The following is a 57671-nucleotide window of genomic DNA, read 5'->3' as shown; positions in this document are numbered from 1 at the left end:
TCACCCATAAAGTGGAATACTCGATCTTCAGAATTAACATCTAAATATAAATAGCATTCTGTTCTACGTTCGTGAGTATGGCAAGGCATAGTATTTCACATATTGCCTTTTTCTAATATAGTCAAACCCATTAACAAAGAATTGGTTTTGCATACTGCTGGGTGAAAATATTGATAAATGGTGCGTGTATTGCTTTCTTCAATTGAACCCATTTTGTTTGGTTTGGCCTTCTTAAGGTCAACTTTTACTACCGGGTAAACTGAAGTTCCAAAAGTGGACACCAAATAAAAATTAGCTGGTTTTTTGGCATTCTTAGAACTAAAAATAATTTTTTTATTTCCGACCGGTAAATAAAGCCCATCTTTATTTTCCAAAGTTTCTTTACCACCATCGTGTTCAATGGTTCCAGCACCACCGATATTTATAATTCCTAATTCGCGATGTTCCAGAAAAAAACTTGAGCCAATTTCTGATGACAATTTAAGGTCTAATTTCTTAGTTGTGGGAACCACACCACCAACAATTAATCTATCGTAATGCAAATATACAAGCGAGATTTCTCCATTTTGAAATAAATCAGAAACTAAAAAATTATTTCTTAATTTTTCAGTATCAAATCCCTTCGTTTCATTTTTTCCAGCAGCGTAGATTGTTCGTAATTTCATAATTTTTGGTTTTTCTTCTTTAAATTAATAAATTTATTTCTTTTTGAAAATCGAAGATAATTTTCATCGTTTAACCGATGATGAAAAAGCTTCTTTGTTTTTGACAAAAGCATCTACCTTAGCATCCTTTGATTGAGACCAAGGAATTTTTATTGAAAAATACGTCATTAACAGAATAGAACAAACACCAAAAACATAAGAAATCAAGTTCATTGTTAAGAACAAGGAACAGAAAACTAATACCATTGATGCGATTGCTATTTTTCTATTGCCATATCTTGATCATGCAATTTCCCACAAAATTCAACCAAGTGCAAATAAAACTAATGCAGCTCAATTAATTTGTCGTGGCATTGACACAACCAAAATATCCAATACCGGATTTGGGTTTCTAAACACATCCGTACTTTGCGTCGTTGGTGAGACTGGAGCAAATTGTTCTGATTGAACGAAATAAATGCCAACGATAACTGCTATTAAAAAGCATTCGCATATAATTCGTGATCATTTCTTCATGCTCGTCTTAAATTTTCCAAGACGTTGTGAATCTTTTGAAAGTGAAATAAAAGCTTCTCCTTATTGATGTTTTTAAAACATCGTTTTTTTCCAAGCATGGGCATAAATAAAAAGTTAGTTAATATCTAAATAATTCAATAAACTAACAATTTAATTCGACGCAGAAAAATAATTCTCTTTTTGCTCGGACGCGGTTATATTATCATATTGAATCTATAAAACCATAAATAATTGAACTCGGTAGTACGATTTTTGTAAACGTTTACATACAAGAAAATAAAATCTCTTGTAAACGTTTTCATATAAATCTATACAAAAAAAAACAGGTAATCAAGAATTTTCAACCCTTAATTACCTGCAAAAAACAATATATAAACTTTAAAGAACTAACTCTTAGATAGATTTGCCCAACAATTTACACAATTGTAAAAAATTATTTTTAAATTTTAATTTCATAATCAAAACATCGTTTTTTACTTCTAATTTGTATTCAGATTTATTTAAGCTGATACACCGTTTTAAATCTTCTATAGAAAAATTTGAAGAGTCAATGATCGAAAAATTGAACTTTTGAACGTAATTGTCATAGTCTGTTTTTACGTTTTCAAAATCAAGATATGTATTTTTTCAAATTCCAGATGCTAAAACTAAAGCAACATTTTTCTTTAATAAATCAATATGAAAATAATTCTCTTGAATTGCTTGTTGAGATAACCTTGTATAAAATTTTTTTATTTTAATTCTTCAATCTTTTGATTTTTTATTTAATTTTAAAAATTCATAACGAAAAGGAAAATATGCTCTAACAATTAAATAATCAATAAACGAATTAATTTTTCTAATAAGTCCGTCGCTATTAATTTTGTAAGTATTGTATTTAGACTCTTGGACAAATTTTTGGATAATTTCCAACTTTACTATATTATTTTTTCATCATTCAGTTTTATGAGTAAGAAAGTTGTTAATTTTAATTTTATTTGAATTCATAAATATTTACTTGTTCCTTAAAAAAATTATTTAATGCAAAGTTTCAAGAAAATCCAAATCTGGATTTTCATATTTCTCATCTCTTGACAAGTGGATTTTACCTTGCAAAAAAATTAAATAATCCTGTTCTAATTTTAAATAAATTTCCTTCAATTCTTTATTTTCATTATTTTCTTTAATTTTTTTGTTAAGATCGCGAAACGCTTTTTCAAAATTATATTGAGTGATTTTATCTTGAAAAGCACGTGATTGCTTTTGGATAGGAAATGGGCGATCAAAGTCGTATGTCATCTTTTTTAAAGGTAAATCAATACATGTACATCCTAAGTGATGGTATCCTTCTTCAATGGCTTTTTCCATAGTTTCAAAATTTTTAGATTTAACAAGAGATAAAACTCTACCTTCTCATTTTCGGCATAATCTACAAGGAGCAATTTTCGGAATTACGAAATATAAATTATCAACTTCTGATTCATCATTTTTTTCGTTGTTATTAAAAGTGCTAAAAAGATTTCAAAACTTTTTTCCAGTAGGGAGTTTAACTTCTTTTTTAAAATAATTAGACAAAAAATGATTTTCAGAATTACTAATCTTTTCGTTTTTCTTCCGCTTGATATATAAATAAAGAATAATTCCGGCAACAATAATTATTGCGACAATAGCAATTAAAGTAACGGCTCAATTAGGTAAACTCATAATATCTACTCGCAAGAACACAGACTACCGTAATAGTCTCTTATTTTTTGGGTGTCAATCTTTAATTCTGAATTACATAGGCTACATTTCATTACAACAAGATCTTGTTTAAACTCAGGACTAAAAATATCTAAATCTCCAAGGAGAACAAATTTTCTAAAATTCCCGCATTTTTCACAATAACAAAATAAATAATTTATTTTTTTAGTAAATTGAAATCTAGACATATTTGATCAAAAATCCATTCTTTCATTTGATTTAAAGAAAACGAAGTTATATAGTTATACTAAACTCAATCAAAATTTTATTAATTTAAAATCTAAACTAATCAACTTAAAATTTGTAAATATCTAAATAAAACAAACGGACGAACATCTTTTTTAAATCATTTTTTTGGTGAAAACGAAAAGTTAATTAGATTCAAGTAAAAGCTATAATATTTTCAATCTGCATAAATATTGCTATAGCTTCAAAAAAATATGTCTAAATTTATAGCTTAAAAACCAACAAGAACATAATAAAAAAAGTAAGGCCTTGCAGCCTTACTTCTCAATGTCTTATGGGTCTTAAATTCTAGTATTTTAAAATTACGTTAACTGGTAAGTTTTTATCTAGTAATTCAGTTCCACCTAAACCTAATAATTCAATTAAAAAACTATATCCAACTAATTGGCCCTTAGCTTTTTTAATCAAGCGAGAAATCGCTTGAACAGTTCCAGCAGTTGCTAGTAAGTCATCCACTATCAAAATTTTTTGTTTTGGTTTAATGGCATCGATATGCATTTCTAATGAAGCATTATCGTTGTATTCCAACGAATATTTTTCATGAAATGTTTGCCGGGGCAATTTTTTTGGTTTCCGAACTAAAATTAAAGGTAATTTTGTTGCATAAGCTAATGCTCCACCAAAAATAAAACCCCGCGATTCTGGAACCGCAATTGCTTGCGCTCCGACTTTTTTTGCAAAAGCTTTCATATTGGCAATTATTTTCGCAAATAATTCACCATCTTGTAAGACTGGAGTAATGTCATAAAACAATACCCCTTTAATTGGGAAGTCTTCAACCCGTTTGATTTTCTTATCAATTTTTTGTACAACTAATTTATTCATTGTTAGTACCGCCTTTCACTCAATCTCTGATTAATTCCAGGAATAATTTGTTCATCCACTTTGTCATATGATTTTTGTTGTTTTTTGACCTTTCCGGTTTGGTGGATTTCTTGCTTAATCATCACCTTTTGACGCACACGCATCATCAAACCTAATAATTGCGGTAATAATACCCAACTGCTAAGATTGCCAACTAAATTGCCAATCGCACCAAAGCCAAATAAAACGAATAAGTAAAGATTAAAACTTGTTCCTAAAAAACCACCATAATTAAATGCACTAAAGACGATTAAAGCGAACGGTAAGACAAAGTAATTAAAAACACTGAACCGGCTCATGCTAGCTATATTGTTAGAAATAATTTGGTGGATTGTTTGCTTTTTGTAAATTGCATAACTATACCAGTATTGGTAATTCCACCCAATTCCATAAACAATCATTACGTGGCTAATTGTTCATGTGCCAAGTAAAATCAGAATCCCCTCAAATTGGAAGCGAATATCTAAGATTGTTCCTAAAGCCAATGGAGCAACTAAGATCCCAAAGAAGTTAATCAATCCCACCGCAAGATAAGGGATGCTAATCAACCAGCGGTAACGCAACATAAAGTAAACTAAACCAATGGCAAATGTAATCATTGCCGCCATCAAAACGATTGTTGCCGAATTTTGTGTAATTGCGGTTAACGAAAAGATTTTATTTTCACTAAATAAAACAATTGCAGCAATTCCAGCACCAAGTGCTATTAGCCAAAAGGCTAATAAGCCAATCCCGGTCTTTGACAAGAAATCAAAGCGGGTTTTTTGTTTAAACAAATTATGAATATCTGAATCCGCAGAATTCACAACTTCATTCAATTGTAAATGATCATGACTCTTTAATTCTAATTGCCCAGTTATTTCGTTCAATCATTTAGCATCTCGTTTATAAACAAATCAACGATAATTCGTTCAATTGTTAATGGCAAAAAAGACTTTATTTAAAAGAACAGATAAACCATAAACAATGAAGAATGAAGTAAATGAACCAACAACAAAAATAACGCCAATGGACTGTTCTTGATAACGACCAACGTACATTAACAACAATCCTAGAACTAAAGTAATTAAGTGGGCATCAACCACTTTCATAAATGTACTCTTATAAGTTAAACGGGCGGCCTCGCCAAGCGAAGTACTATTCCGAACGTGCCGCCTGAAGACCTCATTAATGTAAATTAAAGTACCAACTCCAACTGCCATACTAATAAACAAACCAATAAATGTATATAAATCAATTTGTCCGCCGAAACGATCATATAAGAGAACAGTTAAAACAGATCCTAAAATAATTGATAATAAATTAAATATCCCTGGCACCTTATATAAGATACTAACGATAATTCCAACTGCTAATAAAACAACACCTAAAGCAATTAAAGAAGAACCAAAGGCATCAATTCGACCAATTCCGTTGACTGTTGTTAAAGTTGAACTAATTGCTGCATTTTGAAGGGTTGGTAGTGCACCAACAATAATAGCATCTTGCGGTAATTGGCCACTTTCTAATAGTGATTTTAATCGGGTTGCTTCACCAAAATTGAGTGAACCATAAGTTCCTGTACCTTGTAAAATTTGCGATAAAACTACTTTGGTATTTCCGCCAAAGTTTAATTGTTGGTTAGTGGGAAATAATGATTGAACAGTCGGATTTATAGTTGCGGATTCACTATTTGTAATAACTCGACCTTCATATAAAATATAAGGACTAAATAAACTTGAAAAATCAGTTGATCCACCGCGACTAGTACGAATATCACTAGGAGTAGTGACATCAGCACTAGAAGTGTTGTTATTTGCATTTGTATTAGCTGCAGCAACCGTATATGCTTTAGGAATTGCATATAAATAATACAAATCATTCAAGTGAATATCAGCTGCCGTATTATAAACACCTTCGATTAAATGTGAAGGGTCATTTGAAGCATAAGTACCATTACGGTGTAAAAAGTCGTATAAAGCTCGTTCTTGAGTTGAAAAGCTAAAATATGCAGCTGATCCTTCTGGTGTTGCAAAGATATTTCTGACAAATTGTAAAGCGGCTGGTTTATCGTTTCATAAAACAATATCTTGGTTCCCTCGAATATCTGTCGAAGATGCAGCAGGTGGAAATAAAACCCGCCCCCGATTTGAACCAAATCCGGGTGCATTAACACTCGATTGACCATTACCACTATTATAATCAGTAGTGATTCCTGTTAATTTACTATTAATGTAACTTGTAATTCCGTTAGGATCGTTATTTATTGTTGATCCCGGGATGTTTAATTCAAAAGTTAATGCACTAGAAGTTGAACCTGTTGGGGGTTGAACTGCTTGCAATGAATTAGCAATAAATTCTGGTGAATTAGAATCAAAAATAACGTGGCCATCAGTCGTTTGCAATGAGAGGTCATAATTTCGGGAAACATTAAATAGTGCTGATCTCAAAACTTGTTGATCGTAATCGCGATCTGTAACGTTAGCGCCTTGAACTATATTTTTATTAACCGTAATGGTTAAAGACGGTAAACCGTTATTGATAAGTCATGAAGAATTAACAATTGAAGCAATATCTGGATCAGTATCATCCGTAAAATTAGCAGCTTGCTGATTATTTAAATTTTGGGTGATTGTAACTTGATTAAAACCTTGCAAAAACAAACGATTAGCATAAGTGTTTGCTGCGTTAGTTAACATCGCTTGAATCTCTTGATCACTCATTAAAGTTGTGTCATTAGGGTTGCGAGCTGAAGCAAACGTATCTTGAATTGGCTGTTGGGTTGATGCGGTTTGTTCATTTTCTTTATATGGCGAGAAAAATACTGTAGTCGAAACCGCTCCATCGTATGTCGAACCACGGGACGTAACAGACGAAATTCGTAATGCTCCAAAAATGATACCAAGCAAACTTAGTATCATCAAAATAAAGATAAAACCACTTTTTAAAAGCAGGTCAAATGAGGGTTTTTTCTTAAACATTGAATTCCTATGCAAAATCACTTTTGCCGTCTATAGACTTTAAAATTATATCAAAATATCCCAATTAAACAGATCGCCTTAGTATAACACTTGATTTTGTAATTAAATTTAATAAATTTAAAGAAAAAATGCAAGATCTAAATCTACTTGCAAAGAAAAATTTAAAGTCATCAGTTTTGACAAAAAAACTATTGCCAAAATTTTCATAAGAAATACCTTTCCAAAAATAAAATCTAATTTTTGAAAAAATCGAAAAAGCAGCTTATCTTCGACCCCATCCGTTTTTATTTATGGATTAATTCAATCTTTTAAAAATCTAATAAAGGCGATAAAAAGCGCTAAATCTTAAAAAAAGAAATAATTCAAAATTGGTGATGTTCTTGTAAACAAGCCCCTTTAATAAGCAACAAGCGTATAATAATAATGATTTAATTAATAAAACTCGTGCATGAAATGGTTTTTTGCTCATCACGATTTTTATTATTTATATGAAGAATGACATTTTATGAAGGATTAAAATGAAATACTATTTACGCTTTGTTAATTACCCCAATGAAAATTTACTTAATGAAAAACTTGCCGATCATGCTGGTCATGTCCCTAAACGATTATCAACTTTCACTTATCAACTAGAACCAGAGCCAAATGTTGTGAGCATTGACTATAACGAAATTCCTGACAAAGTTTTTGAATGCCAAGATAAAGTGAAATTTGATCCCTTGGTAAAGCTATTTAACACCATCCAGTATCTGAGTGATAAAAATCGAATTTATAACTACTATGTTGATTCCCACACATATTTAATTTTATCAACTGACAAGAAAGATTTATTACACGAAGGAAATAAATGATTAAAACCAACCCCTGAAGTAATGGTCAAAATATTTAATGCAACTCCAAAAATGAAAAAAGCATTAGAAAATCTTTCTTCCGTTGATCAAAAAACGATTGGTAAATATGATGGGCAATTGTGATTTTCGTTCCGGTCTTATGCTAGAATTCGTTTTGGTCAGGAAATGAAACATTTCCAATTAGATTTTGGAGCTAAAGACGAATATAAAAAGATTCTCAAAAATAAACCACTCTATGTTAATTTAAGAATTGCCCAAACCCGTTTAAAAAGTGGTTGCGAAAAAAACAAAGTTGTTGATTTTACGCTATTATATGCTGGTGATTTAACCAAACCTGTTAATTTAAGGGTTCATCATATGTGCGAAACTTCAGAAATTTTACACTCACAACATTGCGATTGCTTATTCCAAAAAGAAGAGTTTTTGAATATGGCAATCAAAAAATACTTATTGAAAGGTGAACCATTCTTATTTATTTACGCTAAAGAAGAAGGGCGAGGCATTGGTTTAGAAAATAAGATTAACGCCTATATTCGAACTGCAGAATTTGGCGAAGACACTGTCGAAGCAATGATGAACACAGTTGGATTCAACGAAAATCGACTATTTGATGCCCCAGCTGAAATTGCCTACGATTTAGGAATTAAAGAAGTAAATTTGAAAACAAATAATCCGGCCAAAATCTATCCCTTTTTATACCGGGGAATTAAAACCCATTTAGTAAGTGCTTGAACAAATGATGAAAATTTATCCATTGCAGCCAAAAACTATACGGATATTAAAGTCAAAAAAATGCATCACTTAGAAAAGAAAACTAAAGCTAAATAAAATAATTAATTTTACATCAAAAGCAGTAATAAAGACTTTCCCACCAACAGGGCAGCTTATTACTGTTTTTTATATAGTTTTTGACCACGCATAATCAAGTAAATAGTAAATTAATCTAGATTGCGACAATGAACGGACCAAAAATTTCTATCTAAAAGAAATACGAAATTGTCTTAGGCTTTATGTTCAAAACTCACCTTAAAATCATTATTAACAACTTGCTTGACTATTAAAAAAATCCATATTCTAAAACAGTTTTGGCATTTTGGTCTGCTCGTAATCGGCATCTACTTTTTTGGTCAATTGAACTATCATACGCATTAATTGTTCTAAAGTAATCACAGGGTCCTCGTTAATTTTCTATTGTAAAAATTACTTTAAATTATTTCTTTTAAATATTCCATCATGCTTTTTTAAAATAGCTGAATGTTCATTTAAGATAGCTGAATGTTCTTTTAAGATAGCTGAATGTTCTTTTAAGATAGCTGAATGTTCTTTTAAGATAGCTGAATGTTCTTTTAAGATAGTTTCGTGTTTATCAAGTCGTTTTTTAATTTTTAAAACTTCATTTTTTGTTTCGGTTAGATCTTGCTTTATAATCATTCTTTCTTTTTTGGCTTCTTCAAAACCAACATCTACTTTTTTGGTCAATTGAACTATCATACGCATTAATTGTTCTAAAGTAATCACAGGGTCCTCGTTAATTTCTTTGACTTTTAATGATTCAATTATAATTTTCAAATGGTTATTTTCATCAAGAACGTGTGTATATTCAAAATTTTCATGCAAACAAGCATCAGCTTTAACTTGTGAAATTAATTTTGAATAGGCTTGAATTATAGTTTTTTGTTTCATTTTTATTCTCCTATTAAATATAATGTCGAAAAGGTCTAAAATTTAAGAAAAATATTTCAAAAATTTTTTTAAAAAAAACAATCTTTATTGAAAATTAATTAGTATGAAAAAAACAATTTAACGGTAGGAAAACACTTTCACCTTCATTAAAAAATTTTGAAAATCCCGACGATTTTGAAAATAATTAAAAAGACATGATCAAAAAATAAATAGCAAAAACCAACACAAGATCTATGACTAAAAAACTTTATTAAATCAGCTGTACTAACAAAAAAGGTGCTTATTCATTTCTTAAGCACAACTAGAAAACTCATTTCTAATTACGACCAATGATTATTTTTGTAAGTATCATAAATGATTGAGTTAAAAAACGTTGGATTAACAAACAGTTACAAAGTAATAAAAAAACCGCGAATCATACGATTCGAACTAAGTTTTGAATGGAAAAAATATTAAGTTTAATAACGGTATATAAACTGTTAGCTTAAATTAAATTTATTGAAAGGATTCCTGGAAGGTTGAAGCAATATAATTGGTCAATTCAGTGATTTCTTTATCATGAATGATATCTGTTAAGACTTGTGACTTTTTCAGTAATCTAAAAAGGACACCATATTTTTCAGAATCTAAAGGACTCAAGACAAACTCTTTAAATGCTTTCTTTCGTAATTTTGCTTCTAAATCGCTTGATCCTTCAGACTTGGAAATAAGCTTTTTAATTAAAGCTGCCATTTCATCTTTTCAAGAATAAACGAGTTCAGTAGGAACTTCATAGATTTTGAAAGCTTCGTCCAAACGGATTCAAAGGTATAGTAATTTTTTATATTTTCTGTTCATTTAAATAGACCTTTTTATAACAATAATTTAATCTTGAAACTATATAATTATCTATTGATTTTAATAAACTTGTAGATTATTTTGACAATTATATTAATAAAAAGATGATTTTGATCAAAATTTAAGTGGGACTGGTTGCTTTTTATATAAGATCTAAAATCAAAATGATGTTTTTAATTGAATTTCATTTTAATGATAATTTTTTTAAGTTTGCCTTGAATTCCTATGTATTTTGGGCCATGAGCTTCACCGGGAAAAAAGAACACAAATTCTCCACGAACTGGCTTTAATAATGTTCGTTTTGCATCAACTTTAAAAAACGCGACATCATTTTGATCATTATAAGGTTCAATTACATTTTTAATAACATCGCCTTGTTCGTAAAAGTATTTTTCGTTTTTATCTACTAATATATGTAAGTCTGCATATTTTTGATGGGTTTCATACATTACATGTTCATCATCATACCCATCAAATTCTTCATGAACACCAAAAACGTTATCACCATCAATATGAAATTTACCTTTTGGTAAATAGCGTCAATTATGTTGTTGTAAATAAGCAATAGCTTTATCTAGGTTAGGATGAATTCCCTTATATCGTGATAAATTTGCGATTCTGTCAAATATCATAAGATACTTCTTTCTTCATTAATTCAATTAGTTTTAATTAAGTATTCTATTTTAGCATTCTCGTTGAAAAAATCGCAAAAGAAGTAAACAATAAAACCGTTGATTTTATAGCCTTAAACCAAATCCCATTCACTAATCAAATTTTTTCAAAGTGAATTTAAAGCTTGAAAAACATAATCCATAAAATCAAAAAAAATGATTTTAAAAATGGTCGTCAACAATTAAAAAGCCACCTCGAATGAGATGGCTAATTAATTTTTTATTAAACTTTAAAAACTAAGAATTTTTTAAAGTCAATTTGTAGATTGGTTGTTTATAAGTAACAACATCATTTGCTTTAACTAATACTTCTAAATTGTATTTAGCTAAAGTTTCCGTTAATACAACTACTGGTGTAATTGTTTTCAAATTCTTAGAACGGATGAAGTCAAAGTCAACATCGGTTAAATCTTGACTCGCAAGTTCTCCTTGTTTAGCAATTGGTTTAAAACCAACTAATTTACTTGGATCACTGACACCATTATTTAGACTAACAGTTTCAATTCCAATATGGATTAAAACTTTAGCCCCGTCAACATCAACAATGTACGCATGTCCAGTAGGGAAAGCGACTTCGACTTTAACGTCTTTATCGCTTGGAACTTTAATCATTCCTTGGTTTGGTTCAAACGCGAATCCGTCACCCATGATCTTGTCTTTGAAGACAACATCAGGAACTTCACTTAATGGTTTTGCAATCCCACTAATTGGTGATAAGATGGTTATTTCTTTAGGTAGGTTTTCAGTTTTTTCAGGTGCGGGCGCAGCAGGTGCTGGTGCTTGCTGATCAAATCCTTCAACCGCTTGTTTCAATTTCGTCTTATCTAGTTGGTTTTGCATAATCGCGTTCATTTGCGTTTTGATTGCTTCAGCTTCAACCCCAAAGATTGCGTGACTTAGAGTTGGAGACATGTCCATAACTCCAGCCGCACCTAAATCTTTAATTGTTTCTTTGTCAACTTTTGATTGATCTTTAATAGAAACACGTAATTTAGTAATACAAGCATTTACAACAGTGATGTTATCTTCACCACCATAAGCATTAATAAGTTCGTATGCCTTAAGTTGTAATGGAGTGAATCCAGCGTTAACGTTAAGGTTTTGATTCTTCTTGTTTGCTTGTTGAGCCAAGTAATCTTTCTTAGTCTTCAACGCACCACCACGTCCTGGAGTTTGCAAGTTACGTTTAGTAATTGCAAAATAGAATGTGAAGTAGTAAATCGGAATCATTGGAACACCAATAACAATTGCTCAGAAGCTATTTACGTGGTAACCTAAACCATCTGGCAAGAATCCGTAAATACCTAAGTCGATAATACCTCCAGAGAAGGTTTGACCAACGTTAGCACCTAGTAAGGACATTAATCAGAAGCTAATGGCCGCATAAACAGTGTGCACACCTCAGAACAATCATGGAGCTAAGAACAAGAATGTAAATTCAATTGGTTCGGTAATTCCAGTCAAGAACGAAGTTAATGCAGCTGAACCAACGATTGATAAAGCAGTCTTGCGGTTTTGCTTAGGTGCTGCCATTACCATAGCAGCAGATGCAGCTGGTAAGCCAAAGATCATGAACGGGTATTTACCTTGTTCATATTGTCCAGGGTTAACTCCAGCAAAAGCTACAGGGAATTTACTAGCGTCGTATGCAACACCGTTATTTCCGGCTGCAACAATGCTATTGATTTCATTTGTTAATGCATTTCCTGTTCCGGTAAATGTAACTGCTGGTAAAGCCGTATTTAAAGTGTTCTGAGCAAAGGTTTGATAGGTGAGTCGATACATATCGCCATTCGATAGTAACACCTCTTTACCCATTAAGAATCGGTTTAAGGCAAACCACAGTCTTTGGTCACCTGCTCAACTTCCTGTATCACTAGAAAAGACATACCCGGGATTCAAGTTTTGAATAACTTGTTCTCAACTGGTAGCAGCAAGTTGTGGGTTTTGCATAATTGCAAAAACTTTGTCACCTTCACGAATCAAAGGAACAACAGATCCTGCGTTTTGCATTGAACCACCTGCAGCTGTATATCACAACGGTGAATAGAACGCATGGTGTAATCCAGTAGGAACTAAAGATCTTTCTATAAATCCAAAAATTAAAGCATTAGCACCACCGTTAGCAGCTAGTGTTCCTAAACCAACACCGATGATCCCCAACAAAATACCAATCCCTGGTCAAATCATTGAGAAAATAACAGAGGCTGGCATCATTGCTAATAAACTAGCAATTGGGACAAAACGTGTACCAGAAAAGAATCCTAAAATTTTAGGCATTTGAATTTGGTATGTTTTGTTGTAAATAACAGCAACTAATGCACCAATTAATGCACCACCAAAGACACTAGATTGTAAAGAGTTAATTCCAGTGTTTGCAGTAAATACTTCAGATTTCAAATCCTTCCAATAAAGCATATTACTTAGTCCAGTTGGAGTTGTAGTAAATGTACCATCGCGAAGAATTTGCGCAGCAGTTGTAGCATCTGCGCCAGATCCAGCAGCAGCTAGAGAAATTTTTGATCAATCTGCAACAGGGATATTTTTCAATCATTCAGCTACAGTTTGTGAACCAGTAGGAGAACTGCCAGTAATTCTTTGAATATCTGAAATTACTTGATTAATATTAGGTGAAGCGCCAGTTGTTACACCTGCAGCAGTAGTAGTAGCATTAGCAGCTAAAAAGTCAGTGCTGAATGTAAATGCACCAGTTGTTGGAGCAACTGGGAAGATCATTGCAGATTGCATCCCATTAAAGGATACTCATGCAATGAAAGCAGCAAGTCCAGCCACGCCCGCATCCGCAGTAAATGCAATTGCGATAGCAATGGCAAATAAGACTGCTAGGTTACCAAAAATAAAGTTTCCTGAATTTGTAATAAAACTAGCAAATCCAAATAAAGCAAAGAATGCTTGCGGGCTTCCGGACCATCCGTCAACGCTAGAAGGAATGTTGTTCAAAATCGCTGAACCTATCCCTAATAGCAAACCAGCAATCGGCAAGACAGCAATCGGCATCATGATTCCACCGGATAATTTTCCGATGAATTCACGACCTCCGCCACCACCACGTCGCTTACGGTTTTTTCAACGGGTAACAAGTTTCTGCTTGAAACTTATTTCTTGTTGAGCCATAATATCTCGTTTCTATTTAAATAAAAAAAACAGAACCAATTGTTACCTCCCAAAAGAGTTAATAATTGATCCTGCAGAACTAAAACCACCAACAGCTAATAAAGTAAATAAAACACCAAGAACCAAAAAACCGTTAGCTCGATATTTAACTCAAAATGATTTTGATTTGGATCAAATTGGATTTAAATCGTTTCTATCGGCACTTTTCTTTTTGTAAAAAATGTAACTGAAAACAAAAGACACAATAGCAATGACAATAAAAATTGCTCCTAATGTGTAAATAATGATTTCACCTAATTGTTTACCTGCGGCAATATCAGCAGCTGAAACAGCATGAGATATTACACTAGAAAAGTTATTTATTGAATTCAAAAGTTTTAAACTACCTTCCTGAAGTGGTAATAAAGATATTATCAAAAAAAAGAAATAAAACAAATATATTTAACACTTGAAAAAAAGAATCTTGTTACCAGAATATGGAAAGGTTTACTTAATTTTTGTGGAAACCTTTACATAAACAGTCTATTGCGTATCAACATTAAGGATTATTTCAAACCATAGTAATATTCATCATTATTATAAGTAGCAACTATTAAATAATAAAAATATAAGTATAAGTTACGTATTTATCAAAAATAAAACACGCCAAAGATTATTAGAAAAACTTATAATTTATGTATTAATTTAAGGTCGTGATAAAAATGTTCGAATTAAAATTTCAAAGCACAATTGGCAAGATATCCCAAAAGAAAAACGAAGACGGATACTTTGTAGGAAAACATCTTGTAGCTGTTGTTGATGGCGGATCACCAAAAAGCGACAGAAAATGAACAGCCAATAAAGTTACTAGCGGGTGATATTGTAAAGAATTAATTTTACAGGCATTTAAAACAGTTGACCCCAATTGATCAAATAATAGAATAATCGAATATATCAACAGTTATGTCAATAAAGCATATGAAAACAACGATCATTATTTTTATGAACATGCTGAAGATCAATTGCAGGCAGGAATCATTTTTTATAACGATTTACGTCAAGAAATCGTCAGCTATGGAGATTGTCCATGTTTAATTAACAATACTTATTATTCGCACGAAAAATTCATCGACACATTATCGACGGGTTTAAGAAGTTTTTATTTACATTTAAACGATTTAAAGGTAATTGTTCCAAAACCAGATGATAGTAATGCTTTTGGTCGTTCTAAAATCCAAGATATTTTACACTACCAATCGTTTTTTTCTAATTTGAATGGCCGGTTTGGGTTTCCGGTCATCAATGGTCTTAAATTAAATTTAAAGCTTAAAATAGTTCACAAAGTAAAAGCTCAAGATCAGATTGTAATGGCATCAGATGGTTATATCAAACTTTATCAATCGTTTTCTAAAACAGAAACATATTTAAAACAAACTTTAAAAAAAGATCGCCTATGTTATCAAGAATTTATGGCTACAAAAGGTTGATCAAATGAACTTAAATCATATGATGATCGAACCTATGTCAAACTAATTGTTAAGTAACGAAATCATGTTTAAAAAAACAATACAACCTAACAAGAATTTTAATAAAGAAATAATAGAACAAAAAATTAATGAACTAAATCAACGTTTGCTTTCACTATTTCAAAAACAAAAAGCAATTCAAACTGATATTAATCTTTTAACTGGACAAATGAATGAAATCAACAATCATTCAAATAACGCCAGAATTGGGATGGTTATTAGTCGAATGTTTTCTAGTGAAACGCCACAACAAAAAATTCAAAACTTAAATCAGCAAATGCAAACGACAAAAAACCTGATTAGCATTATCGAAGAAAAACTAAAGACATTAAAAACTGAATTAAATTCTTAAAAATGCCCAACAAATGATCTTTTAAAAAGAACATCGTTTTATTTTTTAGGATTCAATCTAAATGTTGCAATCTGATGATTTTTGAGAATTTGTTGGAAATCATTATTAACTGAAACACCTACTGTATTAGTTACGTTACTAATAGCGTTTTGATCTTGTTGGACAAACATCGCAACAGAAGAAGTTTGACCATTATTAAAATCTTGATAAGTTTGAAATTGGTAAGCAATTCCTATGGGATTAAAATTGGAATCGATTACCATTGCGCCACTATTGCCTGATAACAAATGCGGTCCAGTAAATAACATGGTTGACCCGATATTTAAAGTTTGATAACGCAAACCGTTCATGGGACTACTAAAAACATCATCATATGGATATTTGTTAGTATTTTCCGAACGCTTTAAATTAAAGTTACTTACGAATTTCGAATCATAATTTCTTAAAATGGTTTGCAATGTATTATCAATATCGTTTTCACCTACGGTATATTTACGTCTTGAACCAAAAGATAAACTATTTTGGATAATCCGGTATGACAAAACATTTTCATCTCTATTGTAAGGTGCTAGTGGGTAACCTAGTACATAAGATATCACTCGATTATCAGTAACAGCATCATTAGTTCCTAATCCTGGGAATCAGTTAGTTTTAAGTGTCTGATCATTAGAACTTACTACCGCATACAACGAAGGTCAACTTTGTTTTAAGTCCTTTAAATTAAATTCCATTCGCATTAAAACTAAATCGGGTCCAGCATTATAAGTAACATTATCTTTAATAAAATTTTTTTGAATATTAGCGGTTGCATTCATCCCAAGTGTAGCAGACGTGTTTTGTAAACTAAAATCAGGAACATATAAGAATGAATTCAAGAAGTTTTGTTTTGTTTTAGTAACTGCTTGACTAAATTGAGCAGGAGGCAATGATGCTAGAGATGAAGAATTATCAGCTATATTGACAACAGGATGAGCTGTATACTGATTAAACTCCTGTTGTGCAAAAGATGGTTTACGACTTGTATTAGTGGCTGTAATGTTTGCTAAATTATCATAATTATCAAAGTCGTGATGAGTTCAACTAAAATTTAAAAAGCCTTGATGGCTGTTGAAAAACTCTTGCTGTTGCAACTGCTGTGATGACAAACCGGTTTCTGTATTTGCACTATTTTGATCAGCCAGTGTTGGCAATGTAAAATCTAAAACATGTTTATTAGTGGCAACAACAAAAGCAACTTTTCCAGCTTCTAAACTTGAATCATTAATTTCATCAACTATCCAACCCGTTCCGGTAGCACTTTTTCGATTATCGTAATTTATCGATCCAGTTTGATTAAAGTGATTATCTGTATTTTGGTTTCATCCTACGAAATCGTATGTTATTAAAAAAGAACGCTCGTTAATGTATTTTAAATAATCACCATCTTTTTTAAGTGCACTATTGGTTTGGTTTAGTTGAATACGACTGGCTTGATGAATTTTGTTTAAATCATAAGAAATATAAAGATCTAACACCCCGGTGTGATCATTAATATCATCGGCGTAAAATAAAACATTAGAGATCGTTTGATTACCAGAAACCTTAAATAAAACTTGACCATTAACTGATAGTAGATTATTCCGAAACTCATCAGATAACGTTAATAATTTTCAAGCAAACATCGAAGGGCTTTGACCAAATTCATTATGAGTTATCAAATAGTCTAAAACAACACGATTAAAACTAATAGGGGTGTTATTTGAATTTGCTAATTCAACTAATTCACTAAGTGGTTTTAGCGGTTTTGGTGGAATGTTTGTCTGGTTTCTTAATAAAGCATTAGTTACTTCATCATCGGAATTATTATTTGCAATCTTTCTTGCATCATAAAAAAGACCTTGGTTTGATCTAGTTAAATCATTAGATTGATAATTATCACCAGTTTTAAAAGCGGCATTAGTTTTGCTAAAGGAAGTATTTTTTTCAATTTCGATAGCTTGTTGATTTGCTAATTGATAATGTTCTTTAGGCGTTGCATAAGGATTTATAGCAGTAGAAACAGGATTATTGAAGTCAGTAAAATTTGTCGGATGGCGAACCAAGTTAGCATCAAAAGCAGGAGTTTGGCGCTGTGGTGGATTAGCTGGAGCAACCGGTTTTACTGGTTGAGAAGGCGTTACGGGCTCTGGTTTTGTTACCGTAGGATTTAATGGTTTTACAGGAGTTTCTGGTTTTGTAGGTTGAGAAGGTTTTACAGGAGAAATGAACGGATTAGATGGTTTGCTTAAAGGCGTATTGGGTTGAATTGGGTCTAGATTTTTATTTGGTAAATCAGAAGAAGCTTCAGCAGAAGATATTTTTTGGTTGTTAGATCTTTGTACTGAAACAACCACAGATGGAACGATTATGATTATGGCAGCAAGAAAAGAAGTACTAGCGCTAAGATAAGTGATTAAAAGTTTTTTCTTGCGATTAACTTTATAGCTTTGCAAGAAAATATTTTTCTTATCACGTGAAGTGACACGAAAAATATTATCTTTTTTTGGCTCAAAGATATTAGATGATTGCGTTTTCTTGCAAGTCGATTTGGACATAATGTATTAAACTATAAAACCTAAAATAAAAAATAAATATTGCAAAAACTAATTAACTTTCTTGTTTATATCTTCTTTAGATAACAACGTTTTTATTTCAGTTTCAAGCTTTTGAAATTCTTTGTCTAAGAATGTATCCAAATCTGATTCTAATTCAATCGTTCCTTGTAATAAATCGGCTTCGCTTTTTTTAGAAATCATTGTAGACAAAAAACTACTTTTTTGAATTAGGTTTTTACTTTCGTTATTAGCAAGTTTAATGTCTAAAAGAAAATACATTGTAAACATAATTTTTTCTTCTACGCCAACTCGCATCATAGGCAATTGTTTACTTGGCTTTAGTCTAATTTCTTCTACTAATTTAATATTCTTCAAAGCGCATTTCACTCAATCATTAATTCCTTCTTTAAAAAGATCTAAACGATCCGCCGATTCAGCAAACACCGTTTCAAATAATATTTGATTTTTAGACATAATTTTACACCCTCGCATACAAAAAAATAAACAATAGATTATTTTAAATAGATAAAGCATTATAAAGACAAAATATAAATAAAATCAAATATTGAACGCCATATAATTTGGGATGTAAATAACAGCACAGACAACCAAAAACAAGTAATCAAATGTCCCAAGCATCTATTATGCTTGATTAGCTAAATAAAAAAATTAGAGGAAATACTTAAAAAAGAATATTCAAAAAATAAAATTATTCATCCGATAAAATACAAATAAAAACATTTATTCCTAGGAAAAAGTGTAAATAATAACATATATTCCTAGGAAAAAGTGTATAATTTAATCAAATTTAAAAATTTACTTTTTACAAGAAGGATGTAATTGCTAATTCAAAAAAATATGAAGCGAAAAGAAATATCTAATTTATTAAAATGAAAAGAAAGTAATGACAGAAAACCTTTAATCATTCAAGGACCAAGACAAGTTGGAAAAACTTGACTAATGCAAGAGTTTGGTAGTTTATATTATGAAAATACGGTTTATATAGATTTTGAAGCCGACTTAAATCTGGACAACTTATTTTCAAAAAATTTAAATGCCAAAGATTTGATTTCGGCCATTGAAGCGTTAAAAAAAGTCAAAGTTAAACCTGACAAAACGCTTATAATTTTTGACGAAATCCAAGCAGTCCCTAGAGCATTAACAAGTTTGAAGTATTTTTATGAACAGGCAAACAATTATCATATTATCGTTTCAGGTTCTCTTTTGGGAATATCTCTTATGAAAAATGCCTCATTTCCTGTTGGAAAAGTAGATTTTTTAAAACTTAATCCCTTAACTTTTGCTGAGTTTTTGCTAGCCACAAAAAATGACAAGCTTTTTAAATTTCTAGAAGAAAAAAAATTCGACATCGTTTCATCTTTAAAAAACAATTATTTTAATTTACTTAAACAATATTTTTTAGTTGGCGGGATGCCAGAAGCTGTTAGTTCATATATCACAAATAACGATTATGAAAAAGTAAAAAAAATTCAAAGTAACATTTTGACTTCTTATGAAAGTGATTTTTCAAAGCATTCGTTAAATTATTCTGTTCCTAAATTACGCCTTGTATGAAGCAGCATAATTTCACAATTAGCAAAAGAAAATAAGAAATTTGTTTACAAATTATTAAAAAGCGGAGCAAGAGCAAGTGAATATGAAAATGCAATAATGTGATTAAGCGATTATGGAATCATTCATAAAGTAAATCGTTCTAATGCACCTAATTTACTTCCTTTAAAAGCTTATGAAGACTACAAAAGTTTCAAATTATATATGAGTGATATTGGACTGTTATGCTGCAAAGCCAATATCAATCAATCCCTTATTTTTGAAGACAATAAATTATTTTCAATCTTTAACGGTGCTTTGACAGAACAATACGTATGCCAGCAGTTAGCTTGTAATGAAAACCTAAATTTTTGCTACTACAGTAATAAAAAAAATACTTTAGAAATTGATTTTATCATTCAACATGATAACACTGTTTTCCCGTTAGAAGTTAAATCATCTTTAAATACAAAATCGAAAAGTCTGAAAAGTTTTGACCAGATTTTCAATCCTGAAAAAATTTTTCGAACATCTTTACATGATTTTCAAAAACAAGGAAAAATTACTGATTTTCCATTGTACGCAATTAACCAAATCTTTACAAAAGAAAATTAAATTCACTTGCCAATAACTGCTAAATAAAACATAAAAAAAATGCGCCGTGAAGCGCATTTTGATATTTAAAATTAAAGTCTTAGAAAAACTATCCTAATACTTCAACTACTGTTCCAGCACCAACTGTGTGGCCACCTTCACGAATTGAGAACTTACTACCTTTTTCACAAGCAATTGGCGAAATTAGTTCAACAGTAATTTCAGTGTTATCACCAGGCATTACCATTTCAGTTCCTTCTTTAATGTGAATTGATCCAGTTACGTCAGTTGTACGGAAGTAGAATTGTGGACGGTAACCGTTTAAGAACGCAGTGTGACGACCACCTTCTTCTTTTTTCAAAGCGTAAATTTCGGCTTTAAATTTAGTGTGAGGAGTAATCGAACCTGGTTTTGCTAATACTTGACCACGTTGTACTTGTTTACGTTCAATACCACGTAATAACACACCCGCGTTATCTCCAGCCATTGCTGAATCTAATTCCTTACGGAACATTTCAATACCAGTAACGACTGCTTTTTTAGTAGGCATTAAACCAACTATTTCAATTTCATCACCAACTTTGATTGCGCCACGTTCAACCCGGCCAGTAACTACTGTTCCACGACCTGTAATTGTCATAACGTCTTCGATTGGTAATAAGAATGGTTTATCAGTATCACGAGTTGGTGTCGGAATGTTGTCATCAACAGCCTTCATCAATTCCATAATTTTTTCTTCTCATTCAGGTTTTCCATTTAAAGCTTCTAAAGCTGAACCTTTAATGATTGGAGTGTTGTCGCCATCGAATCCGTATGATTTAAGTAAGTCTTTAATTTCTTCAGAAACTAAATCTTGCATTTCAGGATCATTAGCAACATCACATTTGTTTAAGAAGACAACCATTTTTGGAACACCTACTTGTCGTGCTAACAAAATGTGTTCACGAGTTTGAGGCATCGGTCCATCAGTTGCAGATACGACTAGAATTGCACCATCCATTTGGGCAGCACCTGTAATCATGTTCTTAACATAGTCAGCGTGTCCGGGACAGTCAACGTGTGCGTAGTGCCGGTTGTCAGTAGCATATTCAACGTGCGCAGTATTAATAGTAATTCCCCGCGCTTTTTCTTCAGGAGCTGCGTCAATTTGATCATATTTCATCGCTTGAGCAGTTCCTTTTTTCGCCAAAACGGTACAAATCGCTGCTGTTAGCGTTGTTTTCCCGTGGTCGATGTGACCGATTGTCCCAATGTTGACATGGGGTTTAGATCGGTCAAATTTTTCTTTTGCCATTTTTTAAAACTCCTTGCGGTCAACGGTCACTGATATATAATAAGAAAACCGTGCACCGAACTTAATTAATTTGAGAAAAGTAATCTCAATAATAATGCATAGTGCAATTATGCACATAAATTATACACTATATAATCTATTTTTTATAAAAGTAATTACCCAAAAATGGTGCTAAAATACCGAAATCGCACTAACAAAAGTTTAAAGGTTTCGTTTGATCACTGTTTTTTATACTAAAGTATTTTACAGATTCTTGTTTTGCTTAAGAAAAGTTTTTGTTTTTAGCACGATTGCTTAAAATCACTCGGGCTAGTTTCAAATCCGTATTATTGGTAATTTTCAAATTGTCTCGGAATCCTTCAACAGCCATTACTTTAACACCAATTTTGGTTAACAAACTACTTAAATCAGTTGTTTTTGGTCAGGAGTTGTTTTTTCCTAAATCAAACATATTCAATCCGTATTTAAATCAAAAACATTGTGGGGTTTGAACAATTTTAGTTTTTGTTCGATCTAATGTTTTTGTAAATTCATCTTTATCAACCAAAGCAATTGTGTCATCTGTATTATAAATCACACTGCATGCACCTTTTGAAGTTGTTACTTCGATACACTTTTTTAATAGTTCTTTAGTAACAAAAGGTCGAGCTGCATCATGAGTAAGAACTACAGCTTTAGCATCAGGTTTATAACTTGAATGAATTGCCACGTAGGCGCTAAGAATTGAACCGTTACGATCTTCTCCTCCTGGCACCAGAATAACTTTTAAGAAATTTTTCCGATGGGGAAAAACGCGTCATAATTCGCGGCATATCTTAGCTGTTAAATCATTATATTCAGGTTTCACAACTACGATTAAATGCGTTATTAAGTCTGTATCAAAAAAAGCCTTAAGTGTGTGATATAGAACGGGATGGTCATCAATCAGCATAAATTGTTTAGGAACACTGGTCCCTGTCATCCGAAGACTGCTTCCAGCAGCTAAAACAATAGCATAAACATTTTTGTTAACGGAAATCATAAAAACAAATAAATATCGTCCTTAAAGATGTTTTTTATTGCCCTTGCGTATTTAACAAACCAGGATTGATGTTATCTGTCTTTTGAACTTTTAATTTACGGTTTTTATGGAAGCTGATTAAACTAAATAATAGTGTATTGATAACAATTGCAAAATTACTAAATCCCATTAAAACAGCTGCAATGATTGATGGGATAATTCCGATAAAAGCAAGGGGAATAGTAACTACATTGTAAATAAAAGCCCACAAAAAGTTTCATAAAATTAATTTTCTGGTTTTTTTAGAAATATCAATAACTTGATAGATATTTTCAACATCTTGATTAACTACACTAGCGTCCGCTAATGCGTTTGCAGATTCGTTTGTAAGTGACATATTAATTGCCAAATCGGCTTTTTGAAAGGCGATCAAATCATTAACTCCATCTCCAGCAAAAGCAACTTGATGGCCGTTAGCTTGTAACTTCGTAATCAAATTTTCCTTGTCAAAAGGCGAAGCTTGTCCAATTGCTTCATCAATTCTTAATTGCTTTCCAATAGCTTTCACGATTTTGCCATTATCACCACTCAATAAATAGGTTTTAATTTGAGCCTTGCGAAATTTTTGAATCGTTTTAATTGCTGATTCTCTTAATTCGTCAGTTAAAATCGCTCCAAAGAAAACATCCTGATTTTTGGCAAGACAAATATTTGTGTTTTCATCTAAAGATTCAAAATTTTCATCATTTGATAATGAAGAATCAAATGAATAATTATTCTTATGAAAATACTGATATGAGGCTAACATATAAACATCGTTATCCACACTAGCTTGAATTCCAATACCAGCCAGTTCTTTGATTTGTGTTACACCGTGAAATTCATCAAGATTAATTAACTGCAATTTTTGATATAACGTTCGTGACAATGGGTGGGAAGAATTTTTTGTTAATTGTTTAATTAACCCAAGCAAAGATTGATCACCCAAAAAGGTTTTTACTTCTAAATGGCCTTTTGTTAAAGTCCCGGTTTTATCAAAAGCAATTGCTTTGATTTTGCGGGTTTTTTCGAAAATATCAATGTTATTAAACGAAATCCCTCTTCTACCTGCTTTGCCAACTCCAACCGCCACTGCTAATGGAGTTGCTAACCCTAAAGCACACGGACACGAAATCACAATTAACGCAATGGCAAAATAAATTGCAACTTGAGCATTATGAGATTGAGATCCAACGATTTGTGGATTCGTAAATTTAGGAATTAAATTCGTATCTAATCCGATGGCTTGTTGAATTTGATAACCTAAAAAGAAATGGACTAAAAAACTAGCAATTCCCAAAACCAAAATAGTAGGTACAAATCAAGTGGCAATTTTATCAGCAACTTTTTGAATTTCGGGTTTCGCTGTTTGCAATTGTTTAATTCTTTTGGTAATTAATGAAGCAATCGTTTGGGTGGGTAATTTTTCTACTTTAGCAATAAATGAGTCACCAACATTAAATGAACCTCCAATTAATTTTGAATTCAGTTGATGGTATACTGGAATGCTTTCTCCTGTCATAATGCTTTCATCAACATAGGCGTGTTCAGAAACTAACAAGCAATCTGTTGGAATCTTAGCTTGGGGCTGAACAAAAACTAAGTCACCAATTTTTAAAGAACGGGTTCTAATCAAAGTTGTTTGTTTGGTTTGATCATCGTATTTTAAGGCATGTGGGGATTGAAGTTCTAAGACGCTAGTAACATCTTTATTAACTCTTTTTCTCAAAAATTTACTAATCGATTCACCTATCAATAAAAATGTAATTATTGAAGTTCCCACTTCAAAGAAATAAGAAAACCCATTTTCGTGTCCTAAACCTTGGACTCCTAATTCGCTACTTATAAGAATATAAAGTGATCAAGCATAAGCTAACAAACTAGACAAACCAATTAAAGTATTCATTCCCAAACGGTGTCATTTGATTATTTCTTTGTACATTAAGATATAGAAATTACGACCAATAATAAATTGGACAATTGTTGCGAATACTAGCCCCATATAAGGATTATTCAAAGCGTGACTACTTACAGAATTTGGAAAAGTAGCCATTAAACCATGACCAGCAATTAAAATTGCATCAAAAATAATGGCTAGAGATAACTCCACAAAGTATCCGTATTTTTTATAAGATGTTTTAATTTTTTTCATTGTTGTCACCAGTATTGTGTGCACAATCATTCAGGAAAAGCGAAATTAAGATTATCTTAATTAAATGATTATTAATTAAGACACTTAAATTTCTAACCAAACCTTGATTGTTCAAGATTTTATAAGTTATTGTCATAACTGCTCCATAAAAATAGTATTGAAAGTGTTTTTAGATAAAAAATCTAAAAAAACTTATAAGTTAAAAAAAGAAAAAATAATTTTAATTATTCTTCGATAACTTCGCTTTTATATCCGGCTTTTTTGATAGCATCTAAGATTGCTTCACGAGAAGCAACGTTTTCATCATATTCAACTTCAATTTCTTGTGAAACAACATCGACGCTAAAGTTCACTAATTGCATTTTTTCTAATTTCATAGTAATTGCAGCAGCACAAGAGACACAAGTCATATCTTGAACTTTTAATAATATTGATTTCGTATTCATTTTTATTCTCCGAATTTTGTTTTAAATATTTTTTAAAATAGTTGACTAAAAATGAAAATTAACACTGCCGTTTTGTGTCTAGGCTTAAGCAGATAGATACGGGGGAGCTACATTCAAAAGCCACTATCATGATGTGGACCATTGAACACATATGAAGACATAATTTACGATCATTCATATTTTTATTCCTTTCGTATTCTAATCTGACTTGATTAGTAATATGTTATTCCAATATTATTTTTTGTGTTGTAATTTCAATGAGAATTTTCGAAACCAGAAATTTTAAGCTGAAATTTTATAAAACTAAAAGGCTATTAATAAAGCTAGGATAAACATCTAATAAGCAATAAAAAAAATGAAGGTTTCCCTTCATTTTTCAAAAAATCTATTTGAGTTTTATTCGTTAGCTGTTGGTTTTTCACTGCTTGTTGTAGAAGCTGCTGAAGTTGCCGCACTTGGTGGAGTAAACGATCGTACTGTTGTGTTAGTACTGTTGTTACCATAACGATTGTTACCATCATTGTTGAACCTGCGGTTTTGGAAACCGTGATAACTATTTGAACGATTAACAACAAAGCGAGGATCACGTTCTTTACGAACCACTTGGGCAATCACAATTTCTTCATCTGGTTTATATGCGAACAATTGTTGTTTACCTTGGGCAATAGCAACTGCGTCGGCAAATAAATTCATAAATAAAGTTACTGAACGAATTGAAGCATTATTACCTGGAACTAAGTAATCAATTAAATTTGGATCTGCATTAGTGTTGGCAATTGCGACAACAGGGATATTTAATTTTTTAGCTTCAGTTACTGCGTTCTTTTCATGAATTGGATCATCAACTACAATAACGTTAGGCAAACCACGCATGGTTTTAATCCCACCGAAAAATTTTTCTAATTTATCAATCTTTTTGATAATTAACATTTGTTCTTTTTTGGTGTGTTGGCCTAAACCTTTTTCACGTTCAGTAATCAAGTTGTTTAATTGCTTAATCGAATTGCTAATTGTTTTGAAGTTAGTTAAAGTACCACCTAATCAGCGTTGGGAAATGTAGTTAATATCAATCCGTTTTGCAATTTCTTTAATGAGTTCTTGAACTTGCTTAGTTTTAGTCCCAACAAATAAAACAACACCGTTATTAGTTGCGATTTCTTTAATAAATTCATATGCCGCTTGTAACTTTTCTTGCATTAATGGAACATTCAAGACATCATATTGGGTTCCGCTTGGCTTCTTACTGTAAATGTAAGGTTTCATTTTTGGGTTTCATCTTCGTTTTGAAAATCCAATATGACCGCCCACTTCCATTATTTTTGAACCAGAAACTAATGGCTTTTCACCATTTGCTAGTTCGGTTTCGGTAAACATTGGTTTACGAGTTTGACCTGAATTTGCTGCTGGAGCTTGTTGACTTGCTTCCGGTTGTGAAATTTCAGCTTTTTCAGCAGTCCGATTTGTCGGAGCTGATTCAGGATTATTAAAATTGTTTTCAGACATTCTGTGTAGAATTCACCTTTCTTATAATTGCTATATAGCCTATATATAATAACTTAAAAGTTACATTTTTTTTCAAAAAAAATTTAATTTATGTAAAAAACCATTAAAAATGACACTAATTCAACTTAGACGGCGCCTTTGTAGGTACTTGTGTTGAATCGTTACTTAAACTATCACGCACCAATTCATCTTTTAAAGCTTCTAGTTCATACCTAAGCTTAGACCAACGAATAATCTTATGTGTAAATTTCCTTAATTCTAATTCTGGAATTTTTGAAACATCAGCATATTCAATTTCTCCAAAGCGTCCGTGATACAGCACAAGTTTTCTAATGTCATACATTGTTTGTTTAAGCGCTTTCATTTTTGGAGCAAATCCCTTTGGAAAAAGGCGAACTGCTTCACGAGTTGTTTCGTTAGCCAAATACTGACCGGCAATTTGCATTAGCTCAAGATTTTTGTTTTGAAAATTTTTGCTAGTGAAAATTTCAATTAAATTTCCATCACACAGCATATTCCCTTCAACAAAAAATAAAGCGGATCCACCTAATCCGAATTCAGCATTATATGTAATTCCAGTTTTTTTAAAAAATCGTGAATTTAAAAAATTGTTTTGAAAAACCTTGGTTAAATTACTAAGATCTTTAAGATATTTATCGTTAGTTAAATAACCATTCAAATTTTTAATTTTAGATTTTAACGAAGCACTAACATAATCAAGTTTGCCCAAAAAACTACAATATCGAAATAAACTCATCATATGAGCTTCGTCTAAAACAATTTCATGAGAAATCAATTTGGTTAAAAAAGACGTCGCATCAGTGTAAACATCTATTAGTGCTTGACGATCAACAAAATTAAATCCGCTTCAACGCTTTAACATTTCATAACCAACTCGGGCTCTTGTTTGGCTAATAGCAGATGCATCATTTTTGTTATATTTATGAGTTACCAAAAAACGAGCAACATAATTAAAACTATTGCGAATAATTATAGACTCATAGGAATTGCTAAGCAAAAACGGCGCTTGCATCGTATATTCCTTAGAAAAAGCAGTTTTTTGAGAAAGGGTTTTTCATTTCAAAAATTGATTTGCAAAATCTAATAAAATTTTTTGCAAATCAACATCATACGGCTTTTTTGAACGAATTATTTCAAGAAAATTAACCACGACGACCTCGTTTAGTATAGAAATTTATTATAAATTTTAAAAAGGCTATTTTTGAAAATTCGAGATAAATTACTTCAAAAATAATGCCCGAAAATAACTAACTTAAGTTAGTTTAGATTTTTACTGTTGGATTTATAATTTAATAAGTTTTTGGTCAGTTTTGAATAATCTGATTCAGCAATTACATTAATCGTGACACAACTAACTTATAATGTTCATGATATTGAATCAAATTTTTGATGTTTAGGAAGCAAAACTCTTGCCGATCTTATAATGTCAGTTGGCAATTTATTTTCTCTTTCGTATGGAATTACTCAATAATCTAGAATTTGAACTTCATAATGCAAATCAATTTTTTAAATATCTCCTTATAAGAATATAAAAAAAGAAAGGTCGATATCGGTGAATACTTTCAACGAAGATGATACACCTGTTTTTAGTGCATCTTTAAAAGCTGCTGGTAATGAATTAAATCTTGTTGGAGCAAAAATTGTTATCCACTACGACTTATGATGGAATTTAGCTGTACAAAGCCAAGCAACAGATGGCGTACATCAAATTGGTCAAACAAAAAGTGTACAAGTTTATCAAGCAATTGCCATCAAGACAACCGGACAACGAATTTTACAAATTCAAGAAAATAAAAAGGCATTTACAAATGTCGTTATTAGCAATGAAATAAACGTCTTGTCTGCTTTATCTATATAAAGAACTGATTGAGTTTTTCAAACCTGGCAAATAGCTTTCGTTATAATAATTCTTTAAGAAAATACTGACAAAAAAGTTTGCTTATCTTCATAATCTAGAGATAATATAAAACAATTAATATTATGATTTGTTATGATTATGACGTTTATTATTGTCAAACAAACTTGAATTTTAAAAAAAACGAATTTGATGGAGAAATTTCATGGCTGGAAAAATAGCTTATTTAATCGACTCAGCAGCCTCATATAACGAGGATACTGCTAATGACATCTATATGGTCCCTTTGGCCATTATTGACACAACACAAAACCCTGAAAAAGTTTATCGAGCAGGAATTGATTTAGATTTAAAAGGCCTTGCCCAAAAAATTAGCCAAGGATCCAAATTTAAAACCGGAGCAACCAACCTTGGTGAAGTCACTGAAAAAGTTGAAGAACTCATTAAAAAATATGATCACGTGATTGGAATCCCCATGGATAGTGTTATGTCTGGGACGTATTCAATGTGAAAAACTTTAGAAACACATTATGGTAGTGACAAATTTCATGTCATCAATTGTTTTGATGTCGAATATAGCATTATTTGAACTTTAAACGATATTAAAGTATTTATTGAAAAAAATGGATTTGACATCGTTAAGATTGATGAATACGTAAAATCAATTAACCTTAAAAAAGGCGGAACAATTATTGTAAACGATGTTTCGCAATTAATTTCTGGTGGGAGACTTCGGGGATTTAAAGCCATGATGGTAAAAGCCCTTAAGTTACGAATTCTAATCAAGCTTTTACCAGCAGATGGAGTTTTAGAATACTTTGATAAAAAACGGGATTTAACTGACGGTCAGAAGCGTCTTGCCCAATTCTTGGACGAAAAAATTCAATGAAGTAAAAACGGAATCAAACGGGCACTATTAATTTCAGCATTAACTGATCCCACCGAAAACCAAAAAGTAATTAAAGATTTTCAAAAAATTTTACCTGCTGGAACAAAAATAGATTTACGACCAATGAGTTCTGTAATTGCAGTCCACACTGGATTAAACACATATTCATTATATCTAGAAGCAAATTAATATGAGTCAAAATCCACAAGCCGCAAAAAAATTTCTTAATCTTTTCTACCAAGAAAAAACCCTGCAAGATACTTTAGTAGGTTTTGTTAAAAACCCACTTACTCCAGCAATCCAAAAAAAATTCTCAAATTACGTTTTGTTTTATGACCTTAATAACGAATTAGTTGCGTTTAATATATCGCATCCCAAAGCTCTTAATTTAGAAATTAAAGAGGGTTTGAATGCACCCACTACCAAATTGATTGAACAATTAAATAAAATTTTAGGAATTGATTTATCAAGTTATGCAGAACAATATCCAATCATAATTGGACAAATAAAAAAAGTTCAAGCAATTCCAAAAAGCCATTTAAATTATTGTGAAGTAGATATTGGTAATGAATCCCTTCAAAAAATTGTTTGTGGGGGAACAAATGTTCGTGAAAATCAATATGTTGTTGTTGTGTTACCTAACGCAACGATTCCTTTAGGTAAATATATAACTGCTTCAACAGTTTTAGACTATGAATCAAATGGAATGATTTGCAGCACAAGAGAGCTGGGAATGCTTCCCCAAGAAGGAAAAGTTATTCTTGAATTAAGCGAAGAACAAGCTAAGAATGAAATTGGACAACCTTTCAAACAAATATACTAAAAGGAATTAAATCAATATGGAATCTAAATTTAAAAAAATGAGTCAAGCCGAATTAGAAGAAAATCTTGATCAATTGCAATATGACGTTACCCAAAATGCTGCTACTGAACCACCGTTTAAAAATAAATATGATCACGAATTTCGGAAGGGTATTTATGTTGACATCACAAGTGGTGAACCACTTTTTGCTTCTACTGACAAATTCGATTCAGGGTGTGGATGACCAGCATTCAGTCAACCAATTAGTAAAGAATTAATCGCCGAAAAAGAAGATCGTACCTATGGGATGCGACGGGTTGAAGTTCGGGCCAAAAATACAAACAGCCATTTAGGGCATGTCTTTAATGATGGACCACAAGAAACCGGAGGACTAAGGTACTGCATTAATTCCGCATCATTGAAATTCATTCCCTTAGAAGATATGGATGCTGAAGGTTATAGCGAATACAAGGTTTTTGTTAAATAAAACTTTTCCTTTTTAAAATCTAGCAATACTGTGTTTAGCAATACTTGCGGCATTGTTTTTTTGTATAAATTTTCTTGTGCATCTACTATCTTTGTAAAGTAAAATTTTTAAGTTTTTCTTAAAGTTGATACAATATTAAACACAATCAGACATTTATTAATCTATGAAATTTAAAAATCGCTTAAAAACAAAGGTCCACAGCGTTGAACTTTCTTGCAATGAAACATTAGATCCTAAACAAAAACAATTGATTAAAAATAATCCATTTGAACGTAAAAATGTTTTTTTGGTTGTTTTAAGATTTGTTGGTCCAGCCATTATTGTAAGCTTATTTCAAGCCTTATATATTTTTGCAGACCAAATTATGATTATTAAATTTGTGCCGCAAAGTGATCTTAACCCAACGTCAATTTTCTTTAGTTTAGGGCAACAATATATTAGTGAACAAGTATCCTTTGCTCAAGGACCAGCAACCGATATTTTTGGGCAAGTAGATAGTACTTTATACAAACAATACTTGGATTTGTTTTTGCCTGGTCAAGCAATGGCTGGACAAACGCCATTAAATGTCGTTGATGTTGTTCGTGCTGCCGTTTCAATTAGTGCTCCAATCACCGTTATTTTAAATGGGTTGACAGTTTTCATTAGCATGGGAATCTCAGTTTCATATGCAAAAGCTTTAGCACGGAATGACTCGAAGGAATTACAAAAAGTTTGATCTACTGGTTTTATGACTAACCTTACAATTGGATTAGTCACTTCGATGTTTATTTTAGGAATGTCTGTTCCATGGTTGCAACAAAGTGCGATCGGTGGAATTGGTTCTCACAACCAAGCGCCGATGGATCCTAATTCAGCGCAAGGCATAGCACACCGTTTTTCAGCAGAAATTTTCCAAAAACTCCAAATCCGTTATGCTCAAGGATATGTATTTATTTTGTGTGGTTTTAACATCATTCAAATATTTGTTCAAATGTACTATTTACTTTCGCAAAGTGAAGGGCGTCAATTGTTTATTTCCATTATTCCACCAATTGCTAATGGAATTAATGTTTTATTAGATTGGGTGTTTATTCGGTATGCTAATTTAGGACTAGATGGTTCGGCCATCGCAACCGTAATTGGATGGTTTTTAAACTTTGCAGCATACTTTATCTTTAGTTGAATTATGTCTGCAAAAGAACTCTCCCACTTAGATGTTCGTAAATTGCGTTTTAAGTTATATACGTGGAGTTATTTTTCAATTATTGTTTTAGTAGGAATTGCTTCATTAATGCGGAATTCATCGTTAGCTTTATCTAACGCGTTATTTCAAACTTATTTAGTTAGTGTTACTGTTCATACTAATCCACAAGTTGGTAATGCACCAGTTGCTCAAAATTATTATCAATCATTGTATGGTAGTGTTACCCCAATAACCAATTTGGCATTACAATCAGTTTGGGGCGTAATCCAAGGTGGGCGAGCAGTATGTGCATACAAATATGGTAAAAAAGATTACGCTGCTATTAAACAAGTTTACTGATACTGTGCCATGCTATCTTTAGTGTATGGTGTTGTGGTTTATTTAATTTTCTCATACGGAATAGCAGATCCGATGCTTACTGGACTATTTAATGTTCAAGCAAATCGCGACCTCATAGAAGCCCACCGGGTTTTAGAGATAAGCATGGTTCAAGCCATTTTTATTGCAATTGGCACGACCGCACAATTATACTTCCAATCAACTCAAAGAGTTAGTATGTCATGGATCAGTTCAATCATGCAAGGCTTGTTAACTTTTGTTCCATTATTATTTATTTTTAACGCTGCAGCACTAGCTTATGGTGGCACATTTGGAATGAATATCTTTATTTGATTACAAACTGCAAATGCAATCATTTCTGGAATGTTGAATTTATTAATTGGAACAATTCACTTGTATTTCTTTATGGGGAAAAGAGAACGTTTAATTGAACAAGGATTAAAAAAACAAAACCGTTTTGTAGCTCGATAAAGATTAAAAAAGAGTTTTTAGTTTAATCAACAAAAAACGTTCAAGTCAATTTTGCAAGTTTTTAAAAAATAAAATTCAAGTAATTTGAAAAATGCTAAAAGTTTAAAATGTTATAATTTCCAGTAATTATTTAACTATGGCAAAAAACAAGAACAATCAATCAGAATCAGATCAACGACCCGATAACCATAAACGTGTGAGTACAATAGTAGCAGGAGTGATTTTGGCTGCCATTGTTATTCTTGTAATTCTTGTCATTGTTTTCTTAACTAACGGATCGCGACGCGGTTAAAATTAAACTATGAAAAAAAATTTAGCAATCACCAGCCGGGCTACTAGTTTTAGCGACTGGTATACAAACATTGTAGAAGCAGCCCAATTAATCCATTATAGCGGCATCAAAGGGTTCATGACCTTTTTACCACGTGGATGGGCAATTTGAGAACAAATTCAAAAATACATGAACCAAAAGTTCAAAACATTAAAAATTCAAAATGTGGCCTTACCGTCATTATTTCCTTATAGCGATTTAATTAAAGAAAAACATCACGTTCAAGGATTTAATCCCGAACTATTTTTAATCAGCCAAAAGGGCGATGAAAAACTTGGTGACCCTTATGTTCTAAGACCAACTTCAGAAGTCGCATTTTGTGAATTGTGAAGTGAAACTTTACAAACATACCAACAGTTACCTTTTTTATACAACCAATGATGTAGTGTTTTTCGGGTTGAAAAAAGTACTCGTCCATTTCTAAGAAATAGTGAGTTTCATTGACAAGAAGTACACTGTGCATTTGCGGATGAACAATCGTGTTTAGAAATGGTCAAAGCAATGAATGATGCTTATTCATGACTTATTAATGAGATCTTAATGATGTATCCGTTAGCTGGTGAAAAAACACCTAACGAAAGATTTGCTGGCGCATTAAACACTTATACATTAGAAACAATAATGCCAGACGGACAAGCTCTTCAATCTAGTACAAGTCACCACTTGGGTCAAAATTTTGCTCAGGCATTTGACATCAAGTTTCAAAATAAAGATAATAAATATAGTCATGTTTACACAATGTCAGCAGGAATCTCTACGAGAATTATTGGTGCTTTAATTATGAGTCACAGCGATGACAACGGGCTTGTATTACCATTCAAAATAGCACCCGAACAAATTGTCATTATTCCTTTACTTGCTGATAAAAATCCAGATATATTGAAAGCTGCTAATCTACTTTATGAACAACTTGTACAACAAGATTACCGGGTAATTATTGATAATACAAACGCTTCTATGGGATCGCGACTAGCAACTCATGAAGTTAATGGAGTTCCGTTTAGTATTGTCATCGGTCCCAACGATTTGAAAACCAAAACATTAACAATTAAAATTCGTAATCAAGCAGAAAAAATTAATGTTGCAATTGATGAATTAAATAAGTGGTTAAAAAATTCAATTCAAACTTATGATCAACAATTATATGAAGCAAGCAAATCAAGAACACAACAAGCTATTGTAAAAATTAGTACATATGAACAATTTGAACAAGCAATAAAAGATAAAAAAGTTGTTCTTGCCCCATGATTTGAAGATCCAGAAGCTGAAGCACAATTAAAAACAAAAACAGGAGCAACAGCAAGATGTATTAACTTAAAATTAAAAGTTAGTGATGAAGACAAATGTTTTTACTCTGGTAAAAAAGCAACTAATTGAGTTTATTTTGCTAGAGCTTATTAATTCCACTACGACATTTAAAAATGACAAACAAGATACGAACTCCGTACGGAGTTCGTATCTTGTTTTCTATATTACTTGTGAATACTAATGATTTGAAGGGCCTTGAGTTGCTCAGGTATTTCCTAAAGCATCATACAAGCGTTTATCGCTCACAAGAATGAAATCACCTGTTTTAGATGGAGTACTTGCGGGTGCTGTTCTAAATGTAGAAGTGGATATTAAGTCGCGAATTGCAAAATTTTGCGTTCCCGGATCCATTGCTTGTTCAGCAACAATTGCTAAGAATGAACTTAGATCTAATCCCAAACGTCCAGGATTATTTGCATCACCAGTAACTGTTCAACTTCCAGTCCCTAAATTTTGAACATCTTTAAAGTTAACTTGATGCATGTATGCCGCTATTCTAGTAACTTTATCAGTTTGATTTAGTGGATCTGACTTAGCATAAGCTGCAGCCCGATCAGTTGTGCTTGCACTAATTGCTACTGGTTGTTTCCTACTTCCGATGTATCCATTAAAGTTGTTAAATACGTCATTGTTTAGACTCTTAATTTGTTGCAAAACATAAGATTTCTTTTCATCAAAATTTAATACATCATTTCCATTACTGTCTTTTTGAAAATATTGTGAAACATCTAAATTAGCCCGATTTGACAAATTAGTTACAATTGGTGATAATTCAGCTTGATTACTAATACCATTAATTAGATTTTCTAAATCTTGTAAACTACCATATTCATATAATGAACCTTGTGATCCTCGGGTCGCATAATTACTATAAATAGCGGTCGAAACATTGGAATCTAAAGAACCAGTACTTGTGCTTAGTGAAAGACCGTTAAAACCATATAAATTAGTTCCAGCAGTTGGAGAAGTGTAATTAAAATAATTGGTTGAATTATTAAAAATATTATTAGATGCTGGGGCAACTGTATCATTATTTCAATTGTTATTAATAGCAGTTGGAGTTGTAGTACTAGACGCACCTAACTCATAGTTATTGTTAGGTGTGAACGTTGAAATCGGATCAACTGCACCACTATTATTTGTGCCAGTTCCTAAAGTATTTGGGTTTGCTGGAACTGTCCAAGTTACTGCCGCTTGTGTTCCTGGTAAAATTTGGGTGCTTAAAATTGCTTTGAAGTTAGCTAAATTATCACGCAATAAATAAGTCATTGTATACAAGAATGTAAAGTAACTCATTGCATCTGCAGAATTTGGTTGCAATCCAATTTGTTTGGCATTTCAAGCAGTTGTAATATTATTGTCTAATTGACTAGCAGATGTATATTGACCATATATGGCTTTGTTATTAAATCCGTTGAACACACTTTGTTGGTAATAAGTACGAATAATGTTTTGCAGTGTTTGTTGATCAATTCCACCAAACGGTTTAATTTCATCAACACCAGTAGAGTTGGTTCCATAAATCGCATTAAAATTAGCATTTCCAAAGAAATAATCATTTTTAATGGAATTGATTGTTTCAGCAGATCCTATTGTACCTTGAATCACTAGATTAATAGCCAAATCATATTCACCCGCACCTTTAGCTGCCTTTAATAAAACATCTTGTGAATATTGAATCGGGCTTAATAATGAAATTTGTAAACTTGCTACTAACGCATCAGCTGCAGCTTCCATTGCTTTGCGTGTGCTTACAACATTATTTTCAAAAATAGCACGAGAGTTACCTTGAGTTGCGGTTGTATTGCCAATTAACTGTAAGTAAAATTCACTAATACCAAAGTAGTCACCATCAGCTTGACGAACATATGGTAATGGTGCTGCAATTCCAATTTTTGCTGGAGTATTGGCCTTAAGTAAATCAATGTATGTTTTACCTCAAGCATCTAGTTTGCTTCGTTCAGTTGCTACTGTACTTTGCATTGCTTGAGCCCGATTATATGCATCTCAAGCATTAACATAAGTTCCTAAATCATCTACCATTATTTGTATGGCTTCTTTAAGTTTTGCATTTGATGGTAAATCTAAAAATGTTGTAGGATCACCAGTGAAACTACCAGTTTTATTTAAAGCATCTTGCAAAATCTTAAATAAGAAAATATCTTGATTGGCATTGAAATAGTTTGACAATTGGGTTTGCAAGTCAAAGGTGTATTTTACATTAGCATTCACGCCATTTGGAAGACTAGCTAAAAAAGCACGGTATTTCAAAAACTGTTCTTGTTTTGCAATATCACGAGTTCCGTTTCCTAAATAAAAACTTCCACCATCAATCGCGATGATATGAACTCCGTCTGTGCTTCTGAACATAATAAATTGGTTGGCATTTGTTCCACCTGTTATCCCATTAGTCGGTTTAACCACGTTATAGATCTTGTAATTTGATGTACCATCTGCAAGTTTACCATAAGCTCCATAAAAGCCAGTGGTCGGAGCATTTGAAACAATGTTATTGTATGATGCATTTGGCGCATATCAAGCACTTGCGGGATCACTAGTTGAATTCGCTCTTAAAAAATTATCCATGATATTATCAGTAGACAAAAGAAACTGCGACCCAATATTATCGTAATTGGCACTATTGGCACTATTTATTCCTGATAATTCCAAATACTGTCGCACAAAAGCTGCTGCAATCGAGACATCATTAGAATTAAACATGTCACTAGCAGTCATTAATAATTTACCACCAGAACCAGAAGATAAGGCGTTAGGAATGTCAATCGTTCCGTCAGCATGAACGTATTTAGATAATCCGCCACTGCCATTTACCATTACGCGGTAAGCATTATTACCCTTTGCATCTAAAGGATCATTTGTATTGTCTTTAAATGCTTGGAATGCGTAAGATGCAGTTAAACTATCTGAACCAATAACATTTTGATTAAATAATGAAGCTAAACCACCAACAGTGGGAGTGTCATTGTTAAAAATTGTTTGAGAAAGTAAATTTGGATTTTCTTGACGCACTCAATAATCAAAAATAGCATTTTGGAATTGGGCAAATGTTTGGTTATTATTTTGCACAGATTGGGCAGCAGTTAAACGGTCTCCGGTATTAAATCCGCCAGCCGTATATTTAATTCGTGCTCAATTAGACTGTGAAGCAGCATTATCTGGATTAAATAAATCGATTGAAGGGCTGGGAACGATGGTATCGCTATTTGTATCTGTAGTTAACCGTAAGTTATTTGTTTGAAAGATGCGCGAAACAAAGTCTGCTAAAATCTTTTGATTTAGTTGGTTTGCCCGCCACGATGCTTCAGTTCCACCAACTGGATCTAATACTTCAGTTTGTAAGTGAACTTGATAATCATTACCAAAACGGTTTTGGTAATCTTTTAATTGACTATCTCATTGGGTATTGATTTGGTCTAAGAAATTATTATAAACACCCCGAACTGCACCATTCGCATTATCTTGGTATCAAGCTGTTAACACATGACCTAAACGATCTTTTAATAATGCAGATAAACCAGCTGATTGTTTTAAACCGTTGGATAAAACAGCACTTAAACTACCATTTTGTGAAGTCGCAAATTGATCGGATGAAGTGTTATTAAATAAGGATTGTAAAGTACTTGCTGAAGGGCCACTACAAGCAGCAGCAAATGCCGCTATTCCTCCAACGGTACTAACAGCAAATAAAGAAGTTCAGACTTTTAGTTTCTTTGTTTTTTTCATAGTTTTAATTGGCTTCATTTTTAAATCCTTCTAATTTAACGCTTTGGCTCATCGCGTAGTTAATGCATCAAGTAATCGTTTGTCCCCAATCGGAATAACTCCTTTTGAGTTATCAGGATTAACGTTTGAACTAATCAAGTCACTAATTGCATTACTTTGTGTTCCGTCATCCATGGCTTGCATTACAATCGCTGCCAAGAATTGATCTAGATTTAATCCTAAGCGGTCTTTATTATTGGCAGGATCATTAAGACTTCATCCGGATGCACCAATATTTTGGATGTCTTGATGATTAATTTGTGTCACAAATGTAGGTAATTGGTGAGTTCCATCTGAGGATCGAATAGCTTGCAACTGGCTAATATCTTGGGTTTTGTTTGTTCCAATGTATCCAGAAAAACGAGTAAATAACGTTTCGGGAACTTTTGTGACATCGCGCAATAATGCATCCACAGCAGTTTTTCGAGCGGCTAGATCATTCGAAGTTGGAACTGAAGAAGTATCAACTTGACCCATTGTTGCTAAAACATTAACGAAGTTAGTTAAAACTGTATTAGATTCAATTCCGTCAACAAAGGCGATGACACTATCGCGAGAATTTCCATAAGGATATAAAACTCCTTGATTTCCAGACTGCGCATAGCCACTAAATAATGGGGTATTCAAATTTGTATCTGCTAAAGTATCACCCGATAATTTAACTCCATTAAAGCCAAAACGATTTGATGTGCCATCAATAGAAGTATATTGATAAGGATTTGCTAGTGTATTTCCTAAATCACCATTTGCAATTGCATTGGGGTGATTTTGCCAGTTGTAACTTGATCCTCATAAATAATTAGGATTATTAGCAAATGTTTGCAGTGGATTATTAGCGGCTGTTAATGTTGCATTCACTGCAAAAGGAACGGTTCACGTAGTTAATGCTGGCGTACCAACTGGAACTCTAAATTGCATAATGTTTTTAAAGTTTTGTAAATTATTTTCTAATAATCACTCTAAGGTATAAATAAAGGTGTAATAGCTGATTGCATCAGCGCTATCATAATTAGCATTTACACCAGTTATATTTTTATTTGCAAAAATGCGATCAATAATTTGATTAAATGAACTCAAAGATTTAGTTGGATCACCAATATCTGGAACCCCAAAACCGCTCTTATCGCCTAAGGCTTGCCACATTGGTTGTGCGTAGTAAGTTCGAATAACATTTGGTAAGTCATTAATAACAGCACTTAAGTCGCCATCTGTGTTAAAAATTGTTGGTTTAAATGTTCCGTAAACTTGACCATTTGGATTTGCTTTGTAATCAAAAAAGTCAGTAAATTTCTTATTGTTGTTAAAGAATGATAACTTAACATTGTTGGTAAGTTCAGTTGAAGTGATAGTAGCGTTAATTGCTAAGTTAATGGCTAATGAGTAAGCACTATTAGTATCACTAGCTAAAAAGACATTTTGGCTAAACTGACTAACTGAATCAGAACGCAAATTAAGAGCTGTTGTTAAATTAGTGACTGCTTGATCTAATGCTGCTTTAGTCTGTTGAACTTGTGTTAAAACAAAACTACGGGTACCTGTTTGACTTAAATTAGCTGGAATTGTTAAAGTAGACTTAGGATCAAAATCTTTTAATAGTTGTAGTTCATAAATTTCTTGAGAAGGATAAGATCCATCAATTGCAGCAGGATCAGGAAGTCTTCCGGCAATTCCGTTTTCTGCAGCCTTATTATCTTTTTCGTTGGTAACGTATTTATTAATCCGATCATTTAATTTAGAACGAATGTTATCAACTGTTGTTGCAACTAAATTCGTAAATCGATTTGCATCAAAAGCATCGACATAAGCAACTATTCTTGAGCCAATACTTTCAAAAGATGTTTTTAAAGAAGCAAAACTAGGTTGATTGATAAAACTACTTGAATCATTAAGCCCAGCTTGTAAAGCTTTAAACAATAAGATGTTGGAGTTTTTGCCATAGAATGTTTGAATTTGGCTAGGAACACTAAAATCATAATTGATTTGAGTATCAACATAATTTAAACTTTTATAGAGGGAACGAAACTTTAAAAAAGCTTCTTGCTTTCCAATATCGCGACCATTAGGGATTAAGTAGTACCTTGCACCATCAACAGCCATAACGTGAACGCCATCTTTCCCTCGGGAAACGATAAATTGATCGCTATTATCTGTTGCACTTGCTTTGGTTCTTGCAAAATCGTAAATAACATTAGTCCCACTTTCAAGACCTTGATAGTTTTGATAAAAGCCATTTGCAACTGTGTTAATTGCGTCAGCAAATAATTTTTGAGAAGCAACCGGACGTTTCAAATAACTTAAATCACTATAAGCAGAAGCTGGAACATTATCCGTACTAGTTGGTTTAGTTCGAATGAAATTATTCATAATATTGCTAGGATCAAAAGTTATTTCTGGGCCAATATTAGCTCCAAGGCTACCGGTTGCTGGTTTGGTATCATAAAGATATTGATTAACATAAGCATCAGTAAATGCAACATCAAAAGATGAATACATATCATCTGCAGTCATTAATAATTTTCCACCAGAGTCATTTGATAATTGTGAAGGAATATCAACTGTAAAATTGTCAATTCCATTATTGGAATTTTTATTTTCAAAATTATAGTATTTATTTAACCCATCACCAGAAACTAATTCCTGGTATGAACTTGCTCGGGATTTTGCTGTATCATTTGGATTTAATGGATTAAAAGTTTGAAACTCATACGAAGCACTTGGGCTTGCTACTAAATCCTTGTTAAAAATACTATTAAAACCAACTGAAGGAGTTTCGCTAGTTAAAACAATCCGTGAAACTAAATTCGGATTATCTTGGCGAACCCATTGATCAAAGACATAGTTTTGAATTTGAGCAAACATTTGATCATTGTTTTGGATTGAATTATTAGTAGTAAAAGGCGTTGATGTCGATTGGTTTGTGAATTGTATGTTACCCCAATTAACGGGATTAATCAAATCGTTTTTTGCTGGCCGAGTAACAATTTGTTTAGTGTCTGGGTTCACATAATTTAAATAACTCTTAGCAAAAACTAAGCTGTTAAAATCACTAATAATATTTTGGTTCAATTGGTTTTGTTTTCAAGATGCTTCAGTTCCTCCTGCAGCATCTAAGACATCGGTTTGGAAGCGAACTTGGTAATTGTTTCGGAATTGATTTCGGTAATTTTGTAATTGACTATCGTATGAACTATTGATTGAATTGTTTCAGTTTTGAATCTTTGAGCGAATGTTGGCATCAGCATTATTGTCGTATCAAGGACGTAAGATTTGTGCTAAAGCATTATTTAAAAAAGCATTAAAACCAGCAGATTGGGTTAATGTTGACGTTGTTAAATCTTGTAAGTTTAAGTTATTGATATCATTCCCAAAAGCATTTCCGGGACGAAATAAAGTTTGTAAAACATTTTCGCTTGGTTGGGCACAACTAGCAGCAATAGCAGCCACTCCACTGATTGTTGATAAACCAAAAAGTGACACATAGAGTTTTAGTTTTTTTATTTTTTTAACTTTAATCATTGAGAACCTTTTGATTTATGTAAAAAAGCACTATCGTGAAATAGTATTAATTTTTAACTATGCATTTATGTCTATATATTATATAACAGAATTAAAAATCACATCTTTTTAATGTGTACAAAAATTTAAGCTGATTGAATTGATCGAACGTCACAAAATGAAAAAAATAAACAAAATTTAATTAAAGATAAAACAGTTATCTAGAATTTAGATAAAAAAAATCACCCTCAAAAAAGGGCGATTAATTTTGATGGATTAGTGTTTTTTAGCTAAGATTCGACGAACGAATTTATAAACAAAGACTCCGATTAATGAAAGTAAACACACGATGGCCACAAAAATAATAGCGTCGCGTTTATTAATTCCCCTCTTAATTGTCGTAATATCTGCTTCACTTACAACTTCTTTTCCATAATAGTTGTTAATAGCTGTTGCGCGGTGGTGGTTTTTAATTAAATTATAAACATGAAAAAGTAAGTATAAACCAAGTACTAATCCCGTCCCAATAATGACATATAACGGTCACCAATCGTTAGTTGCATAAATTTGGATTGCCCCAAATTGATTGATTTGGGTAGCGCTTTGAATCAAGTTATATGCTCACGCAGTGGTTAGAGTGCTAATAATAATTAAGAAACCAACTAAATAAATACCTGCACCAAACCAATTTAAATTTAAGTAACCAGTACGCGTTCGGCGATATATTTTAATGACATTAGCACTCGGAACTCGTTCATAACGGCCAAATTCAATTTGTTGGGACTCAGAACGTAACGACAAGTAATTATTGATACCGTGATAGACTGCATATAAAGCAACTAGAGCTAAAGGAATCATTAATCACAACAAATGCCAACTACGATGGTATGCCGAGATTGACAACACCGTTGCCACAAGTCCACCAACAAATAACAGTAAGATAAACAGTGCTCCTAATAAGCCTTTAAAAGCATACTTTAGTTCTTTTTCATAAAACTTGGGAAAACCTAAGTCGCCTTTAATTTGTTCTTGGTCAAGGTGTTGAACTCTTTTTTGTTTTTGCAGTTGATTTCATTCTTGAACTTCATCAATTTGTTGTTGAGTCGGTAATTGTGCAGGTAAATAGTTTTTTCGCTTCAATTGAATTTGGGCAGTCTTGGCACGAGTGTATGGTAACTCGTCAAAGCTTAATTGAATTGTATTAGTAGCGTAATTCATAACTAGGCCCTCCCGACAAAAAACCCTTCCCTATACGAATTTAGGAAAGGATTTTAAGGTTACGATTGAAGTTAATCGATTGCTAATATTATAGACGATTTTTCTAGCGTCCTAACAAATCTTCGAGTTCATCTGTTAATGATGCTTTAGCATCATAATTATCATTAAATAAGTCATCAGATCCGCTTGAGAAGTTATTATCGTCTGCAAACAAGTCATCTAAGTTAGTTGTTGTACGATCAGGTTTTAATAGTTCAAAATCACTATCTAAGATATCATCCATGAAGTTTAATGAAGATCTTTTGTTAGTAGATAATGGTTTCAAAATATCATCTGCAAAACTTGAACTCTTCTTAAATGATCCAAAACCGTTATCGTCAAATAATGATTTTGTTGGGTTTAACAATTTAGGTTGAGCAAAGTCAAAAATTGGAAGTTCACTATTATAGAAAGCGTTCGAAGAAAAATCACTATAAGCAGTTGAATCGAAAGCATTTAAAGAATCATATGCAGGGTTAGTTAATCCGGTTGGAGCATAAACTGGAGAATTGAATTGAACAAGACTTGTTGGAGTTGGTTTAGCAAAGTTTGTTGGTGCAAAATTGTTTAATCGAGAACGATACTCATCATGCGCTTTAAGCAAATTATAGTAATTTGCTTCAATTTGACTTAAATCCCGATTTGAACCATCTAATCCCGAAACCAAACGTTGGATACGGACAGTATCGTTAGCCAATTTTGTCATTCGCTTATCATACACGTTTTTAAGTTGTGCTAAATTGTTTGTAAGCACTTGTAAACGAGCTTCGTTTTCAGTAATTGTGCTTGATAAATGTTTGTTGTAATCTTGAGCGTGTTGTAGGCTTTCAAAATCTTTTCCAGTGTTATAGTTATTTCCTGGCTTAAAGTCATTAGTGATTGTTCTTAATAGTTCAGATTTTTTAGAACTGATTCGACCTTCATTATCTTTGAATTCAAGACGGAGTTTTTCGTTATCAGCTACAATGGCATCAATTTCCAAACGCAATTCCTTAGATATTGTCTTAAAGACAGTTGTTGCTTCAGATTTCGCTTTCTTCAAGAAATCAAGCATGTGAATCAAAGTTTCTTTGATTTTTTGATCATAAGAACTTGTTCCAAATAAATCGTCTTCAGAAATATCAGTTGGTTCACCAGAAACAATTTCACTGGTTAAAGCTTCTAATTTTTCAGCTGGAGAAACGATTCTAGTTGGTAAATTAGTTTTTGGTTCACTCATTATTGGTTCTGGTTGAATTTCTTCAACTTCAGGTTTTGTTTCAAAGGTTTCAACTGGTTTAATAGGTTCAATTGTTTCCACAACTGGTTCACTAACCGGTTCAACTTCGATAACTTCTCTTTCAACATGATTCAAGGCTTGTTGAGCTTGTTGGTCATCCAAAATAACAACATCGCCATCATACTTAGAATTGCCATAGCGTTCAGCATGTGACTGTGGTTCTTTAATAGGAACAAACACTTCTTCAGGTTTTTCAAATAAAACGTCTTGAATTGTATTTAGGTCTTGTTCAGGACTTGGTTCAACATGTCCAACGACTTCGTCGATGGCACTCACAGATTCAGGTTTAACAACTACAGAAGGAGCAACCCGACTAGAAACAAAGGTTCCATTGTCGTAGAAGAAACCGTCTCAAACTCATTTATTATTTTCACCTACATGTCCATATTCTGGGTTGCCAATATGCAATTCTCAGAAAGCTTTTTTAACTTCAGGACTTTGAGATTCATCATTGCTTTCGACAACAACTGGTGGTTTTTCTTGTTCAATGCTTACATCAGAGTCAACTGTAGTTGCTTTTTCTTGTAAATCAGAATCACTAAAGTCAACTGCTGCAGCTTCTTCTTCAATAACGGTTGTTGTTGGCGCAACGACTTCTGCTTGTTCTGATTCTTCAGGAAGTTGTAAGTATCAAGGTTGTGAAGGTTCTTCAGCTACTTCAACTTTAGTTTCAAATTCAACAGGTTGTTCTTCTTCGACAACTGTATAAATAATTTCTTCAGGTTTTTGAATATCGTCAAATGCAACTTCAGTTTCTGGTTGTTTTTCTTCATCAGATAATTCTAATGCTGGTGATTGTTCATCATGATTATGATCGTGAGAAGGCATTGGGATAAATTCTTCTTCGTGATGGTGATCATGAGAAGGCATTGGAATAAATTCTTCTTCGTGATGGTGATCATGAGAAGGCATTGGAATAAATTCTTCAGTACTTAAATCTTCATGTTTAGTTTCAACTGTATCTTCTTTATCATAAGAACCATGGGCTTGTTCTTCCGGAAGTAAAGGAACGAGGTCTTCTACAACTGGTTTATGTTGGTCAATAACGTAAACACCTTCATTTTGTTCATCCATTCGAACTGGAACAAATTCTTCAACTTCGGGTTTATGTATTTCGTCATGAGATTCATGTGATAAAACAGATTGAACTAATTGCTCATCAACAACTGGAGTTAGTTCTAAACTAGTATCATGAGACGTTGGAGTGCTTGTTGAGTCGTCTGATTTTGTAAATTCAAAATTTTCAGTTGCCACTTCTGGCTCAAAATGAACTGGTTCAATCACTGGTGCTGCAACAGGCTGTTCATTTATAGTAGGCTCAAACGAGGTAATTGTTTGTTCTGACAAGGGTTGTGATGAAACTGAATCTGGTTCGCTAACTGAAGAAACAATAGGTTCAGGCTGTTCTGTAATTAATGGTTGTGGTTGAATAATTTCTGGCTGCGAAGCAACAACTGCAGCTGGTTCTTGATAAACTGGAGTTTCTACTACTGGAGCAACTTCTGGTTGTGAAGCAACAACTGGAGCTGGTTCTTGATAAAGTGGAGTTTCCAATGCTGGAGCAACTTCTGGTTGTGAAGCAAAAACTGGAGTTGGTTCTTGATAAACTGGAGCTTCAACAACTAAAGCTGGTTCTTCGTGAACTGGAGTTTCTACTACTGGAGCAACTTCTGGTTGCAAAGCAACAACTGGAGTTGGTTCTTGATGAACTGGAGTCTCTAATGCTGGAGCAACTTCTGGTTGTGAAACAACAACTGGAGTTGGTTCTTGATGAACTGGAGTTTCTAATGGTGGAGCAACTTCTGGTTGCGAAGCAATAACTGGAGTTGGTTCTTGATAAACTGGAGCTTCAGCAACTACTGGAGCTGGTTCTTCATGAACTGGAACAGTTTCTGGTTCAACAGTTTCTAAAGTTGGTGCTTCAGCAACAACTGGAGCAACCGGTTCTGGATTAACCCCAACTGGTGCTTCGTACGTAACTTGTGGAACTTCTTCATACACAGGTTCAGCTACTGGTTCAGCTGCTACTTCTTGAGGAACTTCATATGCGGTTTCTGGAGTTGCAGGAACTTCTTCAACAACAGGTTCAACTGCAGCTGCTGGTTCTTCACCAAAAAAATGAAAGGGGTTACCTTGTTCGTCATAAAGCAAGGAAATATCATAAACATCACCACTTCAAGGATCTTGGTAGTCACCTGTATCGTAGTTATACGAAATGTAATAACCATTTCCTTCTGCATCATACGCAATTTGGATGGAACCATCCTCTGGTAATTGAAATTCTTCTTCTTGTTCAACTGCGTTTGGATCTACTGGTTCAGATCCATCTCACAGATTACCAAATACCGCTTCGTTAGCGCTAGGGTCTTCGTTACCTTGTAAAGAATCGATTTCAGTATCTTCTACTGCGGGGTTATTCAAATGAGCCACCTTGTTTACCAACCTTGAAAATTTTTGCATCGACCTAATCTGATTGAATAAAAAACATGTTTAAAAAGCGTGTGTTTCAATACTAAAACCGGATTAAGCCTATAGATTAATATATACATTATACATTTACTAAAAAACATAAGCACACCAAGTTATGTTGAAAAATGCCAAAAAAAGCCAAATATTAACCTTAAATGGAGACATCAAAAATTAAAAATTGCCTTTTTTTTAAAAATTCTGGGCAATTTTTAAGATTTAAAACAAATTAGAAATAAACCAACAAAGGACCTAACCTACAGATCCGGTCATGTCCATGGCTATTAAACGATTTAATTCCACAGCATATTCCATTGGTAATTCCTTAGAGAAAGGTTCAATAAACCCTAAGACAATTAAATTTTCGGCCACATCTTTAGGAATTCCTCGACTCATCATGTAAAACAATTGTTCTTCACTAATATTTGAAACCTTAGCTTCATGTTCTAATTGTGACTCTTTGTTTCCGATAATTTCTGTTGGTAAAGTATCGGTCCGAGAAATCTTATCCATTAAAAGCGTATCGCATTCAACTTTACTTGATGAATCCAATGCTTTTGGACCAATTTTAACAAAGCCGCGATAAATCGTGTTTCCACCATTAAACGATACGGACTTGGAAATAATTTTTGAACGGGTATGCGGTGCTAAATGAATCATCTTAGCGCCCGCATCTTGAGTTATTCCTTTATTTGCAACTGCAATCGAAATACAATCAGCACTTGCATATTCTCCCGCCAAGATAGTTGACGGATATTTCATATTAATCCGTGCTCCAATATTTCCGTCAATTCAAGACATCTTTGCACCTTCATAAGCAATTGAGCGTTTAGTCACTAAATTAAGGACATTATCAGACCAATTTTGAATAGTGGTATAACGCACAGTAGAATTTTTATGGCAAAAAACTTCCACCACTGCGCAATGTAAATTATCCGAACTATAAACAGGCGCAGTACATCCTTCAACATAATGGCATTTAGCGCCTTCGTCCACAACAATTATCGTTCTTTCAAACTGAGCTACTTTTTCTCCATTAATCCTAAAATAAGCTTGTAATGGTTTCTTGATTTCAACATTTTTAGGAACGTAAATAAATGAACCACCAGATCAGAATACTCCATTTAAAGCAGCAAATTTGTTATCGGTGTTTGGAACAATAGAAGCAAAGTATTTTTTAAAAATTTCTGGATATCTTTTTAAACCATCATCAGTGTCTGTAAATATAACGCCAACAGCTGCTAATTCTTTTTGAATATTATGATAAACCATTTCTGAATCGTATTGGGTTGATGCGCCATTTAAAAATTTAGCTTCAGCTTCAGGGATTCCAAGCTTAGCGAACGTGTTTTTGATTTTAGTTGGAATCTTTTCTCAAATATTGGTAGATTCGTTTGCTGGACGTGAAAACATGACACTTTGGTTATAATCAATAAATGACAAATCAGGTCCAAAAGACGGGTTTGGTTTTTCATTAAAAATAGCTAAAGATTCAAGCCGATATTGAAGCATTCACTCAGGTTCATTTTTTGCTTTAGAAATTGCTTTAACAACTTCGGGAGAAATACCTTTTTTGGTTTTGAAAACAGAAACATCTCCGTCACTAAAACCATATTGGTATTTTTTATTTAAGATCTTTCGTGAAATTCCCATAATTTATTCCTTTAAAAATTTAATTATTGCCTTACAACTAATACTGCCACAATTGATTCTTCCTGGTTGTAAATGAAGTTTATCAAAAACCCAAAAAGATTCATCTAAATTTTTCAACTTGTCGTGATTATCTTCTGTAACTAAACTAAAAAACTGAGTCAATGTTAATAAAGATTGTTTCAAAGTTTTGTTTATTACGTAATCGCAAATAGTTTCGTTTGCTGCAATTGAAATAACACATCCCTCGCCAAAATATCTCACATCTTTGATAATCTCTTTTTCAACCTTTAAATAAAATTCAAAATTATCCATGCAAGAAGTCGATGCTGCTTTTATTTGTTGATAATTAGCGGCAATTTTTTTAACTTCTTGTTCAGAAATTTTATGTCGTGGATTCTCGTATTTTTCAATAATCATCATCCGCTTCAAATCTTCATTTTTAGATCAACCCGACAAGACTATCACCAACCTTAAATTCGCGTAATGCTTTAACTAATTTATCAACTTCTTTTTTGGTGTTATAAAACATCATCGAAACCCGAACATAACCTTGAGGAGACTCACTTCTTTTTCTTGCTAAATAAACACAAGATGTGCCACCACGAACAATAATTTTTTTAGTTCCCAAATAATAAGCCAAATCTTGGGGGCTAACATTTTTGTAATTAAAAACAACAGTCGGGTTTTCAACTTGGGCATCCAATAAATTAATTCCTTTAATGGTGCGAAGTTTTTTAACCAAATAGTTTTTTAATTCATTTTCAATTCGATGAATTTCACGATATGAAATACTGTTAATAAATTCTACAGCTGCACCTCACCCAAAAATACCAGCAACGTTTGGGGTTCCCGCTTCAAATCCCGTAGGTCCTTCAACTAAATCAATTTCTCCAGTATTAACATCAAAACTTCGATAGGTGCCTCCCCCATAAATTAGTGGGTTCATTTTTGACTGGATGTTTTCTTTTAAATAAACTACACCTAAACCGGTTGGTCCAAAAACTTTATGCGTTGAAAATGCCAAAAAATCAATATATCCTTTTTTTAAATTAATTTTGTTGTGTTGAACAGATTGAGTTGCATCAACACAAACAAAACATTTTGGATTTTTGACTTTAATTTTTCTTGCTAATTCCATAGCATCTATTGCTGTTCCAAATAAGTTTGATGCACTAGTAAAACTAACCACGCGTGTCTTTTTAGAAACAGCTTTTAAAATTTGTTGCTCAAATTCTAAATGTTCGCCTTGTTTCACGGATATAAATTTGGTGTTTGTGATTTTAGCAACACGTAATCAAGGAAGCAAATTCGAAGCATGTTCATATTCAGGTACCAAAATTTCATCTCCGGGTTGAAGCAAAGGAATAATTCCAAAAGCCACCTGATTAAGTCCTTGAGTCGATCCTGGTGTAAAAATAATTTCATTTGCCTTACAAGATAATAAGTCTGCAGTCATTTGACGAATTTCTTTGATTTTTTTTCCAACATGACTAGTATAAGAAGTTGTGTCATTATGAGGATTATACGTATCGTTTTGATAATAATCATTAATTGCTTTGAGAACGGATTTTGGTTTTAAACTAGTTGCTCCATTATCAAAATAAATTAAGTCTGAATGATTATCAAATCAAGCAAAATGCTTACGAATTTGTGAAGGTGTCATTTTTAATTATCCTTAAATAATTTTTGAATTTTTTGATGATATTGATCTAACAATTCATCATCTTTAATAGCTACTAGCGTAGTGTTAAAATAGCCGATCAAAATTAATTGAGTTGCTAAGGCTTTTGTGAGCCCTCTAGACATCAAATAAAAGATTTGATTAGGGTTTATTCGACCAATAGCCATTGCGTGAATTGCTTTCACATTGTTGTCATCAATAATTAACTGTGGTTCACCATGAATTTGAGCATCATTCGATAGTAAAACGCCTTTAATTTGTTGAGCAGTATTATTGTGGTTAGTTTTTGGTTTAATATCACTAGTAATTTGAATTTTAGTATCCGCTTTTTTAGCAGCTACTACATAGCATTGAAAACTACTAGTTCCATCGTCTTGAAGATGGTCAATTTTAACATTATAATGCTTACTTTGATTGTTTGTAGCGAAACTAGAAACAATAATTTTAGCCTCTGATTTTTTTCCTAATTTAATAACCGCATTTAGCTTTGTATTAGCATCATATAAATCAAGAATATTAATAGCTGTTTTAAGACCATCAGGGACAATGAATTCAAGATTGTTTTTAGTCTTTTTTATTTCTAAAAAAACACTTTCTTGATGAATTTCATTAATCTTCTTTAGCATACATTTTTCCTAATGAATCTTCCAAAATAAATCCGTCATGTTCTTCTTGTTTATTTTCTTTAAATTCGATCTTAAATTCTTTTCGTAATCAGTCATATCCTTGGCTATCGATTTTCTTAGCAAGACTGTAATCACCTGTAGTAATAATAGTCCCATTAACAATAACAAATACCTTATTAGGTTTGATTAAATGAAACATTCTTTCGTAGTGGGACACAATGATCAAAGTTCGTTCTTTAGGTTTTTCTGCCTTTCACGAAACTAATTGTTGAGTAATTATTTTTAAAGCATCCACATCTAATCCAGAGTCGATTTCATCAAGCATTGCAAATTCAGGATTGATAATTTTTAGTTGGAGAATCTCATTTTTCTTTTTTTCACCACCAGAAAATCCCTCATTAACAGCTCGCTGTAATAACTCCGGAGACATTTTTAAGTCACGTAAAGCTTTCTGAACACGTTTAAACAATTCTGGTAAAGCAATAGGTTTTGGTAATCGAGCATTAACTGCAGCTTTAAAAAAATCCAAATTCATAACGCCCGGAATTTCTTCAGGAGCTTGTGAAGCTAAATAAAGACCTAAACGCGCTCTAGCGTCTGTTTCCATTTTGTTTAAAAGTCGGTTTTTAAACTTAATTTGGCCGCGGCTAATAGTTGTGCTGTAATGGCCCATAATGGTTTTTAAAAGAGTGGATTTTCCGTGTCCATTCGGACCCATAATAGCAACTGTATCGCCACTTTCAATGATGGCATTTACTTTAGTAAGAATTTGCTTTTTATTAATTTTTACAGTAAGATCTTTAATTTCTAATCGTGACATAGCAGCCCCTTATTTTCTCAATAAGATAAATTATAACAACAGTTAAAAAATAATCGCTGTTTTTAATCGTAAAATAACCAAAATCGAAAATTAATCTAATTGATCAAGGAAGAAAGATAAGAATGTTTATACGTTTAAAAAACCAATCTATTAATTGTTTTTGATAACAAGTATTTAATAAAAAATGTGCATGAAATAATTATTTTCAAATTATTAATTTAGTTTATTATGAATATTTCATAAATAAAACTGAATCGAAGAATATTTAAAATGCGTACTTCAACAACTTCAACGGATCTGACTTTCTGTAATACAACTGATATTATTCCAAACAAAACAGCTTATGGATTACTACGGCTGATAATGATTTTATTTAGTGTGTTGTCAATTGTATTGGGCAATTTTGAAGCCGATTACAATCCAGCTTTAAAAACCTTTCTTAATTTCTTAGAATTCGGTGGAACTAGTATTGGTTTATCTGTATTAATGATTACATTCGGATATAGTTGGTGCTCGCTGCAAGACAACCAACGGTATCGGTGAAAAACTTGGATGAAAAGCAATTTAGGTTTTTTTAAAACTTATTATTTTTACGCTATTTTAATGATTATTGTTGCTTGGATTGCACTTGGGATTTTAAAAAGCCGGAATGATCCTTTGTTGTTCCAAGGCTTTGTTCAGTCCTCTGGATTTGCTGGATTATCCCAAAATCCTGCTGCAAATTCAAATGGAATTAATTTCTTAAATTTTGGATATCCCAAAAACGTTAACGGATGATTTGGAACGGTAGTGTTATTTAGTTTAATTCCAACCCAAAACTTTTTCATTACTGGAACAGTTGTTTTAACTACCACCTTTTGATTTACGTTTATTGCTCCTTTTATTTTTAAATGACTAGCAAAAGCCTCTTTAAAAACCAATACAATTTTTTTAACTATCGTAATTTTTATTGCCTTGTTTTTTACTTACTGAAATAATACATTTTTATTTGGGGGAACTGAATTACAAAACAAAGTACCTGGATTTAATTACGTCACTACATTTACTAAATGAGAACCAGTTGTTGCTCATTTTATTTTAGGGTTTTATATCAGAAAATACTTAAAGCTAGTTTCTTGAAAAATTACACTGTCTTGATTCATTGGCCTATCTTTTTTCTTCTTTGTTGCCGAAACTGCTTTAGATCAAGGCTTAGCGGCTAGTTCAACACATTTACAAAATAATTTTGACTTCTTTTATTTATCTGCTAATAATTTCAGTTCAATCCCAAGCTTAATAATGTCTGTTTTAATACTTTATGCTTTTCTTGCTTTACCACAAAGAAAAAATTCAATTTTCAATAACTTTCGATTTCAAAAGTATGTTGAATTTAGTAATACTTTAATTGTTGATCAACTTGCACTATCTAGTGTTATGTCGCGGATGTTTTTAGGAGTTGTTATCTTACATTTTGGAGCTGGTTATGATATTTTATTCATCAATAATCAAGTTATAAGTATAAAGGGAACTATTAATGGTGTTTCTGTTGTGAATTTTATTGCGTTTTACGGTTGAATCATTTACGTTTGACATTTTGTCATTTTTGCAATCCAATATCTTTTATCTTTAGTTAAAACTAAATTTTATTTAGCAATCGAAAAAATCGCGATAAAAATCAAGAATCATAAACAGCAAATTTCAAAATACGTTTAACTTTGACAAGTTTGTAAAGCTTAAATGTTAATTAATTTTGCCGAACTAATGGATACACAGAAGCAACAAGATCAAATTAAAATTTTTACTGATACGAAATACTTTTATCAATCAGTAAACTTGAGTTAATTATAATTGCTCCACATTGATTCGAAAAAATCATTTACTAACTAGACTTCATAAAAGAAATAGGTGGTAGAGGCAAATTCTGATAGTCAGAATCTTTACACACCTATTTCTTTTACGAATCCAATTACTACATTTTTATCTTTTGGGACTATGCATTATTACTTGTATTCAAGATATTATGAAATTAAATATTTTGAGTTATTAAATTTGTTAGAGTTCTTATCTAAAATGTTCAAATTATATATTAACAATCATATATTAAAAATTATTCAAATGATATATTAGAAATTATGCAAATGATATATTAGGAATTATGCAAATGATATATTAGGAATTATGCAAATGATATACTAATAGTCTTGTAAATGATATCTTATTTATTCTTAAAATTGTTTTATAAAGTTTATTTTTCTATATAATTTTACAGGTTTAAACAATGAAAAAAATATATTTTGACAGACTTATTGAATCTCAAATCAAAAAAAATCTAGAAGTTATGGGTGCTGTTCATATTACAGGTCCTAAGTTTTGCGGAAAAACAACAACAAGTATGCAATTCCAAAATAGTTATATTAATCTAGCTAATTACGAAAATATGCAAATTTCGCAAATCGATAGCGCAAGTATTTTAAAAGGTGAGAACCCTAGACTCATAGATGAATGACAAGTGTTTCCTCATCTCTGAGATTTAATCCGGAATGAGATTGATAAGAGATCATTACCAGGACTATTTATTTTAAGTGGTAGTTCTACGCCAGCAGATATTTCCCAAATTTATCATTCGGGAGCAGGAAGAATCGTAAGTATCAAGATGCGACCGATGTCCCTGTATGAATCCGGAGAGTCAGCTGGCAAAATTTCTTTATCAAATTTATTCAATAATGAAGACAGCCAGATCTTTTTCATTGATAACAAAGAATCCAGTTTAGAGAATATTGCCTACTATATCTGTCGTGGTGGTTGACCTTATTCTGTTATTCAAAATGATTATAAAAAAAGTCTTCAATCTACAAAAAATTATATTGACCAGGTAATTAAATTTGATTTTTTAAATGAAAAACGATTTCGAAAAATAAATAAAACGCTGCTAAAAATCTTATTAGAAAGTTTTGCAAGAAACATTTCTACTCCAGTTTCCATAAAAACAATTTTAGAAGACGTTTCTAGCGAAATTGAATATGAAATATCATTACAATCAATCAGTAAATATAGCAAGATTTTGTATGACAATTTTTTTCTTGAAGATTTAGAACCATGAAATCCTAATTATCGTTCTTCGATTCGAATTAGAAGCACTCCAGTTAGACATTTTGTTGATCCTTCAATTGCATGCCACTTTTTAAAACTATCACCAAAAAATCTTTTAAATGATATTAAAACTTTTGAATTAATATTTGAAGATTTTGCAGTTCGAGATTTAAGAATTTATGCAGAAAGCATTGACGGATCACTCAGCCATTATCGCGAAAGCAATGGATTAGAATGTGATGCTGTAATCAATTTAAATGATGGCAGATATGGTCTAATTGAAATTAAATTAGGTGGGACAGCAGCAATTGAAAAAGGAGCTAAATCTTTACTTAAGGTTAAACAAAGAATGATTGATCACAAAAAAAGACTGCCTTCTTTTTTGATGATTTTAACATCAACCGGAATCGCATATACGAGAAAAGATGGGATATTAGTAGTTCCAATCAATCTTTTAAAGCCTTAAATCGAATCTTTTATAATCCATATTTATTAGGTGCATATTCTAGTTAAAATTATTTATTTACTAATGTTGAAGGTTGAAATCTTTTCATCTCTTAAAATTTTTGCTAGTTCCAAACGAGCATTAGATCTTCCTGATGGTAAAACATTAGATTTAGAATATGGATCTAGCCCAACAAAACTATTTATCAAGGTATGATCAGTTCCACCAATTGGTCCAAAAGCAAATAAGATTCCGAAATTATTGAAGTTAGCATCAATCACCATCGAACCTGAATTACCCGGATTGGCCGAATCACCAGATTGGATAAAAGTTGAAACCCCATAAGATGTTGACATTCACAAACCAACATCTTTATTTGATACTACTGGATCAGTTGGAAACTGATGGTAGTTGTGATTGTATTTTCCGCCATAAGAATAAGGTTCGTAATATTCATTTCATAGCGCCGGATCGTATTTGATGTAATATGCTTGCAGAACATTTCCAGTTCCTGAATCAGAATATCCAGGGTCCATTGAAAAAGCACTTGTGTTATTAGCAACCCGATATGAGAAGATCCGATTGACCCCATTGGTCGAGTCTGTTGCTGGATAACCAGCAACATAAGTAGTAGTTCGATCATCCGTTCTTGGAGTCGCGCTAACAGCGCCAGCAAACCATTTTTGTTGTTCGGGACTTTTTTCATGTAAAACATCATATAGGGGTTTTCAATCACGAGCCAAATCGGTGGCATTAAATGTCATTTTCATAAACGCTAAATCTGCACCCATTAAATGATTGGTATACATGTCTTGTTGTGTTTCTCTTCTTAAACCAGGACCGCCAATCAAATTACCTTGAGCCGAGGATGAAGCACCACGGTAAATATGACCAATTGTTTCGGTTGGAGCATAAATAATGCTATCTAAGAATTTTTGACGCGATTGAATTAATCAACTTGGTTGATCTGGTGTAAAATTGAAATCATTAATGTTGTAAGTTTGTCGCATTGCGGTTTTGGATTTTCATTCAGTAATGCCTTTATAATAATCAACATTAATATTGGTAACTGGATTTCATGCAGTATCATCACCATATAAAATTTGATTTTGATATTTATAGCCTGCTTGTTCTGCGGGCGTAACTTTACCAGCTGCTCGAACATCGCTTGAAGGAACATTACTGACATTCGTATAATCATCATTTTGAGGACTAAAACGTTGCCATACAAAATCATCAAAACCAGAATTTGCTAACCAGCTTTTTTCTTTATTTAGAGCATTTTGGACTTTAGTTTGATTTTGAGGAATAAATTTGTTTTTCCAATCATTTCAATTATTAATCAGACCTTGTTTATCTGAATCAGAAGCACCAGGAATCGTTTGGTACATCTGTTCGAAATTACTTGGTGTTAAAGTGGTTTGGCCATGATAATACTGCCTGTTTAAGCCTTGCAATCAAAGAGTGGCTCAAACATTAAAATCAATATATTGTTGAACATCAGGGAATGCATTATTGTGTGTTCCATAAGCAATAGGGTTAGCTCCAGCCCGGTCAGCAATATTAGCAACGTGCTTATTTGTTGCCATAATAAATGAATATTCATTTTGCGGTGTATCTGGATGGGCTTGTTCTTCTGGTGTATTAAAGATACGATCAACAATTCAAGCCGTACCACCTGAAGTAAACTTAGGAAGTGAAAAGTTGCGGCCACTTTGGTCATTACTTACAAAATAGGTGTTTCAAAAAAAGGGGCTATTTTTGCTCGAAGCTACTGAAGGATCGGTATTTCATATATTTACATTTCTTTTAATAATATCGTAATGCGCTTTTCAATTATTATCACTAAAGCCTGCATAAGATCATTGTAAAGAAATTGTGCGGTCAGCAATTTTCTTAATGAAATCTGATTTCATAAAAAAAATAGGTGGTAGAGGAAAATTCTGGCAATCAGAATTACTCAATCACCTATTTTTTGACGTTTAAGGTACAAAAAGTACACAAAAAAATCCCTTGATTGTTGCCAATCAAAGGAATTTGTACTATCATTAATTTGTTCAAAAAAAATGAAAGGTTAGTACGATGCAATTTTACATTTTTAAAAAATATCTTAATAATAAATCAATCCTGAAATTTAAAGAAGACGCAAACGAACTTATTAGCGACTTTATAAATCTCGATGAATTCAATATAACTAAAATTCAAAACGAAGATCAAGGACCTGCTAATTTAACAAATTTACAAATAAG

At 32.4% G+C, this 57671-nt stretch carries 42 protein-coding genes (1 of these 42 running past the window's edge); 13 read left to right on the top strand and 29 right to left on the bottom strand.

What is annotated here, in order from left to right; genetic code table 4:
* From kduI to T384_RS0101555, 6 genes are all read right to left on the bottom strand, one after another.
* Nucleotides 1–665, bottom strand: the 5' portion of a protein-coding gene (gene kduI / locus T384_RS0101585) for a 5-dehydro-4-deoxy-D-glucuronate isomerase (RefSeq protein WP_027119562.1). It extends 172 nt beyond the left edge of the window; the window shows 665 of its 837 coding nt (coding positions 1–665); its start codon is at nt 663–665; its stop codon lies off the left edge, out of view.
* Nucleotides 666–698: 33 nt separating this feature from the next.
* A complete protein-coding gene (locus T384_RS06935; protein WP_052663408.1) occupies nt 699–1181 on the bottom strand; it encodes a hypothetical protein in 483 nt (160 codons plus the stop codon).
* 393 nt (nt 1182–1574) lie between these two features.
* Entirely contained in the window at nt 1575–2168 is a 594-nt protein-coding gene (locus tag T384_RS0101575) for a hypothetical protein (protein ID WP_027119561.1), read from the bottom strand.
* A gap of 30 nt (nt 2169–2198) precedes the next feature.
* Complete coding sequence (locus T384_RS0101570; RefSeq protein ID WP_027119560.1) at nt 2199–2864, bottom strand: hypothetical protein; 666 nt, start codon at nt 2862–2864, stop codon at nt 2199–2201.
* Nucleotides 2865–3437: 573 nt separating this feature from the next.
* Nucleotides 3438–3974, bottom strand: coding sequence for an adenine phosphoribosyltransferase (apt, locus tag T384_RS0101560; RefSeq protein ID WP_027119558.1), 537 nt, complete (start codon nt 3972–3974; stop codon nt 3438–3440).
* Nucleotides 3975–3976: 2 nt separating this feature from the next.
* On the bottom strand, nt 3977–6973 hold the full coding sequence (locus T384_RS0101555; RefSeq protein WP_027119557.1) for an MPN396 family protein: 2997 nt from the start codon (nt 6971–6973) through the stop codon (nt 3977–3979).
* Nucleotides 6974–7491: 518 nt separating this feature from the next.
* Between T384_RS0101555 and T384_RS06930 the strand changes: the two genes are divergently transcribed.
* Nucleotides 7492–8652, top strand: a complete 1161-nt coding sequence (locus tag T384_RS06930) for a GTP cyclohydrolase II (RefSeq protein ID WP_052663407.1) — start codon at nt 7492–7494, stop codon at nt 8650–8652.
* Between the two features lie 372 nt (nt 8653–9024).
* Here the strand turns inward: T384_RS06930 and T384_RS06925 are convergent, their stop codons facing one another.
* The 5 genes from T384_RS06925 to T384_RS0101520 all read right to left on the bottom strand — a co-directional run bounded on the left by T384_RS06925 (nt 9025) and on the right by T384_RS0101520 (nt 14522).
* A complete protein-coding gene (locus T384_RS06925; protein ID WP_052663406.1) occupies nt 9025–9507 on the bottom strand; it encodes a hypothetical protein in 483 nt (160 codons plus the stop codon).
* Nucleotides 9508–10002: 495 nt separating this feature from the next.
* Nucleotides 10003–10344 carry a hypothetical protein gene (locus T384_RS0101535; RefSeq protein ID WP_027119556.1) on the bottom strand — a complete coding sequence of 114 codons (342 nt, stop codon included), beginning with the start codon at nt 10342–10344 and terminating at the stop codon, nt 10003–10005.
* Between the two features lie 173 nt (nt 10345–10517).
* Complete coding sequence (locus T384_RS0101530) at nt 10518–10976, bottom strand: YhcH/YjgK/YiaL family protein (RefSeq protein ID WP_027119555.1); 459 nt, start codon at nt 10974–10976, stop codon at nt 10518–10520.
* 276 nt (nt 10977–11252) lie between these two features.
* Nucleotides 11253–14150, bottom strand: coding sequence for a PTS transporter subunit IIABC (locus T384_RS06095; RefSeq protein WP_052663405.1), 2898 nt, complete (start codon nt 14148–14150; stop codon nt 11253–11255).
* A 42-nt stretch (nt 14151–14192) separates the two neighbouring features.
* Nucleotides 14193–14522, bottom strand: coding sequence for an MPN207a family PTS transporter accessory protein (locus T384_RS0101520; protein WP_027119554.1), 330 nt, complete (start codon nt 14520–14522; stop codon nt 14193–14195).
* Between the two features lie 329 nt (nt 14523–14851).
* Between T384_RS0101520 and T384_RS0101515 the strand changes: the two genes are divergently transcribed.
* Nucleotides 14852–15673, top strand: a complete 822-nt coding sequence (locus T384_RS0101515) for a hypothetical protein (RefSeq protein ID WP_027119553.1) — start codon at nt 14852–14854, stop codon at nt 15671–15673.
* A gap of 7 nt (nt 15674–15680) precedes the next feature.
* The gene (locus tag T384_RS0101510) at nt 15681–16007 is read left to right on the top strand and encodes a hypothetical protein (protein WP_027119552.1); all 327 of its coding nucleotides are present in this window, start codon (nt 15681–15683) and stop codon (nt 16005–16007) included.
* Nucleotides 16008–16045: 38 nt separating this feature from the next.
* On the opposite strand, the gene T384_RS0101505 is transcribed toward T384_RS0101510, so the two are convergent.
* Complete coding sequence (locus T384_RS0101505; protein ID WP_027119551.1) at nt 16046–18580, bottom strand: DUF31 family putative serine protease; 2535 nt, start codon at nt 18578–18580, stop codon at nt 16046–16048.
* A 48-nt stretch (nt 18581–18628) separates the two neighbouring features.
* The gene (locus T384_RS0101500) at nt 18629–19054 is read right to left on the bottom strand and encodes a hypothetical protein (protein WP_027119550.1); all 426 of its coding nucleotides are present in this window, start codon (nt 19052–19054) and stop codon (nt 18629–18631) included.
* Nucleotides 19055–19420: 366 nt separating this feature from the next.
* On the opposite strand from T384_RS0101500, the gene T384_RS0101495 reads away from it, so the two are divergent.
* Nucleotides 19421–20746: an ATP-binding protein gene (locus T384_RS0101495; RefSeq protein WP_211247128.1), complete on the top strand. Its 1326-nt coding sequence runs from the start codon at nt 19421–19423 to the stop codon at nt 20744–20746.
* Nucleotides 20747–20834: 88 nt separating this feature from the next.
* Here the strand turns inward: T384_RS0101495 and tuf are convergent, their stop codons facing one another.
* The 6 genes from tuf to T384_RS0101460 form a co-directional block, all read right to left on the bottom strand.
* A complete protein-coding gene (tuf, locus tag T384_RS0101490) occupies nt 20835–22019 on the bottom strand; it encodes an elongation factor Tu (protein WP_027119548.1) in 1185 nt (394 codons plus the stop codon).
* A gap of 262 nt (nt 22020–22281) precedes the next feature.
* Nucleotides 22282–23040 (bottom strand): IspD/TarI family cytidylyltransferase, encoded by a 759-nt coding sequence (locus T384_RS0101485; protein WP_027119547.1) that lies wholly within the window; start codon nt 23038–23040, stop codon nt 22282–22284.
* Between the two features lie 34 nt (nt 23041–23074).
* Nucleotides 23075–25210 carry a heavy metal translocating P-type ATPase gene (locus T384_RS0101480; RefSeq protein WP_027119546.1) on the bottom strand — a complete coding sequence of 712 codons (2136 nt, stop codon included), beginning with the start codon at nt 25208–25210 and terminating at the stop codon, nt 23075–23077.
* Nucleotides 25211–25434: 224 nt separating this feature from the next.
* A complete protein-coding gene (locus tag T384_RS0101470; RefSeq protein WP_027119545.1) occupies nt 25435–25656 on the bottom strand; it encodes a heavy-metal-associated domain-containing protein in 222 nt (73 codons plus the stop codon).
* 396 nt (nt 25657–26052) lie between these two features.
* Nucleotides 26053–27159, bottom strand: a complete 1107-nt coding sequence (rpsB, locus tag T384_RS06090) for a 30S ribosomal protein S2 (RefSeq protein WP_245595150.1) — start codon at nt 27157–27159, stop codon at nt 26053–26055.
* Nucleotides 27160–27274: 115 nt separating this feature from the next.
* The gene (locus tag T384_RS0101460; protein WP_027119544.1) at nt 27275–28330 is read right to left on the bottom strand and encodes a hypothetical protein; all 1056 of its coding nucleotides are present in this window, start codon (nt 28328–28330) and stop codon (nt 27275–27277) included.
* A 402-nt stretch (nt 28331–28732) separates the two neighbouring features.
* Here T384_RS0101460 and T384_RS0101455 point away from each other — a divergent pair, with 402 nt between their 5' ends.
* From T384_RS0101455 to proS, 7 genes are all read left to right on the top strand, one after another.
* Nucleotides 28733–29038 (top strand): C-terminal helicase domain-containing protein, encoded by a 306-nt coding sequence (locus T384_RS0101455; protein ID WP_027119543.1) that lies wholly within the window; start codon nt 28733–28735, stop codon nt 29036–29038.
* Nucleotides 29039–29240: 202 nt separating this feature from the next.
* Complete coding sequence (locus T384_RS0101450) at nt 29241–30113, top strand: DegV family protein (RefSeq protein ID WP_052663404.1); 873 nt, start codon at nt 29241–29243, stop codon at nt 30111–30113.
* Nucleotide 30114: 1 nt separating this feature from the next.
* Nucleotides 30115–30747 (top strand): YtpR family tRNA-binding protein, encoded by a 633-nt coding sequence (ytpR, locus tag T384_RS0101445; RefSeq protein ID WP_027119541.1) that lies wholly within the window; start codon nt 30115–30117, stop codon nt 30745–30747.
* 16 nt (nt 30748–30763) lie between these two features.
* Complete coding sequence (gene msrB, locus T384_RS0101440) at nt 30764–31213, top strand: peptide-methionine (R)-S-oxide reductase MsrB (RefSeq protein ID WP_027119540.1); 450 nt, start codon at nt 30764–30766, stop codon at nt 31211–31213.
* Between the two features lie 163 nt (nt 31214–31376).
* Complete coding sequence (locus T384_RS0101435; protein ID WP_052663403.1) at nt 31377–33209, top strand: MATE family efflux transporter; 1833 nt, start codon at nt 31377–31379, stop codon at nt 33207–33209.
* A 136-nt stretch (nt 33210–33345) separates the two neighbouring features.
* Complete coding sequence (locus tag T384_RS07240) at nt 33346–33501, top strand: hypothetical protein (protein ID WP_156933104.1); 156 nt, start codon at nt 33346–33348, stop codon at nt 33499–33501.
* 9 nt (nt 33502–33510) lie between these two features.
* Complete coding sequence (gene proS / locus T384_RS0101425; RefSeq protein ID WP_027119538.1) at nt 33511–34941, top strand: proline--tRNA ligase; 1431 nt, start codon at nt 33511–33513, stop codon at nt 34939–34941.
* 84 nt (nt 34942–35025) lie between these two features.
* On the opposite strand, the gene T384_RS0101420 is transcribed toward proS, so the two are convergent.
* The 9 genes from T384_RS0101420 to sufC all read right to left on the bottom strand — a co-directional run bounded on the left by T384_RS0101420 (nt 35026) and on the right by sufC (nt 51908).
* On the bottom strand, nt 35026–38610 hold the full coding sequence (locus T384_RS0101420) for a DUF3713 domain-containing protein (RefSeq protein WP_027119537.1): 3585 nt from the start codon (nt 38608–38610) through the stop codon (nt 35026–35028).
* A 12-nt stretch (nt 38611–38622) separates the two neighbouring features.
* Complete coding sequence (locus T384_RS0101415) at nt 38623–42147, bottom strand: DUF3713 domain-containing protein (RefSeq protein WP_027119536.1); 3525 nt, start codon at nt 42145–42147, stop codon at nt 38623–38625.
* A gap of 255 nt (nt 42148–42402) precedes the next feature.
* Nucleotides 42403–43344, bottom strand: coding sequence for an MSC_0882 family membrane protein (locus T384_RS0101410; RefSeq protein WP_027119535.1), 942 nt, complete (start codon nt 43342–43344; stop codon nt 42403–42405).
* Nucleotides 43345–43447: 103 nt separating this feature from the next.
* Nucleotides 43448–47083: a hypothetical protein gene (locus T384_RS0101405; RefSeq protein ID WP_027119534.1), complete on the bottom strand. Its 3636-nt coding sequence runs from the start codon at nt 47081–47083 to the stop codon at nt 43448–43450.
* Between the two features lie 297 nt (nt 47084–47380).
* Nucleotides 47381–48781 carry a Fe-S cluster assembly protein SufB gene (gene sufB, locus T384_RS0101400; RefSeq protein WP_027119533.1) on the bottom strand — a complete coding sequence of 467 codons (1401 nt, stop codon included), beginning with the start codon at nt 48779–48781 and terminating at the stop codon, nt 47381–47383.
* Between the two features lie 3 nt (nt 48782–48784).
* Nucleotides 48785–49237, bottom strand: a complete 453-nt coding sequence (locus T384_RS0101395; RefSeq protein ID WP_027119532.1) for an iron-sulfur cluster assembly scaffold protein — start codon at nt 49235–49237, stop codon at nt 48785–48787.
* On the bottom strand, nt 49221–50444 hold the full coding sequence (locus tag T384_RS0101390; protein ID WP_027119531.1) for an aminotransferase class V-fold PLP-dependent enzyme: 1224 nt from the start codon (nt 50442–50444) through the stop codon (nt 49221–49223). The genes T384_RS0101395 and T384_RS0101390 overlap by 17 nt, the downstream gene beginning before the upstream one ends.
* A 2-nt stretch (nt 50445–50446) precedes the next feature.
* Nucleotides 50447–51088 carry a SufD family Fe-S cluster assembly protein gene (locus tag T384_RS0101385; RefSeq protein WP_027119530.1) on the bottom strand — a complete coding sequence of 214 codons (642 nt, stop codon included), beginning with the start codon at nt 51086–51088 and terminating at the stop codon, nt 50447–50449.
* Nucleotides 51072–51908: a Fe-S cluster assembly ATPase SufC gene (sufC, locus tag T384_RS0101380; RefSeq protein ID WP_027119529.1), complete on the bottom strand. Its 837-nt coding sequence runs from the start codon at nt 51906–51908 to the stop codon at nt 51072–51074. Before sufC ends, T384_RS0101385 begins: the two co-directional genes overlap by 17 nt.
* 270 nt (nt 51909–52178) lie before the next feature.
* On the opposite strand from sufC, the gene T384_RS0101375 reads away from it, so the two are divergent.
* Both T384_RS0101375 and T384_RS07450 read left to right on the top strand, forming a co-directional pair.
* Complete coding sequence (locus tag T384_RS0101375) at nt 52179–53600, top strand: hypothetical protein (protein WP_027119528.1); 1422 nt, start codon at nt 52179–52181, stop codon at nt 53598–53600.
* Nucleotides 53601–54165: 565 nt separating this feature from the next.
* On the top strand, nt 54166–55443 hold the full coding sequence (locus tag T384_RS07450; protein WP_027119527.1) for an ATP-binding protein: 1278 nt from the start codon (nt 54166–54168) through the stop codon (nt 55441–55443).
* Nucleotides 55444–55496: 53 nt separating this feature from the next.
* Here T384_RS07450 and T384_RS0101365 read toward each other — a convergent pair whose 3' ends face one another.
* Entirely contained in the window at nt 55497–57338 is a 1842-nt protein-coding gene (locus T384_RS0101365; RefSeq protein WP_027119526.1) for a hypothetical protein, read from the bottom strand.
* Nucleotides 57339–57671: the final 333 nt, after the last annotated feature.

The organism is Mycoplasma testudinis ATCC 43263 (assembly GCF_000687795.1).
In the GTDB taxonomy this organism is placed as follows: domain Bacteria; phylum Bacillota_I; class Bacilli_A; order Mycoplasmatales; family Mycoplasmoidaceae; genus Mycoplasmoides; species Mycoplasmoides testudinis.
The sequence above is the reverse complement of the archived record's forward strand: the minus strand, read 5'-3'. Positions and strand labels throughout refer to the sequence as shown.